Consider the following 57,671-nt stretch of genomic DNA (forward strand, 5'->3'; position numbering starts at 1 on the left):
CAGCGCCAGTCTCGCCAGTAGCACCGGTTTCACCGGTAGCCCCAGTCTCGCCAGTAGCACCGGTTTCGCCGGTAGCCCCAGTTTCACCAGCACCGGTCTCACCGGTAGGGCCGGTGACACCTTCCGTATCTTCTAAAACTTCGGTTAATACCAAATGGGCTCTGGTTGGTACACTGGAATAAGTTACCGCAACCGATGTTTGATTCACCAGGCTTATCGTAATTGGTGCAATATCGACCTGGATAAGCGCAAATCCCGGAGTTATACCTACTTTAACCGGTGACTCTCCGGGAATATCATCCCCTTGCGATGTCACAATTGAGAAGGAAACGCTATTTGATCCTATTGTAGCCTGGGTTCCTACCCACCAGTTAATCAGGTACCTTCCTGTTTTATTGACCGTAATTTCTCCCGTAGCGGAGTCGTAGCTCACATCGCCAAAGCTGCTTACTTCATTGTCAAAGATGACATTTGCGCCTGATTCGACAGTTCCGCCTAATAGCCTTTGAATTTGAAGAGCTAAGGTATCCAAAATCTAATCCCTCCATGCTGATTGCATTAACTAAAAAAATAGTTAATTTATAATATGCAATTCCTATATATTATGTGAATTGAAATAAAAGGATGCCGCCTGGACAGGACGGGTTTTCAAGGACTATTTTTTTACGCTTTATGTTAATATGAAATAATGGCGCGCAGTAAAAATCTCCCTTACCGGAAGTAAGGGAGATTTTGGACAGCCAAGGCTGTTACTGTTGTAAAAACCCAGTTGAAGCATAATGAAAAACAGCAGTAATTGAGGAAATGTTTTCCAATAAACTCCGGGTGCAGGAAGGAAGGGCTGGCTTGTCGAAAGGAACAGAGAAACTGCTTGTAATTCAATGCGCAGGCACTGCTCCGAAAATGACTCGTGGAGGAAGACAATGAAGATTAAAAAAAAGTTGATCATAGTCCCGCTGTTACTTGTTTTTATGCTGGGAATATCGGCAGCTCAGGCTGCAACGATTTTATATGTGCCGCAGGACGACCGGCCGGTAAGCCTGGAGGATGTGGTGGATACGGCTGAAGCAGCCAAACTGACCGTTTTGGCGCCGCCCGCCGAGTTGATTGCCAGCCGGGATAAAAAAGGCGATCCTGATCAGTTGTGGCAGTGGGTGAAGGACCATGCCGGCCAGGCGGATGCCCTGATATTGTCCGGCGATGCCCTGATCTATGGAGGCCTGGTCGATTCACGGACTCACGAATTTGGCGAAGCTGTTTTAAAGGCTCGTCTGGAGCGTTTTCAGGAGCTGCAGAAAGCCCATCCCTTTACCCGGGTATATGTATATTCGACGGTTTTGCGGACACCGCAAGGCAGCGCCGGCGGTGTGGAACCCGCTTATTACGAGCAGTATGGCGGGAATATTTTTCAATTAACAGCATTGCGCGATAAAGAGGAAGTTGAAGGACTGACCAAAAAAGAGAAAAAGCTGCTGGCTAGCAACCTGGCGATTATTCCGCCCGATGCTTTAGCCGACTGGATGCAGCGCCGGCAAAAGAATTTTGACATTAATTCCAGTCTGATCGAGCTGAACCGGCAAGGCCTGTTTAAATTCTTTCTGCTTGGCCGGGACGACACGGCCCCGTATTCGCAAAGCCATAAAGAAAGCCGTGAACTGAGCATTTTGGCCGCTGATTTGCCTCAGTCCAGGTTCCAAACCTTTCCTGGCGCCGACCAACTGGGAATGGTGCTGCTGGCCAGGGCTTACAATGATTTAACTTACCGCATTCCGATTGTCAAGGTGAACTATGCAGCCGGGGCGGCCAAGGACAGTATTCCCAGCTATGAGGATCAAAAGGTCGGCCAGTCGATTGTTGCTCACGTTGTGGCCGCCGGCGGCATTGTGTTAAATAATCCTCTAAAGCCGGATCTGATTGTAAATGTGAACACGTCGGCGACAGGAAAAACACTTGAGGCCGGATCCCGGAAAAACACAACGGTGCTGACACCTGCTTTGCATCAATTTGTTGATGCTATCCAAGCGCAGGTCGAAGCCGGAAAGCAGGTGGCTGTTGCCGATATTTCGTTTGCCAATGGCGCTGATAATGCGTTAATGACCGAATTATCACGCCGGAACCTGCTGGATAAACTTAGTGCCTATTCCGGCTGGAATACTGCCGGAAATACCGTGGGTTATGCTGTCGGTCAGGGGATGCTGACCGGTTTAACCGATGATCAGGACCGTAAACGGCTGCTGGCTGTCCGTTATCTCGATGACTGGGCCTATCAGGCCAATATCAGGCAAGCGCTGACGGAAGAATTTGTTTATCCCAATAGCGGCAGTCCGGTTTATCTTAATGAATTAAAGCCGCAGCTGACAGCTGAGCTTGAGAAGCGTGAACGTCAATTTGCCGAACAGCACTTATGGCTGCCGCCGGAGCAAATTACGGCAACCTTCCCGTGGAACCGAATGTTTGAAGTTAACGTTAATATCGCTCCTGAATAGGAGGAGCTTAGTTAAGCAAAGCCTGCCGGCGGAGGGTCGCCGGCAGGCTCTTTGCCGCTTAACAATCTTCTGGAATTGTTGTAAAATAATCAGTATCAACCCTAAGACTGGATATTTTGCAATCAGGGCGAGTGGGAATTTGCTATCATTGACGGCCGGAGGAAGTCCGCCGGCTGCCAGCTGGAGGGATTGTGGCGGTGGCGGCAACCGGTATCGGGGCGCCAAGTTGTTCGAAGGATGTGTCTGATATGGAGCGCCTGTTTGAGTTTGTCATAGATTATCTCAGCATCTGGGGTTACTGGGCGATTATGATCGGCATGGCGCTGGAAAGCGCCTGTATCCCAATACCCAGTGAACTTATCTTTGGGTTTGCCGGTTATTTGGTACAGCTTGGCCGGCTGGAGTTTTCCCTGGCTGTTGCCGCCGGCGTTGCCGGAGGTCTGGCCGGTTCAATCATTGCCTATCTGGCCGGGGCATATGGCGGCAGAGCCTTGATTGACCAATACGGGAAATATATTTTTTTGCCCAAAGACCATGTTGCGCTGGCGCAGCGATGGTTTGATCATTATGGTATCAGGGCGGTATTTTTCAGCCGGTTGCTGCCGGTTGTCCGTACTTTTATTTCTTTGCCGGCCGGAATGGCCAGGGTCCATTTCGGTCAGTTTGTCCTGTATACCTTGTTAGGGTCTGTTCCCTGGACAATTGCCCTGATTTATGCCGGTAAGCTGTTGGGAGCAAACTGGCAGCAGCTTACCGATTTTGGGCATCAGGCCAGTATGATTGTGCTTGCCGGGCTGGCGCTGGCGGCAGTTGTTTATTACCGGAAAAGAACAAAATAAGTGTAGCCCCCGGTCAGGTCACAACCACAATGCCGGAAGGCGTGACCATATAACCTTGCTTGCGGTCAGCCTCATGATCATAGCCGATTTGCGCGCCATCAGGAAGGGTGATATTTTCGTTAATAATTGCCCGTTTAATTTGCACATGGCGGCCGATTTCAACATGATCAAACAATATGGAATCTTCGATTAAGCTATAGCTGTTAACCCGGCAGCACGGGCCGATAATCGAGCGGCGCACAGTGCTGCCGCTAATGATACAACCGCCGCAGACAAAAGAGTTGAGGCTTTGGCCGCGCCGTCCGTCCTCATCAAATACTGTGGTGGCGGGCGGAAAATTACCCTGGCTGGTAATGATGGGCCAGCGATAATTGTAAAGGTTGAGCTGGGGTACAATGTTGATCAAATCCATATTGGCGTCATAGTAAGAGTCGATGGTGCCGACATCTTTCCAATAGCCTTTTTCCACCGGGCCGGCGCCGGGAATTTCATTTTCGATAAAGTTATAGGTAAATACCCGGTCGCCGTCCTCCAGCATCATCGGAATAACGTGTTGGCCGAAGTCAAGATCGGCATGCCGCCGTCGGCCTTTTTTCAGCACCTCAATGAGTTTTCCGGTGGTAAACACATAATTGCCCATTGAGGCAAAGCAGGTTGTCCGGTGGGGGATGGTCGCCGGGTCCCGGGGCTTTTCCGTAAAAGCTTGCACCCGGAAAGCTTCATCGACAGTGCAGATGCCAAACCGCTGGGCGTCTTCGCGGGGAACTTCCAGGGCGGCCAGGGTAACATCGGCTTTATTCAGAATATGATTGGCGATCATTTGGCTGATATCCATTTTATAAATATGGTCGCCGCCCAATATTGTCACATAATCAGCATCGGTGCTTTCCAAAATCCTCATAAATTGAAATATGGCATCGGCCGTGCCTTTAAACCATTCTTCACATTCATTGTTGGTTTCGGGGGAGATCGTGTCATAAAATTCGCCCAGGCCAACCCACTTGGACCAGGAGTCTTTAATGTACTTATTGAGGGCATACGCCCGGTACTGGGTCAAAATATAAACTTTTTTGAGACCGGAATTGAAAAGATTGCTTAAAACAAAATCAATAATTTTGTATTTACCGCCAAAAGGAACAAAAGGTTTGGGCCTGTTTAAGGTAATTGGATGCAGACGTTCACCTTTTCCTCCAGCCAAAACCATGGCGATGGTGTGTCGTGCAGCGTTACTTAAGACAGCGGTATGCATACTTTTCCCTCCCTTAACAAATTCCTCCCTAATTTGACTTCTTTAATTAAGAATATTCTGATAATCGATAAATATTTCCTGCCGGGATGATGAATATTTTGTCATTCGCTGTGATTTTTCCGGCAAATGATTTTGGTCCAAGCCGTTTGAATTTTTGTCCTTGACGATAATTTAAACGGCTTGGCAATGTTTTAGACCCCTTGATTTCGCTCCCAATGCCTGGCAATGGCCTGTTGTGAAGCTTTAACCGGCGGCAATCATGTCAGGCTTATGTAACGATTATGGCAATTTATTCACTAGCCGGTGCAAATCAGTTAAAGCGCCGCTTAAACAGCTTAAATCCTGCCGGTTTAGATGCTCAAGCTTGTCAGACAGGATGCTGAGCGCTTTTTCCTTTATACTTTTGAGCAATTTCAGTCCGGCGTCGGTGATGCTTATTCTGATCATCCGTCTGTCAGCTTCATCATCTTCACGCTGCACCAGGCCTTCGGTAAATAACTTATCGATGATTGGGGTCAGCTGTTGTTTGGATATGACAATTTCAGCCGCCAGTTCGGTCATGGTGGCTTTTTTTGCGGTTAAAACAGTAAGTACATGGATCTGCAGTGGGCTAAGCAAGGGTTTCATCTGAAAAGAAACCGGGCGGACAAATTTTTTGTCAAGCAGAGGGATAAGTTGAAAGAGCAGTTCGGTGCTATTTTGATCAGCCACAGATTTCACTCCTTATTTTGCATATTGACAAAATAGACAAAAACAATTAGCATATAGTAAATAAATATTTACTATAAATAAAAATTTATTATAAATATTTATTTTAAATTATATCACAAAATCCAAGTCAATTCCAAGGTCGGACTGCGACAATAGTTGATAATGAAAGGAGGCTTAAGCATGAAGTTATATCAACGCTGCTTTTCCCTGGTTATGGCTGCAGCGCTGCTGGCAAGCCCGTGTCAAGCGGGGCGTGCGGCACAGGTTGAGTTGTCTTTAGCAGACAGCATCACTTTGGCCATAACCAACAACTATGATATAAAGTATGCGCAGGCGGCGAAAGAAAAATCCTACTGGGCCCTGCAGGAGGCCAAGAAGAACAAGGGAGTTTCCCTGGACTATACGCATACCGATCAACGCTACAACACTCCGCCGTCGGTTACATCGCCCGAATATCTGTATACCACTAATTTTGACAATCAGCTGGCGCTGAGTTTGCCGGTTTATTCCGGGGGTAAATTGGAAGGTCAGATTGAACAGGCCAAACTTGATTTACAGGTAGCGGATATGGAGGTTGAGGCGGCTAAGCAGCAGCTTAAACTGACAGCAGTTACGGACTATTTTACTGTGCTGGAGTACCGTAATGAGGTGCAGGTAAATCAGGAAACGGTAAAAAACTATACTGAACATTTAAGCTTAGTTCAGGCCAAATATGACGCCGGTTTGGTGGACAAGAGCGATGTTTTGGCCAGTCAGGTTGATTTAGCCCAGGCCAGAAACAGCTTATTGAAAGCCCAAAACAGTTATGCCAACGCGGCAGCAACGCTGAACAATGACTTAGGATTGCCGCACACTACCGAGGTGGTATTAAAAGACGATTTTACATACGAACAATTTTCGGGGTCTTTGGAAGAATGCCTTGCATACGCTGCAGGCAACCGGCCGGAAATAGCGCAGTATGAAGCAAAGGTGGCCAGCGCCCGGCAGGAAGTAAAGATTGCGAAAAGCGGCAATCTGCCGGCGGTAGACTTAACTGCCGAACAGGATTGGTACGATAGCCGCCTGCCTGGATCAAAAAACAGCAACTGGCTGGTTAAGCTGACTACTTCGTTTAATGTTTTTGATTCGGGAGTAACTAAGTCGAAAATTAAGCAGGCGCAACATAGTGTTGCTATGGTCAGGGACAAAGCCGCTCAGCAGCGCGATGAAATTTTACTGGCTGTACGTCAGTGCTATCTCAGTATGACGGAAGCTGAGCAGCGGATTGATACCAATAAAGTATCGGTGGTGCAGGCCGAGGAAAACCTCATGATCCAAAAAGCGCGCTATGAGGTTGGCGTAAGTACCAATCTTGATTTGCGCGATGCGGTATTATCGCTGGATTCAGCCAGAAAGGATTATATTCAGGCCGTCTATGACTATCATACCAGCAAAGCGCAGCTGGAACAAGCAATGGGTATGCCGGTGGAATAACAGTTTTTAGTTGGCAGGAGGATTGGCAATGAACATTCAACATTCAGGTAAACGATATTTGGCTGCAGGGCTGGTTGTAGTTTTGGCCGGCATTGTGATCTGGCGCAGCTATTTGCCGGGAGACGGGCAGGGAACGGCAACCCAGACGGTAGTGGTTAAGGCAATGCAGGTAATGCAGCGCGATACTCCTGTAAACAGCGAGTTTATCGGACAGGTTAAATCAAAAAGTGAAGTAAAAATTATGTCTAAAGTGGCGGGCAATATTGTGGAAAAGATGGTGAACGGCGGCGACGCGATTCACCAGGGGCAGCCCTTATTCCGTATTGACAATAAACAATACAAGTCAGCGGTCAATTCGGCGCGGGCCAGCCTGCGGAAGGCGCAATCAACATTAAGTCATACGCGGCGTGAAGTCGCGCGGTATCAAAAGTTAGCCGCCGTTAACGGCGTTGCCCGCCAGACGCTGGACAGCTATGAAGCCCAGGCCGAGCAGGATGCGGCCGATGTTGCCGCCAGTCAGGCCGCCCTGCAGCAGGCGCTGGAGGATGAGCAGGATACACTGATTGTTTCACCGGTTGACGGCCGGATTGATGTCAATGATTTGAGTGTGGGCGACTATGTGGCGGCAGGTTCAACCGTTATGGCCACCGTAGCGTCGCTGGACCCGGTTTGGGTGCAGTTCAGCATGAGCGAGAACGAGTACCTGAATCTGGCCGGGCAGGGCAATGGCTCTTTGCCGGCGTATTTAAAGGACAACCTCCGGCTGACGTTGAGCAATGGCGCTGAATATCCCTTAAGCGGTAAAATAGAACAAATTGATCAAGGGATTGATGACGCAACCGGAACCATTACGATAAAAGCTTTGTTTAATAATCCCGACAGGGTGCTTATTCCGGGGATGTTTGCCAGAGTAACGGCCCAGGGGGCTGTGTACAAGGGGGCAATTCTTATCCCGCAGCGGGCGGTCAAAGAACTGCTGGATAGCACAATGGTCATTGTGGTCAAAGAGGATGATACGGCGGAAAGCCGGACGGTCAAACTGGGGGAAAAGGCCGGCAATATGTGGATTGTGCAGGAAGGGCTGCAACCAGGCGAGCGAATTGTCGTGGAAGGGATTGATAAAGTAAAACAGGGAACAACATTAAGCGTGACAATGATCGGGCCGGATGAGCCGCCGACTGCGGCGCAGCAATAGGGGGAAGTGAAAATGGCTAACTTTTTTATTAACCGCCCGGTATTCGCTATCGTTTTGTCGATCATTATCACAATTTTGGGCACTACCGCCGCTTTCCAGCTGCCGGTAGCGCAATATCCGCAAATTTCACCGCCGACAGTTTCCATCAGCACCAGTTACCAGGGGGCCAGCGCCGAGGTTGTCGATCAAACGGTGGCCCAAATTATTGAAGAACAGGTAAACGGTGTTGAGGGTATGGTATCGATGTCTTCGACCAGTACGGATTCGGGGTCGTATTCACTCTCCGTCCAGTTTGAAACAGGCAAAGATGCGGATACCGCAGCTGTGCAGACCCAAAACAGGGTATCGGAGGCCAATGCGTCCCTGCCCAGTTCGGTTCAGTCAACCGGGATTACCACCAGAAAAGCTTCACAGGATATGTCGATGATTTTTAATCTTTACTCGCCTAATGATGCGTTCGATGCCAATTTTCTTAAGAATTACGGCAGTATTTATCTGATTGACGATATTAAGCGGGTGTCAGGCGTAGGCGATGTTTCGGCGTTTGGCTCGGATTACAGTATGCGCATTTGGCTGCAGCCGGAGAAGCTGGCTCAGCTGGGGGTTGCGGTGACTGAGGTAACGGCGGCCATTGAGGCGCAAAACAAGCAAGCTCCCGCCGGTACTCTGGGACAAATGCCGGTAGATTCCGGACAGGATTTTCAGTATACGGCCAAGGTAAAAGGACGGCTAAGTGATACGAAGGAGTTTGAAAACATCGTTGTCCGCTCACAGTCCGATGGCGCCTTTATCCGGTTAAAGGATGTTGCCAGGGTTGAGCTGGGCAGTAAGGAATACAATTACAGCAGTATGATCAACGGACATTTGGGCGCAGGTTTTGCAATTAAACTGACAAGCGACGCCAATGCATTAGAGACGATCGGCAATGTCAAAAAGGTGTTGGAGCAAGCCGCGCAAAATTTTCCGCCGGGGATGGAATACAAAGTTGTTGTCGACAATACCAAGTTTGTCCGGGAGTCCATGCAGGAAGTGGTGAAAACCTTCGTTGAAGCATTGATTCTGGTCATGCTGGTGGTGTTTATCTTTTTGCAGAGCTGGCGGGCTACGCTGATTCCTTTGCTGGCCATTCCGGTGTCCCTGCTGGGTACATTTGGCGCCTTTGTGGTATTGGGCTTTACCATCAATACGCTGACGTTATTTGCCATGGTGCTGGCCATCGGCCTGGTTGTTGATGATGCCATTGTGGTCATTGAAGCAGTCGAATATCATATGCGTTATTCCGGACTTACGCCAATGGAAGCAACCAAGCTGGCAATGAAGGAGGTTTCCGGGCCGGTTGTGGCCATTGCGTTTGTGCTGGCGTCGGTGTTTATTCCCGTGGCCTTCTTTGGCGGGACCATGGGCGTTTTATACAAGCAGTTTGCTCTGACCATTGTCGTTTCCATGGCTTTATCGGCGCTGGTGGCCTTGTCACTGACGCCGGCACTATGCATTTTACTGCTTAAGCCGCATCAGCCGAATGCTCATCAAGGGAGATTGGAGCGGTTTTTTCAGGCGTTTAACGGCTGGTTTGATCAATGCATTGCCCGGTACGGCCGGGGATTGGCCAGGCTGATGCCGAAAGCCCGTTTATGTATGGTTCTGCTGGCTGTGCTGGCCATCCTGACCGGCGGTTTGTATAAACTGGTTCCGGGAGCATTTGTGCCGGACGAAGATCAGGGCTTTTATATTACTTCAATTACGTTGCCGGAGGCTTCCAGCTTAAACCGGACCATCAACGTATTGAAGTCTTTTAGCGGAGAGCTGAGCGCTCAGGCGGGCGTTTCCGATATTATGTCGCTGGCGGGAATGGATGTTTTAGGCGGCGGCAATAAACCCAATGCCGGAGCCCTGTTTGTGTCGCTGGATTCGTGGTCGGAGCGCAATCGGCCGGAGCTTAAGGTAAAAGCCGAGATTGCCCAGACCTTTGGGAAAGGCGGCAACTTAGCTGAAGGAACGGTAATGGCTTTTGCACCGTCTAGTCTGCCTGGTTTAGGAATGGTGGGCGGATTTACCCTGATGCTCCAAGACCGGGGCGGCGGTACGCTAAGCGATTTGGACAATATTGCCCAGGAATTTATGGCGGCGGCTGAGGAACGCCCCGAAATTGGTTCAATTACCTCCGGTTTCAAAGCCAATACGCCGGGCTATGAGTATGAGGTAGACCGGGATAAAGCTGAAAAACTGGGCGTGCAAGTGGATGAAATCTTTACCGCCCTGCAGACCTTTCTCGGAGGAACTCAGGTGAATGATTTCAATAAGTTTGGCCGGTCGTACAAGGTAACTGTACAGGCCGATACCGCTTTTCGCAGTGATGTTGATGCAACCAGATATCTATTTGTCAAAAGCTCCAACGATGGTATGGTGCCACTCAATACGTTGCTTAAACCCAAGAAAATCCAGTCTCCTTCGGTAATTACCCGCTATAATGGAGTGAAAGCTGTACAACTGAACGGAACCCAGGCTAGCGGGTATAGCTCCGGTCAGGCAATGACGGCGCTGGAAGAGGTTGCCGCCGAGGTTTTGCCGAGCGGTTACACCTATGAATGGTCCGGTCAAAGCCGGGAGGAAAAAGTATCCGGTGACCGGGCGCCTGTTGTTTTCGGAATGGCGATCGTGTTTGTATTTTTATGTCTGGCGGCGCTGTATGAAAGCTGGAGCGTACCGTTTGCGGTGCTGCTGTCGGTCCCGACCGGAATATTTGGCGCATTCCTGTTTCAGTACGCGCGTAATCTGGAAAATAGTGTGTATATGCAGATTGGGCTGGTAATGCTGATTGGTCTGGCAGCGAAAAATGCAATCCTCATCGTTGAGTTTGCTAAAATCAGGGTGGATAACGGCATGACGCCGGCGGAAGCGGCCATTGAAGCGGCCAAAATCAGGCTGCGCCCCATTCTGATGACGTCACTGGCTTTTATTATTGGCTGCATCCCCCTGGCGGTCGCGACCGGCGCAGGGGCGGGAGCGAGAAATTCGATGGGAACGGCAGTAGTGGGCGGAATGCTTATGGCTACAGTGCTGGGCATGTTTTTAATCCCTGTGTTGTTTGTGGTAGTGGAAAAGTTAACCGCCAGACTTAAATAAGGAAGACGGGAACAAGGCTGGGTGCATACCGGGCGGCGGGGCGTGACGCCTGCGTGGATCCCGGGTGCATCAGGCCGCGTCAGATATAGCGAAGGCAGTGTCTTTAAATGTTTTTCTACATTTAAAGACACTGCCTTTTTTGGCAAATTTCTTGCTTTACCGCTAAAAAAAATGAAAAAGTTGGAGGATTCTGTTAAATAAACAGCAAATAATTATCTTTACAAAGAAATAGAAATTACTACCAACCAGGTTCTGACCGAGGCGGAGGTGGCATCAATTGAAGGATAAAATCAACGGTGAAACTGCCGATATCAGTGCCAATGATTGCTGGAATGACCATCTTCAGGCTATTCAATCCTTGATTCACAGTTTTCGCGAGCGCGGTTCCCGACAGGAATTTCTCAATGAGGTTGTCCGGCTTATTCAACAGATCAGCGGTTGCAGTGCGGTTGGCATTAGAGTATTGGATGAAAACGGGTATATTCCTTATCAGGCCTATGTTGGCTTTAATGATGAATTCTGGAAAGCGGAAAATAAGCTTCAAATCAGCAAAGAAGACTGCAGTTGTACCAGACTGGTGAGCGGAACTTTGCTGCCGCTGGATGAGCCTATTATTAACAGCGCCGGTTCGCTGTGCTGCAATGATACGCTTGCTTTTGCCGAAACACTGTCCGCCCGGGAGCGGGAAAAGTACCGGGGCGCCTGCAATCATGCCGGTTATCAGACGATAGGCATTATGCCGATTTATTTTCAGAATTGCATACTGGGCCTGATCCATATCGCTGATTCCATGCCCGGCCAACTGAGTCCGGCGGTAGTGACTTTTGTCGAAACGGTTGCGCCGCTGGTCGGCCAGGTACTGGGCCGGGCGCAGATTGAACAATCGCTGAAAACTTCGCAGGACAAAGCGGCGATCATGGAGCGTATCGTCGGCGGCATCAGCAGCCTGGCGTATGTTGTCGATTTGGATACCCATGAGCTAATTTACATCAGTGAAGAGTTGGCCGAAGTTTACAGCGATAAACTGTCCAGCCGTAAATGCTACGAATTTTTTGACTTGTCCGCGCCTTGCTGCGATTGTTTTAAGCTGCAGGAAGCGAACGGCAAATCCGGCATCTGGGAACGTTATGACAGTTGCCGCAAACGTCATTACTTTGCCGAGCGGAAGGAAATTCAGTGGCCTGACGGACGGACGATGAATGTGGCCTTTATTTCTGATATTACAAAGCAGCGTCAGGCGGAAAACGATTTGCGCGAAAGCAATGCGCATCTGGAAAAAATGGTGGCAGATCTGCAGCAGCTTAGTGCAACGCTGGAGGAAGAAATCATGGAGCGTCAGGCTGCCCAGGCTGCTTTGGGGCAAAAAGCCGAAGAAATCGAGCGTTTGGCTTACTATGATCTCCTGACTGGTTTGCCCAACTGGGCCCGGTTGAATAAATTGCTGGAGGCCGAGCTGAACGAAGCCGCCGGCGGGCAGCCGGCAGGCGCTCTGCTGGTGATTGATTTAGATGACATAAAAATAATCAACGATACGTTTGGCCATACCTATGGTAACAGTCTGATCACTATTGCCGGCCAGCGTATTGTTCATGAGGCCGGCAGCGGGGCAGTTGTCGGACGATCCGGCGGCGATGAATTTTTTGTACTGGCGCCGGGCCAGACGAAACGGCTGATCAGCCGGCTGGCGGATAAAATCATTGCTGCCTTTTGTCAGGAAATTGAGGTGCTGGGTATTCGCTTTCATATGTCGGCCAGTGCCGGAATTGCCTGTTATCCTGCTGACGGGGCTACTGCGGAAGAGATATTTAAGAATGCCGATAATGCGATGTATGCCGCCAAAAAAGCCGGTAAGAACTGCTGGCGGTTTTATCAAGCGGCCATGCAGGCCGAGGCTTACGAGCGGATTCGCTTGACCAATAGCTTGCGGCATGCCATTGACCGCGGCGAGCTTTTGCTCTACTATCAACCCCAGGCCAGCATTGCCAATGGCGGCATCACCGGGTTTGAGGCTTTATTGCGCTGGAACAGCCCGGAATATGGAGCGGTTTCACCCGACCGCTTTATCCCGCTGGCTGAACAAAGCGGGCTGATTCGGCCAATTGGTCAATGGGTGCTGCAGGAAGCATGCAAATTTGCCAGGCGCCTGGCTGACCGGGGCTGGACAAATCGCAAAATTGCGGTCAACGTCTCTCCTCATCAGATAGGCGCCGACGGTTTTATCAGTGTTGTCCGGAAAGCCTTAAGCGATGCCGGAATTAAGCCGGGCCAGCTTGAGCTTGAAATTACCGAGAATGCGCTGATCGCCTCCCTGGAAGACAGCATCAGCAAGCTGGACGAGCTGCAGGCAATGGGCGTACAACTGTCGCTTGATGATTTTGGCACAGGTTACTCATCATTAACCTATTTGCAGCGGCTGCCGGTCAATACGCTGAAAATTGACAAAGCCTTTATTGATATGATACTGATGGATGGCGCTCAAAAAGCCATTATTGGCTCAATTGTGGATATTGCCCACATTATGGGAATGACAGTGGTGGCCGAAGGCGTAGAGACGCAGCGGCAGCTGTCGTATTTGGCGCAGTGCCGCTGCGACCGTATTCAAGGCTATCTTCTCAGTCGTCCGGTACCTGCGGCAGAGGCCGCCGTGTTTCCGGGTACAGTCAATTTGTCTGAGCTTTAACCCAGCTGAAGCTGCCTTAAAGTTCAGGCAAATTGTCGGATTGACATTTGATTTTATTGTTGATTATCGTAAAGATGCTGATAAGTTAAAGGAAGGCTGTTGTTCAATCCTTTGCTAAACAACAATTGGTAAATGTCCAGGCCGGAAACTCTAAAAGCGGCAGCGCAGCCGCGCAAATATAAACTCCACATGCGAATAAAGCGTTCGTCATATTTTTCCCGGACAGCGTCAAGCTGCCGGGAAAAGTTTTCATACCAGCGGTCCAGTGTCATAGCGTAATGCAGCCGCAGGCTTTCGGCATGCAGCAGGTGAAAATCGAATTCGGGCAGCAGCCGGATAATTTCCCGCAGCGAAGGAACATAGCCTCCGGGAAAGATATACTTAGCAATCCAGGCATTGCTGTTTTCTTCAAACAGGCCGGTGATCGTATGCAACAGGGATATTCCGCCGGGAGCCAGTAATTCATTGATTTTGCGCATATAGTTAGACAAATTTCCCTGGCCAACGTGTTCAAACATCCCCACACTGATAATTTTATCAAAGCGGGGCTGGCTGGAATCGAGATCCTGGTAGCTTACCAATTGAACATCCACCTGGTGTTCCAGCCCCAGCTCCTCAATCCGTCGTTTGGTTGCCTGGTATTGTTCGGTGCTTAAGGTAATGCCGGTGGCCTGTACGTTATATTGCTGGGCAGCCTTAATGATAAGCCAGCCCCAGCCGCTGCCAATATCGAGCAGCCGTTCGCCAGGCTGAAGGTTTATTTTTTTTAGAATATGGTCAATTTTTTGCAGCTGGGCCTGCGCCAGGGAATCGGTTGGCGTGTTAAAATAGGCGCAGGAATAACTCATGCTCTCATCCAGCCACAGAGCGAAAAAGTCATTGCCCAGGTCATAGTGATGATGAATGTTGCGCTGCTGCGCGGCGGAATTTACAGCGCCGGACTTTTTCGGACCGGCGGCTGCGCGGCTGGGCCTGTTGAGGGTAATGATCCGCAAAATATCGTCCATTGACCCTTCAAGCTCGATTATGCCGTCCATGTAGGCTTCCCCAATCAGCAGTACAATATCGTCGCCTACTTTGAACGGAGGCTCCTGTCTGAAAATGATGGTAAAAGCAGGCGGTTCATCGCCATAAGCCGCCTCTTCCCCATCCCAAAATACCACTTTAAAACCTCCTTGCTTCCATTTGCCCAACAATAATTTCAAAGCCATTTTCTTTAACATGGTTCTCTCCTCCCTGCAAAGCAATTATTATTGATTTGTTCAGGCGTAGAACCGCTTCAACCACATTGGGGCGGGGCAGTAAACGCAGGTTCTTCGTCCGATACTTTCATTTTATACCAAGTTGACGAGTTTTTCCCGTTTTATTTGAATATTATTCCAGAAAAAGCTTTTTTTGCATCCTTTCCTGGAGAAACCCGCGCAAAATCCTCTGAACGCCGGCGGCGAATTGGAGATTGAAAGATACGGTAAGATATGTTAATCTTTGTTTATTCCAGGTTGTTTTTCTATAAGCCTGGATCGGAAGGCCGCGGAAACCCCCTGCTGCTACCCGCAGTTTTTAAGGTTGAAGCCCTGTGCCAAGGTACTGGAAATAAACCAAACGCAAAAAAGGAGACGATAAAGTGCAAAAAAAGTTTAGCCTGTTTATTATTTACATGATTGTAGCAATTAGCTTAAGTGCGGCGAATGCCGGCTTTGCGGCTGGGAATGGAAGCGGCATAGATGTTGCGGAAAGGGTAATCCCTTATCCCGCCGGTTACGACACGGCACGTTCAGGCGCGTCAGCTTACCAGGGAGCAGGCGATCTTAAAAATTCACCTTACTACGCGTCGGCTGATTTCTTCACGATGGAGTCAACGGCGACTTTAACGCTTTTACCGCGCTATAAAACTTATCAACAAACAACGGAAATTACTTGCGGCCCGGCGGCGGCGTTAACCGTTCTGCATTATTTTGGCAATACTGACTGGGAAGAATATAAAATTGCCAGCATCATGGGAACTAAGCCCGAAGTTGGCACAGATACCAGCGGAATGGTCAGGTTTTTTCAGTCGATCGGCTGGGAAGTCCAATCGAGCCTTGCTGCTAACGGGAAAGCAGGGACGGGTTTTTCAAATGTGAACGAGTTCAAGAATTTTGTTGTTGCCAATTTGAAGCGCAATACGCCGGTCATGGTTGAGAATATTGACTGGGGCGGCCACTGGCGGGTGATTATCGGGTATGATGACCTGGGCACGGCGACAACTGCCGATGATGTGATTATTTTGGCGGATTCTTATGATACGGCCGATCATTTGCAGGACGGATATGTTGTTAATCCAGTCGAAAAATTTTATTATATGTGGTTTGATGCTCATATGCTGCCCAAGGATCAAAAGAAACAGCAATGGCTGACTGCCAGGCCGCCGCTGTCCTAACGCCAGTATAAATCTGTCTCCTGGCTTACCAGAGACGGATTTTTACTTTCGCGCAGAACACAGCGGCAGGCGGTGAAAAAGCGCCAGCTGAACGGGAAGGCGGCCGCAAAACAGCGCGTATGCCGCAGGGCATGAAAATAAAAGCGGCTGAATTTGCAGGTTGGTTGCAAATCGAGCCGCTGGGGCAAGAAAGACCTGATTGTCGCTGTAGAAGATTGTTATTGCGTGTCTTGCGGCGGTCTTTTGATGCCATGCCGGTACAGAACAAATTCTGTAATTAAATCTATTTCTTTTTGAATATGTTCAGGCAGGTCATCCGGCTCTTTCCGTTGATTTGCCGGGACATCATCAGCGGTAGAGTTAAAAAAGTCTGCCAGGGATATTTCGAGGGCTTTGCAAATTTTTTCCAAAGTAGTAATTTTCGGGCTTTTTTTGCCGATTTCAATTTCACGTAAAGTAGCTTGGGCAATTTCTGCAAGTTGGGAAAGTTTGTTGGTACTGTAGCCTTTTATTCTTCTTAATTGAATAATACGTTCGGCAATTGTCATTTCATCCTCCAATTAACGCTAAAGCAATTATTTTATCGAAAAATAATGCAATAACATTGACTTATTAACGCAAAAGAATTAAAATCAAACTAGAGGAATTGTATTTCAATAAAGTTTCAATGCTTGCAAAAGACACTATGTTCGTATTTGGGGTAAGCTGGTATTTCCAAAAATTTGATAATTGTTTACAAGAAGGCTGAATTCGATGATAGGGGAATGCCTTCAGCCGGCATAGAATTGTATTCTAGCGCTCTGTGACGCTTAACCCTGCCGAACTTCTACCGGGAAGCGTATATTTACAGAGCGCCTGATAAGTTTTTCCTTTGTCGTAAAATACCCAACCTGAGGATGGTGCAGTCCGCCTGGTTGAGCTGTAAAGCCCGAATGTAAACTCAATAGGTAAACATACCCATTAATTATATTCTATCACGAGGGGAATATGCCTTCAATGGATGAAGGGGCATAAACCTCCTGTTATGATGCACCGAGGGGAGCGTTTCCGGCGCGGTGTATGTGCTGTTATGGAATTTTCCTGATTGATATGCCGCTGTGTTCAGGCTGGTGATTGTGAATATTTTCTAAGTAATAGTATAGCCCCCGGCTTAAATAAAAAAACGCAATCTATCAGCCTAATAGATTGCGATTTTTTATTTAACGGGTAATTTATAAGTATTCTTGGCTGTTGCGAGATGCTTTCGTCCGATGAATAACTTGAAAGCTGGGAGGAAGTTCAGTGCATTTACTGCGGCTAAACATAAGCAAAATCAGCTTAGACCTTAAGACACGAATGGTGGTTACTGTCGCCGGCGTAATTATATTCATGGCATTAATCAGTTTTTCGCTGATTTGCAGCTATACTTTGCAGCTACTGGATAGTGTGACGAAAATTCAGATGACAGGCCAGCAGGCTTATTGGGCTGGCGGCAGCCGCTCCGGACTTTCGGAAAGCAGCCGGGAGGTTGCGGCTGTCGGTAGTTATCGTAATTTCTTCCAGGAAATTCAGGCCCGGTTTATCAAACTAATCCTAAGCCTGTTGATCGTCTTAGTGGCTGCAATATCACTGGCCGTAAGGTTAATTCACGGCATGCTGAGGCCTGTTGAGCTGCTCAGCCGTCAGACCGCGGCAATGAGAAGCGGCGACTGGCGTATCCGCCTGGACGAACGGCAGAACGGCAGCCTGGGAGAGCTGGCGAAATCAATTAATCAAATGGTGCAGCAACTGCAATATTTTTATCGTTTGGCAATCAGTAAGGAACGGGAACTGGAAGACTTGAGCGTTAATCTGGAATCAATCATTGATCAACGTACGGAAACGCTTAAACAGCTGGCAATCACCGATGCGCTGACCGGTGTTTATAATCACCGGCACATTATGGAATGCCTGGCAATAGAGCTTGAACTGGCCAATCAATACCAGGCCCCATTGGCTTTGGCAATTTTCGATATTGATTTTTTTAAACAGGTGAATGACTCTTACGGCCATATGGAGGGCGATAAAGTGCTGACCTGCGTAGCGGCCTGTCTGCAGGAAAACGTCAGGCAGAAGGATATTTTGGGCCGCTATGGAGGAGAGGAGTTTTTTCTGATTTTGCCGCAGACTAATTTGACCCAGGCTTATGCCATGGTGGAGCGGCTAAGGGTTTTAGTCAGCCACTTAGTCATTGGCGAGCGGCGGATCCAGGTTACGGTCAGCGTCGGCGTGGCCGGTTATAAGGGGGAAACAATGGAGGAATTTATTCGACGGGCTGACCGCAGCTTATATCATGCCAAAGAAAGCGGCCGCAACAAAAGTGTGCAGGAAGGAATGGTGATTTGATCAGCTGGAAGGCAAAGCCGTCAGCCGGACTATTGAACTTGAGCCGGGTTAAGGGTATAATGATGGCTGGACCATCTAAGGAAAATGCCAAAGGAGAAATCCGGTGGAAAACTTTTATCTTTTTATTTTAACGGCGCTGGCGGCGGCAGTATTGCCTGGTGCGGATTTTGCGCTGGTGACGAAAAATACGCTGGCCGCCGGAAAGGCCGGCGGCCAGGCAACCGCCCTGGGCATTGCCGCCGGCCTCATGATTCACACTGCGGCGGCTGTGCTGGGCTTGTCGGCAATTATTGCCCGGTCGGCGCTTATCTTTGAAATCATTAAATATATCGGGGCCGCTTATTTATGTTATCTGGGAATAATGACCTTCTTCACTGCCGGTAAAAGTACCATTCCGCAGCAGCCGGCAGAGCCAGGCGACAGTGCAAGGGGATTCAAAGGCTATTTCTGGCAGGGGGTGATTACCAATGCCCTCAACCCCAAAGCTTCAGTTTTTTACCTGACTTTGTTGCCGCAATTCGTTACTCCGGGGAAGGATTCTCTATTGTACCTAGCCCTTCTTGGGCTTACGGCAGTTATTATTGTGATGAGCTGGTTTATCTTTCTGGCGCATACGCTTAATTATTTGCGACGGTGGTTTGACCGGGCGGCATTCCGGATGAATTTCCAGCGGTGTATCGGTCTGATGCTGGTTTCTTTCGGGTTAAAGCTGGCCTTGGCCAAGAGGTAAAGGCCATTTTAATATATGCATGGGGTAAACTGACGCTTAATTGCTCTTGTTACCTGTAGGCCGTTTCCCGAAACCAGTTAATACTTAACCGAGGCTGATTTTTTTGCATCATTTAAGATCAGGTGGGAATTTTTGTTAGGATTAATATTCGTAATATTGCGTAAAAGGACGCTGAAAGCGATAATTTCAAGAATATTAAGAAAATATTTTCGCCGGATATTTTCGCCATAAGCCAGCTAAAACACGACGCTGATTCGGAGCTCAACGCTTTTATTTGTACCTGTACACAGCGTGGCGCAAAGTGTTTTTTGTGAATACAGGAAGATCAAGCAACGTACGGCCGGCTTGAATGGCGGATTTTCTTTTCACTGCCCAGGGAATTTCAGTGCTTACCGGGCGTGTTAATAACCTTGAGGCAGAGGTGATCCAGGTATAGCAAAATAGACGGGATAGTGCTCAAAAGAGTTATTTTGAGAATATTAATAAAATTCAGTTTTATTTGACAAATATTAAATAAAGCAGTAAATTAAATATAATTTTAAAAGGTATTGACGGGTATTTGTTTTTGTTGTAAGGTATTTACAAATAGAAATTTCTCTCACAGATACAAAGGGGTATCAATGAACCTGATCATGCGGTTCGTTGATACCCCTGTTAAGTTGAGCAGATATTCCAAGTCTGTGGATACCACGAATATCCGTCAGACTGGTTAAATCTAAATTCCAGTGACGCCCAGGTTTATTAAGTTTACCCTTTTGGGGTTTAACCTGAAAGCGGAAACCGGGTGCAGTAAGGAGGTGATTGATGGATACAACAGATATTCGGTTAGAATTAACTGACAGAGAAAGCTTCATGGATACCACGAATATCCATGAAGCAGAGGCAATCGTCTAATCCCAGTGACACCAGGTTTATTTGATTTACCCTTTTTATATTATAACAACATGCTTGGGGTTTTTCAAGATGACATTTTTTAAGAAGTTCTGTAAAAATATGCAAGGAGAGGTGAAGCATCTGTGAAAACGGTGGATTTTAGGAAAAAAGGCTACCCTGCGCACTGCAGTGAAAAAAAGTCCGGTCAGTTGCGGAAAGGACTGGTGAAAATGACCGTTTGCAAGGCTGAATTGATTTCGCTGGCGGCAGAAAGGGATGCAAAGGAAGCGGAACGATTAATTGGCGGCTTTCTCTAAGACTGCTATGAGAATTTACAGTTGTAGTGCTGCGATATTGAAAAAATATAGGATTAAAAGGGGCGTACAAAAATGACGAGAAAAATTGCAATCTATGGCAAAGGCGGAATCGGTAAATCGACCACCCAACAAAACACAGCCGGGGCAATGGCCCATTTTTACGATCAAAAGGTTTTCATTCATGGCTGTGATCCAAAAGCGGATTCAACCCGGCTTATTCTTGGCGGAATGAATCAAAAGACGTTAATGGATATGCTTCGCGACGAAGGTGAAGAAAAAATTACCGTGGATAAAGTGGTAAAGTCAGGATATCAGGGAATTCGCTGCGTTGAGTCAGGCGGTCCGGAACCGGGCGTAGGATGCGCCGGCCGCGGTGTAATTACCGCAATTGACCTGATGGAGAAAAACGGAGCCTACACCCCGGATTTGGATTTTGTATTTTTTGATGTGCTTGGCGACGTTGTATGCGGCGGCTTTGCAATGCCGATCCGGGACGGTAAAGCACAGGAAGTGTACATCGTAGCGTCCGGGGAAATGATGGCCATTTATGCGGCAAACAATATTTGCAAAGGTCTGGTTAAATATGCCAAACAAAGCGGCGTCCGGCTCGGCGGAGTGATTTGCAACAGCCGTAAAGTAGACCGGGAGAAAGAGTTCCTGGAAGAATTTACGGCTGCCATCGGCACTCAGATGATCCATTTTGTACCGCGCGATAACATTGTGCAGAAAGCCGAGTTTAATAAAAAGACAGTGGTTGAGTATGATGCCGAATGCAACCAGGCGCAAGAATATGGCCAACTGGCCCATAAGATTATTGAAAATAAGAATTTTGTTATTCCCAAGCCTCTCAGCATGGATCAGTTAGAGGCAATGGTAGTTAAATACGGTATCGCCGATTAACGGATCAGTAAATGGATAAGGGAGAGTGCCCAGATGATTATGGTGAGAGCTATCGTCCGGCCGGACAAAAAAGACACGGTTTTGCTTGAGCTTGCCAATGCCGGGTTTAATGCCGCTACCGTAGTTGATGTCGTCGGCCGCGGTAAACAAAAGGGGATTAGGTTTGGTGACGTAATCTACGATGAGATTCCAAAAAGTCTGATTATGTTAGTCATTGATGAGGAAGATAAAGATGATGTGCTTGAGGTTATTCTTTCTCATGCCAAGACCGGTGAAAAAGGAGCTTTCGGCGACGGGAAAATATTTATCAGTCCGATGGATGAAGTATATACCATTTCCAGCGGTGCTGCCGGATTGTAAAGGGAGGTGGCGTAATGAAAGAAATCATTGCCGTAGTCAGAATGAATAAGGTCAGTGCCACCAAGCGGGCGCTGATACAAGCCGGCGCCGCCGGATTTACCGCTACGAAGGTCATGGGGCGCGGCCGGCTGGTGGAAGATAAAGCGGTCATTGCTGAACGCCGGGTAACCTTATTAGCGCTGAGCCGGAAAAAAGATCAGGATACGGAAAAGCTGCTCACGGAATTTTTAGACGGTACCCGTTTGTTTCCGCGCAGGCTGTTTAACATTCTGGCGCACGACCAGGATGTGCCCGGAATTGTTGAGGCTATCATTGAAGCCAATCGAACCGAGTACGGGGTAGGCGACGGGAAAATATTTGTATTGCCGGTGACTGACGCAGTGCGGGTCAGAACAAAAGAAACCGGGGATGCGGCGATATAGTTCAGGATATTGGAACCCTCATTGCTTCTGCAGCTCTACATTAATGAGAAATGCACTGCCGGTATGGGTAATTGATTGTGCTATACAAATAAAGGAGGAAAAAACTATGCCATATCATGAGTTTGAATGCAGCAAGTGCATTCCCGAAAGGAAAAAACACGCAGTTAGAAAAGCTCCAGGCGAGGATTTGACATCGGCTCTTCCTCTTGGATATCTCAACACCATTCCGGGTTCAATTTCGGAACGCGGCTGCGCCTACTGCGGAGCAAAGCATGTAATTGGTACTCCCATGAAGGATGTCATTCATATGAGCCATGGACCGGTGGGATGTACCTATGATACCTGGCAGACCAAACGCTATATCAGCGATAACGACAACTTCCAGCTCAAATATACTTATGCGACCGATATGAAGGAAAAGCACATTATATTCGGTGCTGAAAAACTTCTCAAGCAGAACATTATTGAGGCATTTAAAGCGTTTCCCAATATCAAACGGATGACGCTTTACCAAACTTGCGCTTCTGCCCTGATCGGCGACGATATTGATGCGGTCGCGCAAGAGGTCATGGACGAAATGCCTGAGGTCGATATTTTTGTCTGCAATTCTCCCGGCTTTGGCGGGCCAAGCCAGTCGGGCGGGCATCATAAAATTAACATTGCCTGGATCAACAAAAAGGTCGGCAATGTTGAGCCGAAAATCACCAGCGACTATGTCATCAATTACGTCGGCGAATATAACATTCAGGGCGATCAGGAAGTCATGGTCGACTATTTCAAGAGAATGGGCATTCAGGTGTTGTCCACCTTTACCGGCAATGGGTCCTACGATGATTTGAGAGCGATGCACAAGGCCCACCTCAACGTGCTTGAATGCGCGCGTTCAGCTGAGTATATCTGCAACGAGCTCCGGCAAAGATACGGGACGCCGCGGCTTGATATCGATGGGTTTGGCTTCGAGCCGCTGTCGGCGTCACTCCGGAAGGTCGGCTTATTCTTCGGAATCGAAGACCGGGCCCAGGCTATTATTGATGAAGAAACAGCCAGATGGAAACCCGAACTCGACTGGTACAAGGAACGCCTGAAAGGAAAAAAAGTGTGCCTCTGGCCGGGCGGCTCCAAGCTGTGGCACTGGGCGCATGTCATTCATGCGGAAATGGGCGTTGAAGTAGTCTCCGTATATACGAAATTTGGCCATCAGGGCGACATGGAAAAGGGGATTGCCCGGTGCGAACAGGGTGCGCTCGCCATTGACGATCCTAACGAGCTTGAAGCGCTTGAAGCGATGGAGATGCTTAAGCCTGATGTCATTTTTACCGGCAAACGGCCGGGAGAGGTTGCCAAAAAGATCCGGGTGCCATACCTTAACGCCCATGCCTATCATAACGGACCCTACAAAGGGTTTGAGGGGTGGGTCAGGTTTGCCCGTGACATTTACAACGCAATCTATTCACCGATTCATCAACTTTCTCTATTGGATATCAGCAAGGATGAAATACCAGCGGCAACAGGATTTGTAACCCGCAAGATGATTTCCGATGTGAATTTAAGCGAGGAGATCGTTTCTTCAAGCGAGTTAAGAGAGTATACCGGCAAATATGACAGCGTTTCGGATTTGCGGGTCAAGACGTATCCGGATTTTCCAGCAAAGAAACAGCTCTCAGCGGTGTAAGGGAGGCAATGTCTAATGGAGGATAGCATGAACGACAAGGTTGAGCAACTGGTGGATTATATTATGAAAAAATGTCTGTGGCAGTTTCATTCCCGTTCCTGGGACCGGGAAAAGCAAAATGAGGGAATTCTGACCAAAACCATGCAGATATTGTGCGAGGAACCGGTTGAGAAGGAGACTCCGGCCGACAGATGCTACTGGGTAGATGCCGTGTGCCTGGCGGATGGGTTTAAAAGCCGGTATCCGTGGCTGGCGGCGATGGACCAGGCGGAAATTAAGCTGCTCATGCAGGCGCTTAAAGAACGTATTGACTACCTGACCATTACGGGGTCGCTGAATGCCGAGCTTACTGACCCGCGCTATTAAGCCGAGAAAGCTATGCCATTACGGCGGACGCAAACGATAATATTTGAGGAAAAGGAGTAATGGTATATGTCTTGTGAAGTGAAAGGAAAAGACCGCGCCGGGATTATCAATCCGATATTCACCTGCCAGCCTTGCGGTTCTCAATATGCCAGTATCGGGATCAAGGATTGTATCGGAATCGTCCATGGAGGACAGGGCTGCGTAATGTTCGTCCGCTTATTGTTTTCACAGCATTTTAAAGAGAGTTTTGAAATTGCGTCTTCCTCTGTACATGAAGACGGCGCGGTATTCGGCGCTCTCAACCGGGTGGAGGAGGCGGTCGATGTCCTGTTGATGCGCTATCCTCACGTCAAAGTCATACCTATCATCACGACCTGCTCAACCGAGGTTATTGGCGATGATGTTGATGGCGTTGTGATGAAACTTAATAACGGCCTGCTGAAAGAAAAATACGCCGGACGGGAAGTTTATCTTATTCCGGTTCATGCCCCCAGCTTCAAGGGAAGCATGGTAAGCGGCTATGATTCCGCGGTATTGGATTTTGTCAGTTATTTTGCCAAAAAAGATCAGCCCAACGGAAAGCTCAACCTGATTACCGGCTGGGTTAATCCCGGTGATGTGACAGAGCTCAAACACCTCCTGGCCGAAATGCAGGTAGAGGCGACCGTCCTGTTTGAAATCGAAAACTTTGATTCTCCGCTGATGCCGGACGGCAACTGGGTATCCCACGGCAATACGACGGTAGAGGATTTGGCCGGAACGGCCAATGCGCTGGGCACCATTGCGTTGAACAGATACGAAGGAGGCAAAGCCGCTAAATATCTGGAAAATGAGTTTGATCTGCCCACGATCATCGGGCCTACACCGATCGGCATTCGCAATACCGATACCTTTCTGCACAATGTCAAGAAACTGACTGGAAAAGCAATTCCGGAGTCGCTTGTTCGTGAGCGGGGGCTGGCCATTGATGCGCTGACCGATGTTACGCACTTGTTTCTCGCCGACAAAAAAGTCGCTATTTACGGAAATGCCGATCTTGTCATCGGACTTGCCGAATTCTGTCTTGATCTGGAGATGAAGCCGGTATTGCTGCTGCTTGGCGATGACAATACCTCCTATCCGGACGATCCTCGCATCAAGGCGCTGCAGGAAAACGTCGACTATCCGATGGATATCATCATGAATGCCGATTTGTGGGAGCTGGAAAACCGGATCAAGAACGAAGGCCTGGAACTTGATCTCATTCTGGGGCATTCCAAAGGGCGGTTTATTTCCATTGATTATAACATCCCCATGGTACGGGTGGGTTTCCCCACTTACGACAGGGCGGGACTGTACCGCAATCCGGTTGTCGGCTACGCAGGCGCAATGTGGCTGGTTGAAGCGATGGCGAACACGTTGTTTACCGATATGGAGTATAAGAAGAATAAGGAATGGATTCTCAATGTCTGGTAAGGGAGCAGGCATTAGGGCGCTGAGCAATTTTTAGGTAAGAAGCAACTGAAATTGATTGGATTCCGCCAGTGCCGGCAAGGAGCCGGTTCTGACGGAATCCTCTAAAAAAAGAGGATAGAACCATGATGGATACGAAGGAAATAGATTTAGCGGCGTTTGAAGAAAATTACCGGAGCGCCATAATGTATCATCACCGGGCGGAACAGTTTTTAGCTGAAGGACAGTGTTCCAGTGTGGTATTTAATGTAGCTTCAGTTGCGCTCGAAAATTATCTTATTGCTTTGTGTGATTTATACGGCATTGAACCGGGTAATCACAATTACGTCTGTCTGATGGATGCAGTAGAAACGATCATTGACGTTCCTCCGGCATTAAATGAAGAAATACGTTCCCTTGATTTAATCTTTGGTATCTGTTCTCTGGAAAATTATCATCACGGGACGCCTGAACCGTCGGATTCAGGCCGGGTTCTTGCCATGTGCGGTGAAGTGCGAAACCTGTTTGATCCAATCAGGCTTGCAGCAGTCCGGGCTTGATTAAATAATGATGAAAAAATAGCCCCTGTGGATGCGGATAAGAACAAATAAGGCAAATTTACTGGCAAACAGCAGGCTTGGCAATTTTTTACGTTGAGGAGTTGAGCGAAACATGGAAAATGAATGTTCTAAGAACGTAGCGCCGGTGATACCGGCTGACCTGGCCGGCATTACCGCCAAACATCCTTGCTATTCTGTTGAGGCCCATCGCAAATTTGCCAGAATGCATTTGCCGGTGGCGCCTGTCTGCAATATCAGCTGCAACTATTGCAACCGGAAATATGACTGCGTGAATGAAAGCCGTCCGGGTGTAACAAGTGAAGTGCTGACCCCTGAAACAAGCCTGGCGAAGTTTATCCGGGTTAAACAGGAAATCCCCCATTTGAGTGTTGTCGGGATTGCCGGTCCCGGCGATGCCCTGGCAAATTGGAAGGTAGTTAAAAGAAGCATTGAATTGATCAAGGATCAAGCTGCGGACACGATATTTTGCTTATCCACCAATGGTTTGCTGCTGCCGCGTTACGGCCGGGATATTATTGCGCTGGGCATTAAGCATGTAACCGTCACGGTAAACTGTCTGGAACCTGCCATTGGAGCAAAAATCTATCATCATATTTACTATCAGGGCAGGTACTATGCGGGCGAAAAAGCGGCGGAACGATTGCTTCACAATCAGCTGGAAGGAATTAAGCTTTTGACTGACCACGGTATTCTGGTAAAAATCAATATTGTCATGATAAAAGACATCAATGACGGACATATACCGGAAGTCGTAAAAAAGGTAAAAAGCCTGGGAGCTCTGATGACCAATATCATGCCGTTGATCCCGGCGCCGGGCAGCGTGTTTCAAAACTTTCCTCAGACCAGCAGGCGGGAAGTGGATGTCATGCGGGATTTGTGCCAGACCGATCTTTTCCAAATGCGCCACTGCCAGCAATGCCGGGCTGACGCAATCGGGCTTTTGACAGAAGACCGATCGCATCAATTCCGCAACCCCAGGCCGGAACCGGCCCCCAAATGCAGTATTCCGGCCGGCCGGTACAAGGTGGCTGTAACATCCAGGCACAGGAGGCTGGTTGATTTGCATTATGGTCAGGCCGAAGAATTTCATATTTATGAAACAGATGGCATGAACAGCCGGTTTGTTGAGAGCAGGCCTACCCGAAAGTATTGTCTGGGGCCGGCAGACTGCGACGGGGCGGAAAAAATAAAAGCCGGGCTGCTTCAGAAAATTGCGGATTGCGATGCTGTACTGACCATGAGGATTGGTTATGAGGCGCAGCAACATTTGCAGCAACAGGGGATTGCAGTGATCGAGTCCTGCGACGGGGTTGAAGAAGGCCTGCGTCAGGCTGTCCGGCAATTACGCCATGAGGCGGATTATCCGGGAACTGCCTGTGGTGGAAGCTAGCACCGTGCGTTACTGGTACTGGCGGGGAGGCAACGCATAATCAGAACGAAAGGACCGGGTATAAGATGAGAATCCATTATTTGCAGCATGTCCCCTTTGAAAACCCAGGCAGTATGCTACAGTGGGCCAGGGAAAAAGGTCATGTGTTAACAAGTACGCATTTTTATAAGAATGATCTTCTCCCTGCGCAGCAGGATTTTGATTGGTTAATCATCATGGGCGGACCAATGAACATCTATGAGGAAGAGCTTTATCCGTGGCTTGCCGATGAAAAGGCATTTATCCGGGAAGCTATTGCCGCCGGCAAAGTTGTGATCGGCTTATGCCTGGGAGGCCAGCTGATTGCCGATGTGATTGGCGGCAAGGTAACCAAAAATGCGGAAAAGGAGATTGGCTGGTTTCCTGTCCGGCTTAGTGCAGAAGTGAGAAAATCGCCGCTATTTTCATTTTTCCCCGAGCAGCCCATTGTATTTCAGTGGCATGGCGATACGTTTAGTACTTTGCCGGAAGGCGCGCAGTGCATAGCGCAAAGCGAGGCCTGCAAACATCAGGCTTTTATATATCAGAAAAGGGTATTGGGGTTTCAGTATCATTTGGAAAATACGCCGTCCATCATCCAGGCGCTTGTAGAAAACTGCCGGGAGGAAATGATTCCCGGCGTTTATGTGCAGACTCCGGAAGAACTGCTGGCTCATCCTGAATATATTGCGCAGAACAATCGCTGGATGGATAGGTTTCTGACAGAACTGGAAATTTCGTACCGGAAGGGGGAGCTTTAATGCAGCAGGTCAGTTATCTCCGGAGAAGATGTACGGACCAGGGGAAAATTGAAACCTTTCTCCTGCAGGCCAGAACAGGCGTCATCGGCATGGTCAGCGACAACCTGCCTTATGCCGTTCCGGTAAATTATCTTTGGCATGACGGGTCCTTCTATTTTCATGGCATGGGCTCCGGGCGCAAGGAAAGCATTCTTTCCCGGCAGCCTTCCGTTTGCATTACCGTATATAAAGAGCATGGCACGGTAACTGACCCTGTGCCCTGTCATGCCGATACGTCCTATATGAGTGTGATGATTTTCGGCAAGGCCGAAAAAGTAACCGTTGCCGACGAAGGCGCCGCTGTTTTGCAAAAGCTGCTGGAAAAATACCTGCCGAAGTACTATAGCCATCCCTTAACCGGCACTTTAATTGAAAAATACCGTTCGGCGCTGGACGACAATGCCGTGTCTATTTACCGGGTTACGCCGCAGGAAATGACCGCCAAAGAGAATGCAGCCGAACCGGAGAGCTTATTCCGGACGGAAATGCGGCCTGATAACCCGGTGTAAGACCTGGGGGAAGCTGGCAGGTTAAAGCAGTTATTTTCTCAGATTCTTGAACAGATCATTTGATGGAGGCTGTCTGCTTAACGTCCGGTTCAGGTTCAGGTTGATGGTGTGAAATAAATCATAATGAAAGAAGGTGCCACATGAACGCTGATTTTACCTTCATTGACAAAACACTCGGCCATGCCTTGGAAAATAAAAAACTGAGTATTCTCCAGCTTATTCGACTGAAAAGTAAAATCGCCGCTATGTCTCCGGTTTTATTTGATTTGTCATTGCCGTCACTGACCGCTGCCTTGCGTTCCGGGATGACTGTGGTGAAAGACGTTCGTGTTTGCGTTCAGCCCGACTCTGATCAGATTATCCAGGCTTACCGGCTGGGTTGTAAACAGATCAAGGTTTGTCTGGCGGAAAAACCGGGCGAGAAACTGCCGTTTTCGGCTGCGGAGGCATTTAAACTGGCCAAAGGGTGGAATATGGCGGTAACGCTCCACTTTACCGGCGGCTATCCTGTAGGCCGAAAGTTGAATTATCTTAGCCGTACGGTAACCAGATATAATATCGACAGTGTTGTTTTTGATGCTGAATATCGGGCGCTTGATCCCATGGTTACTTATGGGACGCTGCTGGCTTTGCAACAGCAGCTTTCCTGTCTGGTGGAATATTACGGGCGCAATGGGAAGGGGCTGGCAACCGGCAACGCCCTTAGCGCAATAAAAAGCGGAGTCCGGCGTGTCGCTGTTTCAGTCGGCGGGGTTGGCGGATATCCGGCCTTTGAGGAAGTGCTGATGGGGGTTTTCTGCTTACTCAAGTTTCCAGTGTCTGTACCGGGAGATCTGGCGCTTTATTGTAAACAAATTCTGAGCAGTATAGATCAAAGTGTTTCACCAACAAAGCCAATTATCGGTGCGGATATTTTTGCTCACGAATCAGGCATCCATGTGGATGGCGTAAATAAAAAGAGTGATTTGTATGAGCCATTTTCGCCGGAGACGGTAGGTCTGTCGCGTAAGATCGTGATCGGCAAACATTCCGGCAGAGCTGCGATTGAGATAAAGTTAAAAGAAATGAATCGTTCCCTGCCGCAGACAGCGGTGTTACAGGTGCTGGAAAGAGTCCGCAGTCTGGCAATCCGGCAAAAGGCGCCTGTTTCAGATCAACAATTAAGCAAATTTATCCATGAGGCAGCTTTATGAAAATTCATATTGTTGATACCACTTTGCGGGATGGTGAGCAAGCCGCCGGCCTGGCGTTTTCCTGCAAGGAGAAGCTGGAGATTGCCAGAGCGCTTGACCGGGCCGGCGTGTTTGCCATTGAGGCGGGAACTCCGGCAATGGGAACAGAAGAGCAAAGCGTAATGAAAGCGGTCTTGCAAGCCGGTCTGTCCGCCAGAGTCATTGCCTGGAACCGCGCGGTTAACCAGGATATTCTCACCTCGATTCATTGTGGTTTTTCCTGTATTCACATTTCGGTGCCTGTATCGGATTTGCATCTTCAATACAAATTGAAAACAACCAGAGAAGCTGTTTTGCAGCAACTGACTGATTCGCTGGACTATGCCCGCAGCTTTGGCTGCACAATTTCAGTGGGGACGGAAGATGCGTCGCGCGCTGATGAACAATTCTTCCTGCAAGTGGCTGACACCGCAGCTCGAATGGGGGCGGAATATATTCGTTATGCCGATACGGTGGGGATACTGGAGCCGCTGAAGACTTTTGAAATTATGAAAAGACTTGTCAAAAAATGCGCTCTGCCGCTGGAAATTCATGTTCATAATGATTTCGGACTGGCTACCGCCAATACCATAGCCGCCATTCAGGCTGGTGTGACGTTGGCCAGCGTTACCGTGGGGGGGATCGGGGAAAGAGCCGGTAATGCAGACTTAACTCAGGTTGTAGATGTGCTGACCGATCTCTATGGCTATAAGACCGGCATCAACAGAAAAGTGCTGCCTGCGCTGACCGAACTTTTGGCTAAGGCCTGCCGTGTTCAAGATATTTAGTTTGATATAACAACAACGATTAATATCGTGCGAATAGTAAATAGACCACCGCGGGGCATAACCGGGTATGCGTAGCTCATACTCTCCGAAAATGCCGATCCCGTAGGTGGGTTTTTTTATTCGATTGCGCGCCAGCCTGAGATCTGATAAATGGCTGCTTTGGGTACCGAAAAAATACAATGGTTGGGGGAAAATAAAAAAAGTGTCTTGAATATTGAACAGGATACAGAGTATAATGAGATAAATAAGGCTTTATTTGTCCGGTGTGGCAGATAGGGCCTTTTGGATATCATGGTGCCAGACTTTAAAAGAAGCTTTGTGTTTATCGGGGAGACTTAATGCGGAGAGGTGAGGAATTATGCCGATTAAAATTCCTAATAATTTGCCGGCAGTAAACATTCTGGAAAAGGAAAATATTTTTGCAATGGATGAGGATCGCGCTTATTCGCAGGATATTCGTCCGCTGCGCATATTGCTGTTGAACCTGATGCCGACAAAAATAGTGACAGAGACGCAATTGCTCCGGCTGCTGGGGAATTCTCCGCTGCAGGTCGAATTTGATTTTGTGTATACTGCTACTTATGAGCCCAAGAATACGCCGCAGGAACATCTGGTAAAGTTTTATGAAACTTTTGCTGCAGTGAAAAACCGTAAGTATGATGGCATGATCATTACCGGTGCGCCGGTTGAGCAAATTCCATTTGAGGAAGTCAGCTATTGGCCGGAATTATGCGAAATCATGAATTGGAGCAGGCGCAATGTCTATTCCACGCTGCATATCTGCTGGGGTGCGCAGGCGGCTTTATATCATCATTACGGGATTCCGAAATATCCTTTGCCGCAAAAGCTGTTTGGCGTATTCCCCCATACCGTCAATATCAAAGAAAAAATGTTGTTCAGAGGTTTTGATGACGTGTTTTATGTACCCCATTCCCGGCATACCGAATTCAGACGCGAAGATATCGAAAAAGTAGCGGGACTGTGCATCTTATCGGAATCGACGGAGGCCGGGGTTTATGCGGTGGTTGATAAGCGGTACCGGCACTTGTTTATCACCGGTCATTCCGAGTACGATCCACTGACGCTCAAGACTGAATACGACCGTGATGCGGCCCAGGGATTGCCCATTCATGTTCCGGCCAACTATTATCCGGATGATGACCCGGCCAAAACGCCGGTAGTTCGCTGGCGGAGTGCAGCCAATCTGCTGTTCTCCAATTGGCTGAATTATTACGTGTATCAGGGAACGCCGTTTGACCTTGACAAGCTGAATGACCCCGGCGATGTGAGCGGGCTTTACGGGGATGGCATTTGATTTGTACTTAGTGAGACTGGCTTTGTTCAGTTTTGCTTTTTTTCTTCTTACAGTATCATGTAAGTATCAGACACTTTATGCGGGAAGCCGACCATTTGGACAAAAGCGAAGCTGCCCTGTTCAAGGGGTAAAGTTGCGGGAGAACTCTGGCGGAAGCTTTAAACAATATGCCGTACACGGCCCGTTTGCCCTGACTTCGACCGGCATGACCCTGCGGCCGAAAGGCGTTGATCTAAAGCAGTCTTTCTGGGACAACGCATGTTTGGTAGTGGCGGTTAAAACTCCCCGGAATTGAATAACATAGCGGATTTAAAGGGGAAAACCATTGCCATCCCGGGATTGATGGCGGGGCGAGCAGTTTGAACGCAGACGAATACTTATCTTTAAAAAACAACTTGACATTGAATTGACGACATGTTAAGTTAACATTAATCTTCCTGCGGCGAAAAACTGCGGGAATGCTATTTTAGCATAATTTAATGAGCGGAACTGACTTGGTTGATCAGAGAACTGAAGGCCGGGATGCACTGAGCATCCTGGCTTTTTAGTTTTTCAGCCAGGCGGGGAGCGAGCAGGAGGAATTTATATGGCTAAACAGAAAGATTTGGATGCGTTAAGCTGTACTGATTGCAATGTCTATAACTGTCGGAGCAGAAGCCAGCGGTTTCCCGGCTTTTGCCTGACGACCAAAGACATTGACGGACATCCGGTTGCCGATGATATTGAGGAAATAAAAAACTATCTCAGTGGTGATCATCAGGACGCAATTGCCGCCAGGGCATCGGCTGAGGTTGAGGGGCTATTCTACGGTAAAAAAACCAGAGTGGAGGAGATCATCGAGTTTGCCAGGCGGATTGGCGCCAGAAAGATTGGTATTGCCACCTGCGCCGGTTTGATTGAAGAATCGAAAATATTCGCCAATATTCTGGAGGCCAATGATCTGGAATACTACAGTGCAATCTGTAAGGTCGGTTCGGTGGATAAAACCGATATTGGCGTACTGGAAGAACACAAGCTGCGTCCGGGAAACCATGAGGCGATGTGCAATCCTCTGCTGCAGGCCCGTATTTTAAACAGTCAAAAAACCGACTTGAATGTCATCGTGGGCTTGTGTGTCGGGCATGACTCGCTTTTCACCAAATATTCAGAGGCCCTTGTCACAACGCTGGTTACCAAAGACCGGGTGACCGGACATAATCCTGTAGCGGCTTTGTATACTGCGCATTCCTATCATAAGCGGCTGCTTCAGGGCAACAAATAGTGTAGCATTATTTGGCAATCAGCCGGTCAGAGGTAAAGGTGGGGGAAAATGATTGAGATTAGAGGTTTGCGTAAATCGTTTGGCAAGCAGGAAATCTTAAAAGGCATTGATCTGAAAGTGGAAAAAGGCGAGGTTGTTGTCATCCTCGGACCCAGCGGTTCGGGAAAGACGACGCTGCTGCGCTGCCTGAATTTTCTGGAACAGCCCGATGAGGGGGAGCTTGCTATCGGCAATACAAAGGTCAATTGCCGTCATGTGAAGCACAAAGAAATTATGCAAATCAGGCGAAACACAGCAATGGTTTTTCAACTGTATAATTTGTTTAAGAATAAAACGGTGCTGGAAAATGTAATGGAGGGGCTGGTTGTGGCCCGGAAAGTTCCCCGGGCTACAGCCGAGGAACTCAGCCGACAAATGCTCGACAAAGTCGGCCTGACCGAAAAGTGGAATGTTTATCCCAGTCAATTATCGGGCGGTCAGCAGCAGCGGGTCGGCATCGCCCGGGCGCTGGCGCTCAATCCGGAGGTCATTTTGTTCGATGAGCCGACCTCGGCGCTGGATCCTGAACTGGTTGGCGAAGTGTTGAGCGTAATGAAAAAAGTTGCTCAGGAAGGACTGACAATGATTGTTGTAACTCATGAAATTGCGTTTGCCAGGGATATTGCCGACAGGGTAATCTTTATTGATGGCGGCGTTATTGTTGAACAAGGCCCGCCGGCCGAAATTCTGGTTCATCCCCGGGAGGAAAGAACCAAACAGTTTTTAAGAAGAATATTGCCAATGGAAGATTATGCGATATAACTGCACTTCTGCCGGAATGCATTCCGGCAGCTCAATTTGCGATAAGTGAGGACTTAGTTATGGTTGATAAAAATACTGGATTTGATTTTGATGCCGTTATTCCCCGTCAGGGCACCGGCTGCAGCAAATGGGACGGCGTTGAAAAGGTTTTTGGCAGTCGGGAGGTTTTGCCGCTGTGGGTTGCCGATATGGATTTCGCCGTACCGGCGGCAGTGACCGACAAATTAATTGAACGGAGCCGGCATCCGATTTATGCTTACAATACGCAGGATGAATCACTTTATCAGGCGTTTATTGACTGGGTTAAGCGCCGTCATGGCTGGGAAATCGAAACAGACTGGATTCTGGTAGCGCCAGGCGTTGTCCCGTCCATTATTTTGTCTATTCTGGCGCTTTCGGAACCGGGCAATGGCGTCATCATTCAACCGCCGGTTTATCCCCCGTTTTTTGCTTCAATTAAGGACAATGAACGGGTCATAGTGGAAAACCCGCTGATTGAAAACCATGGTCATTATGAAATTGATTTTGACGATCTCGAAAAAAAGCTGGCCGATCCCAACAACAAGCTTCTGCTGTTTTGCAGCCCGCACAATCCGGTTGGCCGGGTTTGGACCAGGGCGGAATTGAGCCGGGTTTACGAGTTGTGCCAAAAATATGAGGTTGCTGTATTGGCGGATGAAATTCATCATGATCTGGTGTATGCGGGTCATCGGCATACTGTTTTTGCGTCACTGGGAGAGTCTGCAAGCAAACAAAGTGTCACCTTTATGGCTGCCAGCAAAACCTTTAATATTGCCGGACTCAATTTCTCGTTTATTGTTGTCCCCTGCCAGCGCCGTCGCAGTTTAATCAGGCGCTGGTTTACCAGGCTCCACCTGAACCGCAACAATTTGTTTGGCGTTGCCGCCACTGAAACGGCTTACCGGGAAGGGGAAGCGTGGCTGAACTGCCTGCTGCCCTACCTGGAGCAAAATGCCGATACGCTGGTGGATTTTATCCAGTGCCGCCTGCCCAAAATCAAAGTAACCAAGCCGGAAGGAACCTTTCTGGCCTGGCTGGATTTCCGCGCCTATTTTACTTCAGCTCAGGCGCTGGAGCAGTTCCTGGTCTATCAGGCGAAAGTTGGCTTAAATCCGGGCAGGAATTTTGGCCGCCAGGGAGAAGGCTTTGCCCGCATTAATTTTGCCACCCAGCGGAGTGTGCTGCTGGAAGGGTTAGCCAGGATTGAGAAAGCGCTGCAGGCGCTGAAATAAACCATAACTAAACCGCCTTGCCGCATATGTGTTTTGTATGTTAAGGCGGTTTAGCCGTTTAAAGACAGTTCATGCCATTGGCGCCATGTTCCATTAAAGTAACATTACAGGTTTATTGAAAGAAAAACATGGCCGGGAACTTATTAAAAGGTTCCTGGCTATTATTTTTTAAAGGGTTTTTGAAGATTTGAGAAGAAAACAATAATATGTTAAATTTTGGTTTTATTAGGGCGTGGTGGAGGTATTTGAAATTTTTTTGTCGTTCGTTTATAATAATAATCATTCATTAAAAATAATGATGTAATCATTTATAACAGAGGAAAGAGGATTGATATTATGGGTGGTATGGAGAATTTTGATCAGTTAATTAATAAGATGACTTGTGTGGCGGAAGAATCGGCTACTTATAAAAAAATTGCCATGTACATAGAGAGAAATTATCTTCAAATTATTTTTATGACAGCTGGAGAATTGGCGGACAAACTTGATATTAGCCAGGGAAGCGTGTCGCGTTTTTTTATTGCATTGGGGTACCGGGGTTATAGTGATTTTCTGCGTAACCTGCAACATCTGGTCAGTGAACGTTTGACTGCTCCACAGCGAATACGGTATAGTAAACAGCATCGGCAAGAGGATAATCCTCTCAGAACGATTATTGATGTAGAAATTGCAAATTTCGATGAATTAATGAATATTATGCACGGTGCATCTTACGATATGTTAGTGGACATGATGGCTTCAAAAAAACAGCTGGTTTTAATTTCTGCCCGTATGTCTGCTACAATTCTGCCGTATATTGTATATATTTTAAATAAAATGCGCCCGGATGTGATGCAGATTACCCCTGATCTTCCTGGGTGGGAGTCGCTTGAATTAAAAAATCCCGAAAAAACGAATATAATTGCAGTTATGTTTCCGCGGTATCCCAACGCGTTGGTGAAAAAGTGTATGGCATTAAAGAATAGGGGATTTCATCTTTGTGGCGTTACAGACAGCCGGTTTTCGCCAGTAACCTCTTGTTGTGATTCTACAATATTTGTGCCAGTAACCGTTTCCTCGGTCTTTGATATTTACAGCACACCGATTGCTTTTTTTAATTTGGCCATGCGCGATGCCGCCAAAAAGATGCCTTGGCTTGATCAGCGCATGAAATTTATAGAAAAAATAGAATGTGAAAATGATGTATATTATCAAAAAACATACTAGTACCTTGGCAAAGGCTCGGTAGAGAAACGAAACCGGCGTAAAACCAGGTGTTGACTTTCTATGGAACTAATAGTATAGTATTAACATAAATTATTTTTAATAAGTGAGAATAAGTAGCAATGATGCTCAAGCTTAATACAAGTTTGAGCATTTTTTTATGCCAATATAAAAATGATGTCATCATTTTTATATTGTATAAGATTGAATGTATTTATAAACGGTGAAGGGGAAGAACCATGGCCAATCTAAAGTTTCCTGTTTCAATTAATCCGGATCGAATATTAAGACGTTTGAGTGACTTAGCGCAAATTGGACGTAATACAGCAGGCGGTATCGACCGACAGCTAGCCAGCCCCGGAGATACGGAAGCCCGTGCATGGCTGATGAATTGCTGGACAGCAGAATTAGGGCTGGAGGTTTATATTGATCCCATTGCTAATATTTGGGGCGGCCTGCCTAACGGCAGCGGGAAGACGAACCCTATTGTAGTAGGCTCCCATCATGATACCGTTCCGAATGGCGGTATGTTTGACGGAGCATTGGGCGTCATTGTCGCAACAGAACTGATGCAAACGATCAGGGAAAGTAAACTGGCGATGCGTCACCCTCTGCAAATCGTCTCATTTACAGGTGAGGAAGCCAATCCGTTTGCTGTTTCTACCCTTGGCAGTAAGGTCCTAAGCGGGCGATTGGGTGTTTCAGACTTAGTGAAGGCATGCAATATTGATACCGGCGAGTCTTTGGAGTCGGCGATCAGTCGTCTTGGCGGCAATATAAAAAAAGCAGGTGAGGCGGAATTGGCGCCGGACAGTGTAGCTGCTTTTTTGGAATGTCATATTGAACAGGGCCGGCGATTGTATGATTTGAATCTTCCGGTTGCTTCCGTGTCTTGTATTACCGGAATATACCGTGAAGTAATAACGGTTTTTGGCGAAGCAAATCATGCTGGAACTACTAAGGTTGAAGACAGAAGGGACGCGCTTAATGCGGCTTCGGAGATTTGTCTGGCCGTAGAACAAATTATGAGACTACCCAATATGGACAATTTGTCGGCAACGGTTGGGAGAATTGATACGGTACCCAATGCATCAAATATTATACCGGGGATGGTAACCATGACCTTGGATCTTAGAACAGCCGAACCGGAGAAGAAAGAAAGGGCATTGCGGTATTTAACTGAAGCGATTGAGAAAATTAGCAGTCAGCGGCAAGTACAGATCGAGAGAACTGTCAATTTAGATCAGCCGGAAATGCCAATGAATCCAATGATCACTGCGGCTTTTGATGAAGCAATGGAGCTTTTGGGAGAACCGAAAATAAGTTTGGTCAGCATGGCGGGGCATGACGCGGCTCATTTAGCGAGAGTTACAAAGGCCGGAATGTTGTTTGTCCAAAGTATAGGCGGCTTCAGTCATTGCCCGCAGGAAATGACAGGCGAACAAGAGGTGGTTAGGGCGGCTCAGGTGATGCTTGATGCGTTGTTAATATTGGATGGGAGGTTAGAGTGACATGGCGGTCGTGATTTTTAAACCGGATGCTTGCCTCTTGGATCAGGCCTTGCATTACGGTTACGGAGCGGCAGTTGAAAATGGCGAAATTATTGCAGTTAATACCATCGCTGTTTTGGAAAAAACGTATCCGGATGCAGTAAGTGAACCATGGAAAGGCCTGGTATTGGTGCCTGGCGCGGTTAACGCCCATAATCACAGTTTCCAAAGTTTGCTGAGGGGTATTGCGGTTGACCGGCCTTTTTTGGAGTGGCGGGATCAGTCGTTATACCGGTTTTCGCCGAAAATGCGGGTGCAGGATATCTATGCGGGAGCGTTATTTGCATTTACGGAAATGCTGAAACGCGGCGTGACCACAGTATGCGATTTCTTTTACCTTCATAATCAAGGGATAGAAAGTGATGAGGCTGTTATTCAAGCGGCTGCGGATGCCGGAATCCGTTTGGTTCTGGCCAGGACAATGTACGATTGGAAGGGTGCACCGGCAGGATATGTGGAGGATGTGCGTACGGCGGTTTATCATACGGAAATGCTGATGAAAAAATACAGCGACGCCGGCATGGTCAAAGTGTTGCCGGCGCCGCACAGTCTTCATGCAGCATCGACCGAGATGATTGTTGCCGGGTATAAACTGGCGCGAAAATATGGAACTCCTTATCATATTCACGTTGCCGAAGAGCTCTTCGAAGTACAAGAGGTTCAAAAAGAACATGGCATGAGGCCGCTGGAATATCTTGACAGTATGGGGGTTGTAGATGCCAGTATGGTCATTATCCATGGTGTCTGGCTGGAAGACAGCGAAATAAAGACGCTGGGAGAAAAGGGAGGACAACTGGTCTATTGCCCGTCAAGCAATATGTTTTTGGCCGACGGCGTGACAGATATTCCGGCGTTTATGAAGTACGGCGCATCTATTGCTTTGGGCAGTGACGGTGGGTGCAGTAATAACCGGATCAGTATATTTGAAGAAATGCGCATGGTGTCTATTCTGCAGAAAGTCCATCGGTTAGACGCTTTATGTGTTAATTATCAAGATGCTTTTTGTATGGGAACATCCGGCGGGGCAAAAGCTTTGGATTTAAAAATAGGCCAGTTGAAAGAGGGGTACAAAGCGGATTTTACCGGTATTATCTTGCGTGACCTGTCCATGCAGCCCATTAGCCAAAAGGGGAAACAATTTTTACCGAATTTGGTATACTCGATGGAACCGACGGCCATCGGGAAAGTTGTTGTCAATGGCAGGACCACTGTTTCCGATGGGAAATTGGCGACAGTGGCCGAAGAAACGGTATTGCACCATGTGTGGCGGACAATGGATCATTTAGAAAAATAATTTAATTTTAGTTTGAAAGGAGCATCTAAAATGACCGTCAATAAAGGACAGTTTGTCATTGAACCGGAAAAAGTATTGCCTGGCAGACCGGAATTTGCAGAGGGGATTCGGCGGGCGCCGGCTCGTGGTTTTCATTTATCGCCGGAACAGACAGAAGTTGCCGTGAAGAATGCGTTGCGCTATATTCATCCCAGCTTACATGAAACCTTAATCCCCGAATTTTTGGCAGAGTTAACAACATTCGGACGCATCTACGCCTACCGTTTTCGCCCCTCAGGCCGTATCTATGGCAAACCCATTGATGGGTATAAGGGAAACTGTTTAGCGGGCAGAGCTTTCCAGGTCATGCTTGACAACAATCTGGATTTTGAAGTTGCTCTCTATCCGTATGAGCTGGTTACTTACGGAGAAACAGGCAGCGTCTGTCAAAACTGGCTGCAGTACCGCCTGATTAAGAAATATCTGGAGGTTATGACGGATCAGCAGACGCTGGTAGTGCAATCCGGGCATCCTCTCGGACTTTTTAAATCCAGGCCGGAAGCGCCGCGGGTGATTATCACCAATGCTTTGATGGTTGGCATGTTTGACAATCAGCAGGATTGGGAAATTGCCGAGGAAATGGGTGTGGCGAACTATGGGCAGATGACCGCCGGCGGATGGATGTATATCGGACCTCAGGGAATCGTGCACGGCACGTATAATACACTGCTGAATGCTGGCCGGCTGCATCTTGGCATTCCCCATGACGGAGATTTACGGGGACGCCTGTTTGTTAGTTCCGGCCTTGGCGGAATGAGCGGAGCGCAGCCGAAGGCTGCCGAGATCGCCAATAGTATCGGCGTCATTGCCGAGGTGGATTATTCCCGCATCAAGACCCGCCTGGATCAGGGATGGGTTAAGGAATGCTATGATAATTTAGATGAAGTGTTTGCATCTGTAAAAAAACATAGGACCAATAAAACAGCGGCGGCTATTGCGTATTGCGGAAATGTTGTTGATCTGCTGGAGTATGTTGTGGCGCAGCGAATTCCAGTCGACTTACTGTCCGATCAGACTTCCTGCCACGCGGTTTATGATGGAGGCTATTGCCCGCAAGGCATCAGTTTCGAAGAGCGGACCCGTCTTCTTGCAGTAAACCGTTCCGCGTTTGAAGGCCTTGTCAATCGGAGCCTGCGGCGTCATTATGAACTAATCAAACAGTGTGTTGACAGAGGCACGTTTTTTTTCGATTATGGCAATGCGTTTTTGAAGGCGGTGTATGACGCCGGCGTCAAAGAGCTGTCCCGGAATGGCGTGGATGAAAAAGACGGCTTTATTCTGCCATCTTATGTCGAAGATATTATGGGACCTCAATTGTTTGATTATGGATATGGTCCTTTCCGCTGGGTTTGCTTAAGCGGACGGCATGAGGATCTCATTAAAACTGACCGGGCAGCGATGTCCTGCATTGACGTAAGCCGCCGCTATCAGGATAAAGATAATTATAACTGGATCCGCGATGCGGAAAAGAACAACCTGGTCGTTGGAACGCAAGCCCGTATTTTATATCAGGATGCGGAAGGCCGTATGCGCATTGCTCTTAAATTTAACGCAATGGTCCGCAGCGGAGAAATTGGACCTGTCATGCTAGGCCGGGATCATCATGATGTGAGCGGTACGGATTCCCCGTTTCGGGAAACCGCCAATATTAAAGACGGCAGTAATGTGATGGCCGACATGGCCGTGCAGTGCTATGCCGGCAATGCAGCCCGGGGGATGAGCCTGGTTGCTCTGCATAACGGCGGCGGCGTTGGCATTGGAAAATCGATGAATGGCGGATTTGGTCTGGTTCTCGACGGGAGCGCCGGGGTGGATGAAATCATCAAGAGCGCTATGCTATGGGATGTTATGAGCGGCGTTGCCCGCCGGAGCTGGGCCCGCAATGAACACTCTATCGAAACGGTTAAGAAATATAATGAAACCTACGGGACGGAAAGTCATATCACTGTGCCTTGCATCGCGGATGCGCAATTGGTCCAACAAGCGGTTGCCGGTTATTTTAATAAAAAAGGCTGATTGCCGAAAAGAGGAGGTGGAGCAAATGAGTGCCCTGCTCATTCAACACATCACACAAATTGCCACGCCCTTGGGAAAGCGTGCCTTGCATGGAAAGGATATGGGCAAGCTGAAGGTGTACGGGGACGGCGCCATATATATACGGGACAATGTGATTCAGGATATCGGTACAACCCGGGAGGTGACGGCCCGTCTTGGCGATCTGACGGATATTACGGTCATAAATGGAGCAGGAAAGTGCGTAGTTCCCGGTTTCGTCGATCCTCATACCCATTTTCTGTTTGGCGGAAGCCGCCCGGAGGAGTTTATTGACCGGCTCAGCGGAGTCCCCTATCTGGAACTTCTCAACAGGGGGGGCGGTATCCGCAGTACCATGCAGGCAACAAGGCAAAGCACGGCGGAAGCCTTATACCAGACGGGGTACGGTATCCTGCAGGATATGATGCGCACAGGCGTGACTACTGTTGAAGGGAAAAGCGGCTATGGTCTCGATCTGGAAACAGAATTAAAACAATTGCGCATCATGAAACGGCTGGAAGCCGATACGCCGATGACAATAAAAACCACCTTTTTAGGGGCCCATGCGGTACCGCCTGAATATGACGGCCGGAGCGATGCCTATATTGATTACTTGATTCAAAGCGTATTGCCGCTGGTGCAGGCTGAGAACCTGGCTGCTTTCTGCGATGTGTTTTGCGAGGCGGGGGTTTTTACCCTCAACCAGTCGGAAAAACTGCTGGAAGCGGCGGCTAGCCTGGGATTTAAATGTAAAATTCATGCCGACGAGATTCATTCGACCGGGGGAGGAGGCCTGGCTGCCCGTTTAAACGCCATATCCGCCGAGCACCTGCTGGCTGTGTCGGCTGATGACCTACAGGCGCTGGCAGCCAGTAAGACCATAGCAGTATTGCTGCCGGCAACAGCATTTTGCATGCGCAAGCCGTTTGCACCGGCGCGGAAAATGATCGATTCCGGCTGTGCGGTGGCTTTAGCCAGCGATTTTAATCCTGGAAGTTGTTTCACTCACTCGATTGCCCTCGTTTTGGCCCTGGCGGTCATTTCTATGCAGATGAGTGTGGAAGAAGTGTTAACCGCTCTGACCTTAAACGCCGCTGCCGCCGTCGATTGTGCGGATACCATCGGCAGTGTGGAAATTGGCAAAAAAGCGGATCTCCTGCTGTTAAAATATCCTGACTATCGGTTCCTTGTATATCATACCGGCATGAATATTGTTGAACAGGTGATAAAAGATGGCCGATTGCTAAACTGGAGTACAGGACAGCAATAATTCCGGCCATAAATTCGGAAGGAGAAAATCCAGAATGGAAGCTGTGGTAATAAAAAAAGAAGATCAACTCACTTCCGGCTGGACGGGGGGCAGCACTACGGAATTATTTATTCTGCCGGCCGGAAGCAAGTACAGTGAACGCAATTTTTGGCTGCGGATAAGTTCCGCAACCGTCGACGCTGAAGAAGCGGTATTTACAAAACTGCCTCAGGTACAAAGAGTATTGCTTGTACTGAAAGGGAAAATAGTCTTACAGCATGGCGCAGGTAAGCGAATGCCCCTGAACCCTTTTGACATACATGCGTTTGACGGCGGCGAGCCTACTGTCAGTCGGGGACGCTGCGTCGATTTTAACGTCATGACGCGGGACAATGTTCACGCCGATCTGTGTACATATCAGAGCCGGCAGATGCCGGTTCCGGTTGCTGCTGATCATTTCATGCATTTCTTTTATGCGTTTCAGGGAGATTTTTGCTTGACCACAGAATCCGGGAAGCAGGACATTCCGGAAAAAGCGCTGTTGTATGTGCCGCAGGCCGATTGTCCGTTTTCCGTTTCTTCCCTGGGAGCGGAAGAGGCGGTATTAGTACATGTAAAGGGCAGAATAGCAGACGGGGTCAAACGGAAATAAGCAGTTGTCTTATCTAATATAAATTTAGAGAAAATATCGTTTTTTATAGGTTGACACACCTTATGATTGATGATAGTATAATTATAAAATAATAATTGATAAATTCATTCACGAATTTTTTCTCAAATGGATAGCGCTAGTAAAAGGTTTTCATAGTAAGGTAATATCCCATGATTTGTGAATATAAACAGCATATTAAATGCAATAAACAAAGGTGTTTATTAAAGATATAAACGACCTTTGTTTTTTTATTCCCATTTAATATTGCGCAATGGAGGCTGCCGGCATGCCTATTTTGTTAGAAGAAGATTTCGAGTATGCACTTCCTGACATGTATCGCATAAGACAAAAGTTTCGCAATGACGCGCTGACTTTAGAAACTTTAGAAACCACGCTTAGGGTGCAGCTGCGGCAAGATATCATTAGAAACAAGCTAAAACCGGGACAAAAAATTGCTGTTGCCGTAGGCAGCCGGGGAATAAGAAATTTACTGTTTATTGTTAGAACAGTAATTGACGAAATGAAGCAAGCCGGTGCAAGGCCGTTTGTCGTGTCGGCGATGGGCAGTCATGGCGGAGGAACGGAAGAAGGCCAGCGGCGAGTTCTCGCAGACTATGGAATTACAACAGAAAACTTACAAGTTCCAATTTGCACCAGTACCAATGTAAAAAAAATCGGAATGACTTCAAAGGGTTTGCCGGTTTATTTTGATCAGGCAGCTCTCGAAGCTGACTTGATAGTTCCCATTAATAGAATTAAGCTGCATACCGATTTTGTCGGGGAACTTCAAAGCGGGCTGTGCAAAATGCTCGTCATTGGGCTTGGCAATCAGATTGGCTGTTCCGCCCTTCATGAAGCACCTCCTGAAGATTTTGCCGGGGTCATTGAGGAAGCTGCCGGAATTATCTTAAATCAGACAAAGGTTGGTTTTGGCCTTGCCGTTATTGAAAATGGCTATGATAAAACAGCTATTGTTGAAGCCATTGCTGCCGAAAACTTAGTGAAAAGGGAAAAAGAGCTGGTTCAGGTGGCAAAAGACTATATGCCGACGCTCATGATACCGGAAATAGATATTTTGATTATGCAGGAAATCGGCAAGAATGTATCCGGCGCCGGCTATGATCCCAATATAGTTGGCAGAAGCTCGGTATTAGAGCAGTATACCTTAACAGTACCGGCAGTCAGACGGATGATCCTATTGGATGTTACGGCTGAATCTCACGGCAACGGTATTGGGGTTGGGCTCTTTGATATAATTACGCGCGAGGTTCATAATAAACTGAATTTAGAGCAAATGTATGCGAATGCGATTGCCTGCAAGTGTATAGAGGACGTTAAAATTCCCCTTATCGCTGCTACCGAGGAAGAGGCGATTCGAGTGGCTGTAAAAGTGACCAGGGAGATATCGCCGGACAGCATCAAAATTGTCAGAATTAAAAACACGCTGGAATTAGAATACATAGAAGTATCTGCGGCATTATTGCCGGAAATAGCAAACAATGAGAATCTGCGAATTGCGGAAGGTTGTGAGAAGCGGTGAAGGTTGCAAACTTAACCTATGAAGCAGTGCGGATACCGCATCAACGACCGATTTACCCTTCCTGGTTTCCCGAAAAAGAAGAAAAGGATCAATGCATCCTGCTTATTGGTATTCATACCGATGAGGGAATCAGCGGATATGCTTCGATGGAAGCTCCCTTTGGCATTTTACCTATTCTTGTGGCGACAATGGAGTATGCCAAGGAATTTGTTATTGGGGAAGATCCTTTTGCTATTGAAAAAATCATTTGGAAACTGCGGAATGTAGCCAGAATTTCCACCAGACCCTGGGTCATTGAAAATGCTTTGCTGGATGTCATGGGCAAGGCTTGTAACCAGCCTGTTTACAAAATACTGGGAGCCATGCGGGACAGGGTAAAACTGTACGCGTCATGGGCCGAAAAAAGGCCTGACGAGCAGCGGAAAGAGGATGCAAAACGCCTGGTGGAGCAAGGGTTTAAAGCAGTAAAGGTCCGATTCTGTTCCGCAACCATGAAAGAAGATATTGCGCAAGTAGAAGCAGTTCGTGCAGCCGTAGGCGGGCAATTGGAAATTATGGTTGACGCCAATCAGGGAACGGCTGTAGAACGGCAGCAGAAAGGTTTTCCTGAATTATGGTCATATGAGCGGGCCAAACAGACAGCCCGGGAATTAGAAAATCTCAATTGCACCTGGTTGGAAGAACCTTTATACCGCTACAATTTTGAAGGCCTGGCTAAATTGTCAAGTGAAGTTTCCATTCCCATTGCCGGCGGTGAGATTAACCGTGGTATCGCCGAGTTTAAGTGGCTGCTTGAACAGCATTGTTTCCGGATTATCCAGCCCAATTGTACGATGAGTGAAGGAATTACTCAAATACGTAAAATAGCAGCTATGGCGGAAGCCCAGGGAGTAACTTGCAATCCTCATGCCTGGATTCCCGGAATCGGGCTGCTGCAAAGCTTGCATTTGGCTGCTTCAATTTGCAATTGTGATTATCTGGAGTATCCTTATGATCCGCCCGCTTTACTTCCCGGTTCATTTCAGGGAATATTGGTGAACGAATTGACCGTGGAAGCGGACGGCTATTTGACCTTACCAGCGGCGCCTGGTTTCGGGTATACCCTGGATGAAGAAAAAATCCATAAGTATAGCATACTGAAAGGCTAATTGATTGAAGAAAGGAGAAATTTTTTATGGAATTAACGAGAGAACAACAAGACATGCTTGATGGTGTTCATGGAAAAGGCACGGCTTATGCAATGAAAATACAAGTGGCAATCGGCGAGTGCTTTGGCGCGACCCGTATGGTCCCGATTACGAGGGCGCATGTGGCGCTTAGCAACCAGGATGCGGATCTTTGGTTTGCCGAGAAACTATTGCAGGCCGGGGCAGAGTGCCGGGTTGCCCCAACCGTAAATCCCGGATTTTGCTTATCCTACTTTACTGAAAAAAATATGGTTTCCGATGAAGATGCGGCCTTAATGCAGAGAACCCATAATGCCTACAAAGGATTGGGCGCCGTTTTAACCTATAACTGTACGCCGTATGTTGCATCGAATGTTCCTCATTTCGGCGAAATCATTGCTTATTCTGAATCAAGCGCCACACCGTTTGTAAATTCAGTTTGGGGCGCCCGCAGCAACCGGGAAGGAGCAAACAGCGCCCTGTGCGCCGCCATTACCGGATTTGTGCCGGAGTACGGGCTGTTGCTTGATGAAAACCGGAAAGGCGATATTTTGGTGGAGGTTAAAGCCGACATGAAATCTGATTTTCAATTTCATTTGCTGGGCTATATGGGTAAAAAAATTGGCAAAGGACTTCCTGTATTTACCGGGCTACCACGGCATATTACCAAAGAATCGCTGACAAATTTAGGGGCGCAGCTTAATACTTCCGGTGCCTATGGCATGTACCATATCCTTGGCTTCACACCGGAGGCGCGCACTTTTGGACAAGCTTTTGGCGGCAAGGATCCACAAAGGACCGTCGAGATTACAAACAATGATTTAGATAAGATACTGGAAGAAATATCGTTACCGGGAAATAGAAAAGTTGATTTTGCCATGTTTGGCTGTCCGCACTTTTCCTTTGATCAGGCCAAACATATAGCTGCCCGATTAAAGGGGCAAAAGTTGAAAGCGGAAATGTGGATTTTAACTTCAAGTTATGTGAAGCAAATTGCTGATCGCATGGGAATTACCGAAATTATTGAAGCGGCCGGCGGGGTGATTGTTCCGGATACTTGTCCTGACCAGCCTTGCTGGCGGCACTTGAAAGGCAGAGTCGGCGTGACGGAGTCGCCCAAATGCGCTTATTACCCAAAACGGAGAGGCATTGAATTCGTAATCCGTGATCTTGATACTTGTATTGAAGCAGCAATTACAGGCGAGGTGAACTGAAATGGGTCGAAAATTTACCTGTCATAAAATTTCCGAGGGCGTAGCCGAAGCCCCAATCCTTATTTCAAATGAAGATGTTAATTTCTATCTTCTGAATCCGGAAGATGGTGTAATGATTGAAAAATCCCATGATATCAGTGGCAGCTCAATTGCGCATAAAATATTTGCTTTTCAGGGAGGAAAGGGGAGTTCGGTCGTACAGGCCGACGGTCTTTATCAGTTACAGCTCAAAGGAAATGGGCCGAAAGCGATGATTGTCAAATATCCTGATACCGTACTCGTTTCCAGTGCCATTATCATGGAAGTGCCAATGGTGGATCAAGTAGAAGAAGAGTTTTATAAAGTGGTAAAAAACGGCGATTGGGTTAAGGTTGACGCCGATAACGGCTATGTAGAAATCGTTGGCGGGGAAAAATCGTAGGATTGCTGGAGGTGTGGGATGGAACTGGAATTAAGGGGAGTGTCGAAATATTTCGAGGACTTCACAGCTGTCGAAAATGTTTCTTTTTCTATTAAAAAAGGCGAGTTGTTTTCACTTCTGGGACCATCAGGCTGTGGAAAAACAACCACTTTACGAATGATTGCGGGTTTTTATGCGCCGGATATTGGCGGTATTTATCTCAAAGGAAAAGAGATAACGCATCAACCGCTTGATCGCCGGGGAACAGCAATGGTATTTCAAAATTACGCGCTTTTTCCCCATATGACGGTATTTGAAAACATTGCATTTGGGCTCAAAATGCAAAAACTCGATAAAAGCAGTATTGCTAAACGGGTACAGGATGTTTTAAATCTGATTCAGCTCCCCCATATTGAAACGAAATACCCGCGAGAGCTTTCCGGCGGCATGCAGCAGCGCGTCGCCATTGCCCGAGCCATTGTGATTCATCCCGAAGTTTTGTTGCTGGATGAGCCGCTGAGTAATCTTGATGCAAAGCTGCGGGAAGAGCTTCGCATGGATATCCGGAAAATTCAGCAAAAAATCGGCATTACGACGGTTTTTGTCACCCATGATATCTCGGAGGCGTTTGCAATGTCTGACCGAATTGCCGTTATGCAAAATGGCAAGGTAATGCAAATCGGGTCTCCCCGGGAAATTTATGAACAGCCGGTAAATGAATTTGTCGGCGCTTTTGTCGGCAAATCCAATCGTTTTTCCGTCCAAATTGACGATATAACAGGAGATATCGCCATTGCTGGCAATGAAAGCCTGCAAATGAGGCTCAGAGTCAAACAGCTGCCGGTAGCGCGCGGCGATGTTTTGGCAGTAATGGTACGGCCCGAAAGAATTTCCCTGATTGAGACACCCTCCAGCAGAGCCGGCCGGAATGTCCATCAAGGCACCGTTTTGCATACCTATTACCTGGGAAATCAAAATCACTATGAAGTTATGGTGAATAACTGTAAATTTACTGTGGAAATGGCAAATAACGGTTCGCGAATTTTTGAGCAGGGCGAAAAGTGTTATATCGAGTGGGGGATTGAAGACAGTGTGTATTTTAATAATGCGAACAGGGACTGCTGACAATGGATACAACCATGTTAAAACATAAGAAAAAATCTATCTGCTGGACTCCTTATCTGCTCATGCTGCCGTTGCTCATCTTAATGATAGGCGGCCTGCTTATTCCATTGTTAAATTCTTTTTATATCAGTTTTACCCACTATGTTGCTCCGGCTGTATATGACAGTCAGAGCTTCACATTCGCGAACTATATGAAGTTTTTTGAAACGCCCAATTATATTACTACATTGTGGAGAACCATTCGAATCAGCATCTTATCTACGCTGTTCTGCCTGCTGTTAGGGTATCCGGCAGCCTACTATATGTCGAAGCTGGATGGAAAAAAACAACAAATCTATGTGCTCATTTATCTCACGCCGTGGCTGATTAATGTTGCTGTAAAAGCATTTGGCTGGACGATATTGCTGGCCAATGACGGAATTATCAACCATGCCTTAATGTACCTGCATATGATCGAAAAACCGCTGCAAATGCTGTATACCGAGGGAAGTATTACCATTGGCGTGATTCACGGGTGCCTTATCCTAGCCGTTTTGCCGATGTATACATCCATAAAGGCGATTGACCCCAATCTTAAATACGCAGCCGCCAATCTGGGGGCAAAGCCAATGCAGATCTTTTTCAAGATTACATTGCCGCTTTCGCGAACAGGAATTTTAGCCGGCGGGCTCATCGTATTTGCAACAACGATGGCGGCCTATACCACGCCGGTACTGCTTGGCGGAGGCCGCAACAGGGTCCTGTCCTATTTAGTGTATGAACAGAGCAACCGCTTGATGAATTGGCCGATGGGTGCGGCCATTGCCTTTATTATTGTGATTATTGCGGTACTCTTGATTATGGCGATTCAAAAGAATTTTGAAGCGAACAAACGGAGGAGGGATTTGCTGTAATGCTCACCGTGGCGAAGTGGTTTAAAAAGCTCCCTTTGTTGCTCATCTTTAATGTGCTGCTGACAGTTTTCATGCTTGCACCCATTCTTGTAATCATTCTGGTATCGTTTTCGCCTACCAAGGCCTACGTCATCCCGACCAATAACTGGTCGCTTCAGTGGTTTCTGGAAATACCGAAATACAGCCGTTTTGTGTATGGCTTTTTTGTAAGCCTGGGACTGGCCTTTGCAGCTTCGGCAATTGCTACCATTCTCGGATTTATGACTTCCTATGCGTTAACGCGCTATGATTTTAAGGGAAAGCGATTGTTTGATGCGCTGTTTTTTTCACCGCTTACCATGCCGGCGGTAATTGTCGGATTTGCCCTGCTGGTGTATGTTTCCAAACTGGGTCTTTACGATACTTTTTTCAGTTTTTTGTTAGCCCATGTTCTGCTGTGTGTTCCTTATGTAATTAAGACAATTAATACATCGCTGGAAGGCGTCAGCAAAGATTTAGAGCTGGCGGCCAGGAGTCTGGGGGCGTCCCAGTTTACTACATTTACTCAGATTACGGCACCGCTGGTCAAAACAGGAATTATTGGCGGCTTCATCTATGCGTTTCTGGTTTCTTTCGGTGAAGTTACGATTGCTTTATTCCTGAGCGGTACAAAAATGAGTACCTTGCCCTTGCTCATGTTTAACTACATGCAGGATGCAAACACGCCAATGATTGCTGCCATATCTACTTTGCTGATCATTTTTGCCATCTTATTAATGATCGTCATAAATAAATTGGCAAATCTGAGAGATATCATGTCGTAAGCTGCAGTGCGTGATGTGTAATGAAACGTATTGCTGATTCAGCGATTGCATTGGAAGGAGGTGCGCCAATTAAACAGAAAACAGCCGAATCGTCCATTGATAGATCAAATGAATAAAGGAGTGAGGATTATGACGGATTTTTTGAAAAGCAGTAAAGTAATTGCAGTTTTGTTTGTTGTTTTGATAGTCGGTCTTATTGCCGGTTGCGGGAGTTCTTCCGATACAGCCGGTAAAGGCAGCAAGGGAAAAGTTGTGTTGCTCTCCTGGGGAGGATCGATTGAAAAGAGTTTCTTCCAGTTAGGTATGGCTGAAAAATTTAAGCAAGAGACCGGCTATGAATTGGAACTGGTTCCAAAATCCGATTCGGCTGCCATTATTCAACAGGCTTTAGCCCAAAAGGATAATCCGCAGGTCGATGTGGTTATGTGTGATGCCGGTTCATTGCTTTCCGGCCATGATGCCGGGATCTGGGTTCCTTTATCCAGCGCTAAAATTCCAAATATGGATAAGCTGCTGCCGGCAAGCAAGCATGACGATCATCTGTATGTATACTTTGCGTTAACCGGCATTGTGTATGATAAAGATGCATTTGCCAAAAACAACTGGCCGGCCCCGACCAGTTTGGAAGACATGTTTGCCGAACATTTAAAAGGCAAAATCGGCTTTGACCATTTTCCCAGCAGTTATGCGGAAGCCTGCTTATTGACCTGGGCTGAACAGGGTGGCGGCGGCTATGACAACATACAGCCCGGTTTCGAGAAACTAGCCAAACTGGCTCCGCATGTTTATGAATTTTCTCCGAATATGAGCCAAATGGAAACCTGGCTGGAACGCGGTAATATTCATGCAGCCATTTACAGTAATGTAATTTTCAAAGATGTTAAGAAAGCGGGTGTTAATGCCGGGTTTGTCATTCCTAAAGAAGGCGCATATATTGAGCCAACGGCAGCCGCTATTATGAAGAATAGTCCAAATCCCGAAGGCGCGGCGGCCTTGATGAACTTTCTCATCAGTGAAGGCTTTTTAGACCTTCGCTACAATGAATTCAGTAATATTCCGTCCAATAAGAATGTCAAGCTGGATCCGGAAGGCGGTATTACCTGGGAAACCCTTGAACAGGCAAAAAGCTTTGATTATAGTAAAGTTCGGCAATTAAGACCGGCTTGGGTGGATAAATATAATGCGGAAATAGTACCAATACCCAAAGCTTTTTAAACAGGATTAAAATCTAAATTCATTGATGCTGTAAAGGAGACAAAATGGAAGAATCAATTGTATTATATGAAAAAATTGGTCGTGTCGCACGTATTTGGCTCAATAGGCCTAAAGCGATTAATGCTTTGAGTCCAGAATTGATTCAAGGGTTAAAAGACGCAATCGATCGGTTAAGCAAAGACGAAGATGTACGAGTGGGGATTATTGCCGGAAAGGGCGAGAAGGGATTTTGCGCCGGATTTGACCTAAATCTTTCGGCCGTGTTGCCGCACAATACGCTTACAACGAGACGGGAACGGGTGGCATTTGAAAATGAGCTGTACATGAAAATCTGGAACTGCCCTAAACCGGTTATTGGCGCCCTTCATGGTCATGTTGTCGGCGGCGGACTGTTTATTGCTTTATCCTGCGATATGCTTGTAGCAGCGGATAACACAAAACTTGGCAATACCGAAGTCGCTTATGGTTTGAATTATACCGAAATTTTTCCTATGGGGGTATTTAAGCTGCCGCAAAATGTTATGCGGGAAATTGCTCTAACCGGTCCTGCTGCTCTCGATGTACAGGAGATGAAACAGTATGGGCTGTTTAACCGGGTAGTGCCGTTTGAAGAGTTAGAAGAAGCCAGTTTGAGGTTAGCCTTGGAAGTAACTCACTTGTCGCCAATTTCCGCTCCGATTAGTAAACGTATTTTAAATAATGCCTATGAGCTTCAACAAATGCAGGCAGCCATCCATTATGCGGAAGAAATGTTTGCATTGAACCGTCTCAATGGTAAAACAGAAGAAACCGAAGCATTCTGGGCTGTGGCGAAGGAGAAAAGTTTTAAAGAAGCCATTAAACAGCAACGCGCCAAACAAGCCGAGGCAGATCAACCAGTATTGGAATATATTAAAAGCTTGAAGAATAATTCGTTGTAGGAGTTGGGGAAATGGCCGGGCTTTTAGAAGGAATCCGTATAGTTGATTTAACGCGTATTGTCTCAGGACCTCATTGTACGATGATGCTTGCTGAGATGGGGGCGGAAGTGATAAAAATTGAAAAGCCGCTAACTGGTGACGACAATCGTCAAAATGGGCCATGGAAAGATGATGACAGCCTCTTATTTTCGGCTTGCAATATCAGTAAAAAAGGTATTTCACTTGATCTTAGAAGTGATGAAGGAAAAGAAATTCTGATAAAGCTGATTGAAAAGTCAGACGTGCTGGTGGAAAATTTTCGCCCGGGAACAATGAAAAAGATGGGTTTTGATTATGAGAGAGTGAAAAGAATCAATCCTCAGATTATCATGGCGGCTATTTCGGGTTTTGGTCAGACCGGCCCTTATCGGGACCGAATTTGTTTTGATGGTATTGCTCAGGCAATGGGTGGATTGATTGACTCTATATGGGAATCCGGCGGTGTCCGTTGCACAACCGGCGGCAATCTGGCCGACGTGTTTACGGGTGTACATGCGGCGCTGGCGATTGGAATGGCTTTGTATAATAGAGAAAAAACTCAAAAAGGCACCTATATTGATATTGACATGGTATCGACAATTTTATCTCTCTTCTCCGCTAAAGTGGCGAATTACACAGCGAATGGCATAGTCCATACCAATATTGGCTACGGACCGGTTGCCAATTATAAAACCACAGACGGGTATGTGCGGATTGATGCTACGACAGCCGCCATCTTTAAGCGCTTACAAGCCATCATACCCGATCCGATTTTGAAGGATCCTAAATATATGAATGTGAAAGAACGGTTAGCAGACAATGACCTGCTGGTTGGCATCATTCAAAAATGGATTGATGGTAAAACGACGGCGGAAGTTGATAAAGTATTTAATGAGGCGGGGATTGCCATTGGGGTCATTCAAGATATTGAAATGATTTCTCATGATGTCCACCTGAATGAAAGACAGCAGCTGATTTCTGTTCCTGTAAATGAACAAGGTGAAGAGCTGCCGTTTAGTGCCATACCGTTTCGTTTCTCATCTCATGCCATGAAGTATGATAAGGCGCCTTCGATTGGTGAGCACAATGAGGAAATATTTAAAAATCTTCTTCAAATGTCAGAAGATGAGCTAGAACAGTTGAGACTGAAAAAAGTTATCTGATACCAATTCAACCCTAAGTACACGATTATGCAGGCCCCACAGACCTACATAATCGTGTACTTGCCTTATTTCACACCATTAAAATATCGCAATTCGCGAAAAAGATAAAATAAATGCGGCCTGCAACCTGAAAAGGGTAGTAGGCTGCTACCCTAAAGGACAATTGGGGACGTTCCTTTTTTGTCAAGTTTTGATATACTATTATCAGAGGTGATAAGGAATGGGAAGACAAGCGCGACAGTTAAGCAGTAGCGGCTTTTATCATGTAGTGTTTCGAGGCATTAACCATCAACATATTTTTGAAGATGAGAGTGACTATACTTACTTTTTGAAGGCCTTGTATGACTTGAAAATCGATCTTGCTTTCGAGGTTCATGCTTATTGTTTGATGAGTAATCATGTTCATCTTTTACTTCGGGAAAGACAATCAGGAGACATATCTTTGATAATGAAGCGAATACTGACTAAATATGCTATGTACTTTAACCGTAAATACCAGCGCAGCGGAGCGTTGATAGCGAGTCGATATAAAAGCGTGCCAGTGGAAGTGGACGAATACTTCGTCCCGTTACAGCGCTATATTCATCAGAATCCGTTAAAAGCCGGGCTAGTGAATAAATTGGAAGAGTATCCGTTTAGCAGTTACAGCGCATATCTTTTGGGCGGCGGGGAATTAGCTGATACTGGGTTTGCGTTAGAATTGATTGGGCGTGATGAATGGATACGTTTGCATCAGGTACAGACAGACGATGTCTTTGAGATTACAGGGAAAACCAGTATGAATGAACGGGAAATACGTCGCAAAATTATGCAGTATACAAATGGGTGCAAGCCACAAGAGATTGGCTCCTGGACAAAAGCTGAACGTGATTCCGTGTTGAGAAAATTAAAAAATGAGGGATTATCAATTCGACAAATTGAAAGAGCAACTGGCATCTCGCGGGGTATAGTGGCAAAAAGTTGATAAAAAAGGAGCAGCCCTGCTGTCCGCTGCTCCTACCGGTATTTTCGGATTGTACCCTTGAGTCCAGCGGCACTCATCAGATTTTGTTGTGGTTTGTACAACAGTTACTTGTTTCCCAAATCCACAGAAAAATTATAATATATTGAAAATAAAAAATATATTTAGCGGTTAGGAGGCAGAGCATGTTCAACCATTTATTTTCCGCAGGCAGAATAGGCAGCATGAAGACTAAAAATCGCATTGTCATGACCGCCATGGGCAACCACTTAGCAAATGCAGACGGCAGCGTATCAGAACGGGATATTGCTTTTTACCGGGCCCGGGCCCAAGGGGGTGTGGGGCTAATAATTACCGAATGCGCTCTTATTGATGGCGCAAGAGGCAAAGGAAACAATCATCAAATATCGGTGGCGGAGGACCGATTTATACCCGGCTTGCAGCAACTGGCCCAGGAGATTCATCGGTATGACGGCAAGGTTGTTGTCCAAATCTATCATCCCGGCCGGCAAGGCATCAGTGCCGTAAACGGAAATCTACCGATGCTGGCTCCCAGTGAAGTAGAATGCCAGGCGGTGCACCAGCCGACGATAGCCATGACGACGGCGGAAGTAGCGGCTATGGCAGAGCAGTTTGTCAAAGCCGCAGTCAGAGTAAAAGCAGCCGGGATAGATGGGGTCGAGGTACATGGCGCCCATGGGTACCTGATTAATCAGTTTTTAAGCCCTTATACCAATAAGCGGGATGATAAATATGGGGGTAGCTTTGAAAACCGGCTGCGATTCCTGGAAGAGATCGTGCTGGGAATCCGGCAGCACTGTGGCCGGGATTATCCGCTACTGGTCCGGTTGTCAGTGGATGAATTTTTAGGAAATGCGAATGGCTGTGAGCTAGGCTTACAATTGGCTGATGGCGTAAAAATAGCCCGGCGCCTGGAAAAATTGGGCGTGGATGCAATTGATGTCAGCTCCGGGATATATGAAACCATGAATATGGCCTGGGAGCCTTCATCCTTTAAACAGGGATGGAAAAGTTATCTGGCGGAAGCAATCAAGAAAGCAGTAAATATTCCGGTTATAGGCGTGGCGGTGATTAGAGATCCTGAATACGCCGATAAGATGATTGTCGAGGGAAAGCTTGATTTTGCCGGCTCGGCCAGACAGCATTATGCCGATCCCGAATGGTCCAACAAGGCCAAAGCAGGAAAAGTAGGTGAACTGAGAAAATGTATATCCTGTCTTCACTGTATGGAAACGCTCATGGCTGCGGACCTGACCTCCATACCCTGCCAATGCGGCATTAATATCCAAAGCGGCAGAGAATTAGAGTACAGTGATTTTAAACAGGACGGCAATGGACGGATTGTGGCGATCATCGGGGCCGGGCCTGCAGGTCTGGAAGCTGCCCGGGTTTTGGCTATACGCAAATATAAACCCATTATATTTGAAAAAACCGGTAAAGCAGGTGGGCAGCTGGAGCTTGCCAATAAACCGCCCAAAAAAGATAAGATCAACTGGCTTATCGGTTATTTAACAGGGCAGGTACAGCAATTAGGTGTGGAAATTCGGTTTAATACGGCGCCCACGCTGTCTGACCTGCAAGCGCTAAAGCCATATGCAATCTTCATTGCTCAGGGCTCTGAGCCCTTTCGGCCTGAAACCGTTCCCGGCATCACTGGCCAGGAAGTGGTGGGTGCTGCGGAAATACTGAGCGGAAAAATAACAGTAACAGGCAAAAAAGTGGCGATTATCGGTTCTGGCATGACCGGCCTGGAAACAGCGCATCTGCTGGCTGAAAATGAAAATGAGGTCAGTATCTTTGAGATGGCCGCTACGATCGGGCCGGGATTGTATTTTCAGAATCTCATTGACGTAATGAGCCATCTCGGGAATTTAAACGTAAAGCTGCATCCCAAGCATAAACTTTTGCAAATAGATAATGGCAGGGCGCTTTTTGAAATCATGACAAATGGCGAAAAGAAAGAATATAAATTTGATGCCATTGTAATTAGCCTGGGAACAAAACCAAATGCAGCATTAGTCAAAGAAATTAAAGAAAACTTCGAGCAGGTCTATATCCTGGGAGACGCTTTAAAGGCAGGCAGAATTCGGGATGCAATGGAGACCGGTTTTGTAAGCGCCTATAATTTGTAAAACAGGGGGGATACAAATGGGAAGATATGTACAAACATGCCCGATCATTTATGGGGCCGGAACAGTCAGCTTGCTGGGGGAAGAAGTAAAGAAGCTGGGATGTTCAAAAGTCTTGCTGGTTTCTGACAACATTGTTGCCGGACTGCAAATTTATGAAAAATGCAAAAACAGCTTGCTGAAGGCCGGTCTGGACTTTGTGGAGTTTACTGAAATAATTCCTGATCCTCCAGATTATATTATAAACCGGGGCGGCGAGCTAGCCAGAACTGAAAAAATTGACGGTATAATAGCTATAGGCGGCGGCAGCCCCATGGATGCCGCCAAAGGAATGAATGTTTTAATCAATAACCCGGGTACTGTTAATCAATATTTTGGCAATCCTTTTTATGTTCCGGGCGTGCCTGTGGTGATGGTGGTGACCACTGCGGGGACCGGCAGTGAAAGCACTTCTGTAGGTGTAATAACAGATACCGAAAATAATGTTAAAAATTCGGTAATTTGCAATGCTGCGTTAGGCATACTGGATCCGGAAGCGACAGTCA

The 57,671-nt window shown here is 47.4% G+C and carries 50 protein-coding genes and 1 pseudogene (1 of these 51 cut by a window edge); 46 read left to right on the forward strand and 5 right to left on the reverse strand.

Annotated features, from left to right (window positions below):
* Positions 1-532: pseudogene (locus tag BLR06_RS19520) on the reverse strand (collagen-like protein); the annotation flags it as partial.
* A 391-nt stretch (positions 533-923) separates the two neighbouring features.
* Between BLR06_RS19520 and BLR06_RS09420 the strand changes: the two are divergent.
* Positions 924-2,486: a DUF4127 family protein gene (locus BLR06_RS09420; protein WP_092071983.1), complete on the forward strand. Its 1,563-nt coding sequence runs from the start codon at positions 924-926 to the stop codon at positions 2,484-2,486.
* 248 nt (positions 2,487-2,734) lie between these two features.
* A complete protein-coding gene (locus BLR06_RS09425; RefSeq protein ID WP_092072592.1) occupies positions 2,735-3,325 on the forward strand; it encodes a DedA family protein in 591 nt (196 codons plus the stop codon).
* Between the two features lie 13 nt (positions 3,326-3,338).
* Here BLR06_RS09425 and glgC read toward each other — a convergent pair whose 3' ends face one another.
* The gene (gene glgC, locus BLR06_RS09430; protein ID WP_092071986.1) at positions 3,339-4,574 is read right to left on the reverse strand and encodes a glucose-1-phosphate adenylyltransferase; all 1,236 of its coding nucleotides are present in this window, start codon (positions 4,572-4,574) and stop codon (positions 3,339-3,341) included.
* A gap of 279 nt (positions 4,575-4,853) precedes the next feature.
* Positions 4,854-5,285: a MarR family winged helix-turn-helix transcriptional regulator gene (locus BLR06_RS09435; protein WP_092071989.1), complete on the reverse strand. Its 432-nt coding sequence runs from the start codon at positions 5,283-5,285 to the stop codon at positions 4,854-4,856.
* 180 nt (positions 5,286-5,465) lie between these two features.
* Here BLR06_RS09435 and BLR06_RS09440 point away from each other — a divergent pair, with 180 nt between their 5' ends.
* From BLR06_RS09440 to BLR06_RS09455, 4 genes are all read left to right on the forward strand, one after another.
* The gene (locus BLR06_RS09440; RefSeq protein WP_092071992.1) at positions 5,466-6,758 is read left to right on the forward strand and encodes a TolC family protein; all 1,293 of its coding nucleotides are present in this window, start codon (positions 5,466-5,468) and stop codon (positions 6,756-6,758) included.
* Positions 6,759-6,786: 28 nt separating this feature from the next.
* Positions 6,787-7,953 carry an efflux RND transporter periplasmic adaptor subunit gene (locus tag BLR06_RS09445; protein ID WP_092071996.1) on the forward strand — a complete coding sequence of 389 codons (1,167 nt, stop codon included), beginning with the start codon at positions 6,787-6,789 and terminating at the stop codon, positions 7,951-7,953.
* A gap of 12 nt (positions 7,954-7,965) precedes the next feature.
* The gene (locus BLR06_RS09450; RefSeq protein WP_092071999.1) at positions 7,966-11,076 is read left to right on the forward strand and encodes an efflux RND transporter permease subunit; all 3,111 of its coding nucleotides are present in this window, start codon (positions 7,966-7,968) and stop codon (positions 11,074-11,076) included.
* A 277-nt stretch (positions 11,077-11,353) separates the two neighbouring features.
* Positions 11,354-13,756: a sensor domain-containing phosphodiesterase gene (locus BLR06_RS09455; RefSeq protein WP_245698100.1), complete on the forward strand. Its 2,403-nt coding sequence runs from the start codon at positions 11,354-11,356 to the stop codon at positions 13,754-13,756.
* A 53-nt stretch (positions 13,757-13,809) separates the two neighbouring features.
* On the opposite strand, the gene BLR06_RS09460 is transcribed toward BLR06_RS09455, so the two are convergent.
* A complete protein-coding gene (locus BLR06_RS09460; RefSeq protein ID WP_092072002.1) occupies positions 13,810-14,979 on the reverse strand; it encodes an SAM-dependent methyltransferase in 1,170 nt (389 codons plus the stop codon).
* Positions 14,980-15,380: 401 nt separating this feature from the next.
* On the opposite strand from BLR06_RS09460, the gene BLR06_RS09465 reads away from it, so the two are divergent.
* A complete protein-coding gene (locus tag BLR06_RS09465) occupies positions 15,381-16,175 on the forward strand; it encodes a C39 family peptidase (RefSeq protein ID WP_245698101.1) in 795 nt (264 codons plus the stop codon).
* Between the two features lie 218 nt (positions 16,176-16,393).
* Here the strand turns inward: BLR06_RS09465 and BLR06_RS09475 are convergent, their stop codons facing one another.
* Complete coding sequence (locus BLR06_RS09475) at positions 16,394-16,723, reverse strand: helix-turn-helix domain-containing protein (RefSeq protein ID WP_092072008.1); 330 nt, start codon at positions 16,721-16,723, stop codon at positions 16,394-16,396.
* Between the two features lie 733 nt (positions 16,724-17,456).
* On the opposite strand from BLR06_RS09475, the gene BLR06_RS09480 reads away from it, so the two are divergent.
* The 39 genes from BLR06_RS09480 to BLR06_RS09665 form a co-directional block, all read left to right on the forward strand.
* Positions 17,457-18,539, forward strand: a complete 1,083-nt coding sequence (locus BLR06_RS09480) for a GGDEF domain-containing protein (protein WP_092072011.1) — start codon at positions 17,457-17,459, stop codon at positions 18,537-18,539.
* A 103-nt stretch (positions 18,540-18,642) separates the two neighbouring features.
* Positions 18,643-19,269, forward strand: a complete 627-nt coding sequence (locus BLR06_RS09485) for a LysE family translocator (RefSeq protein ID WP_092072013.1) — start codon at positions 18,643-18,645, stop codon at positions 19,267-19,269.
* A gap of 1,016 nt (positions 19,270-20,285) precedes the next feature.
* Positions 20,286-20,459, forward strand: coding sequence for a hypothetical protein (locus BLR06_RS19525; protein ID WP_173812868.1), 174 nt, complete (start codon positions 20,286-20,288; stop codon positions 20,457-20,459).
* 72 nt (positions 20,460-20,531) lie between these two features.
* Positions 20,532-21,359 (forward strand): nitrogenase iron protein, encoded by an 828-nt coding sequence (gene nifH, locus BLR06_RS09490; protein WP_092072016.1) that lies wholly within the window; start codon positions 20,532-20,534, stop codon positions 21,357-21,359.
* A gap of 33 nt (positions 21,360-21,392) precedes the next feature.
* Positions 21,393-21,719, forward strand: coding sequence for a P-II family nitrogen regulator (locus tag BLR06_RS09495; protein ID WP_092072020.1), 327 nt, complete (start codon positions 21,393-21,395; stop codon positions 21,717-21,719).
* Positions 21,720-21,733: 14 nt separating this feature from the next.
* The gene (locus tag BLR06_RS09500) at positions 21,734-22,141 is read left to right on the forward strand and encodes a P-II family nitrogen regulator (protein ID WP_092072023.1); all 408 of its coding nucleotides are present in this window, start codon (positions 21,734-21,736) and stop codon (positions 22,139-22,141) included.
* 106 nt (positions 22,142-22,247) lie between these two features.
* Positions 22,248-23,813 (forward strand): nitrogenase iron-iron protein, alpha chain, encoded by a 1,566-nt coding sequence (anfD, locus tag BLR06_RS09505; RefSeq protein ID WP_092072026.1) that lies wholly within the window; start codon positions 22,248-22,250, stop codon positions 23,811-23,813.
* Between the two features lie 15 nt (positions 23,814-23,828).
* On the forward strand, positions 23,829-24,179 hold the full coding sequence (anfG, locus tag BLR06_RS09510; protein WP_092072029.1) for a Fe-only nitrogenase subunit delta: 351 nt from the start codon (positions 23,829-23,831) through the stop codon (positions 24,177-24,179).
* Between the two features lie 66 nt (positions 24,180-24,245).
* Positions 24,246-25,634 (forward strand): Fe-only nitrogenase subunit beta, encoded by a 1,389-nt coding sequence (gene anfK, locus BLR06_RS09515; protein WP_092072032.1) that lies wholly within the window; start codon positions 24,246-24,248, stop codon positions 25,632-25,634.
* A 122-nt stretch (positions 25,635-25,756) separates the two neighbouring features.
* Positions 25,757-26,170: a hypothetical protein gene (locus BLR06_RS09520; RefSeq protein WP_217636876.1), complete on the forward strand. Its 414-nt coding sequence runs from the start codon at positions 25,757-25,759 to the stop codon at positions 26,168-26,170.
* 112 nt (positions 26,171-26,282) lie between these two features.
* Positions 26,283-27,581, forward strand: a complete 1,299-nt coding sequence (nifB, locus tag BLR06_RS09525) for a nitrogenase cofactor biosynthesis protein NifB (RefSeq protein ID WP_092072035.1) — start codon at positions 26,283-26,285, stop codon at positions 27,579-27,581.
* Positions 27,582-27,646: 65 nt separating this feature from the next.
* Positions 27,647-28,360 carry a type 1 glutamine amidotransferase gene (locus BLR06_RS09530; RefSeq protein WP_092072038.1) on the forward strand — a complete coding sequence of 238 codons (714 nt, stop codon included), beginning with the start codon at positions 27,647-27,649 and terminating at the stop codon, positions 28,358-28,360.
* Positions 28,360-28,908, forward strand: a complete 549-nt coding sequence (locus BLR06_RS09535) for a pyridoxamine 5'-phosphate oxidase family protein (RefSeq protein WP_092072041.1) — start codon at positions 28,360-28,362, stop codon at positions 28,906-28,908. Before BLR06_RS09530 ends, BLR06_RS09535 begins: the two co-directional genes overlap by 1 nt.
* A 140-nt stretch (positions 28,909-29,048) precedes the next feature.
* The gene (locus tag BLR06_RS09540) at positions 29,049-30,101 is read left to right on the forward strand and encodes a homocitrate synthase/isopropylmalate synthase family protein (RefSeq protein WP_092072044.1); all 1,053 of its coding nucleotides are present in this window, start codon (positions 29,049-29,051) and stop codon (positions 30,099-30,101) included.
* Positions 30,098-30,907, forward strand: a complete 810-nt coding sequence (locus tag BLR06_RS09545) for a beta/alpha barrel domain-containing protein (protein WP_092072047.1) — start codon at positions 30,098-30,100, stop codon at positions 30,905-30,907. Before BLR06_RS09540 ends, BLR06_RS09545 begins: the two co-directional genes overlap by 4 nt.
* Before the next feature lie 358 nt (positions 30,908-31,265).
* On the forward strand, positions 31,266-32,222 hold the full coding sequence (gene metA / locus BLR06_RS09550; RefSeq protein ID WP_092072050.1) for a homoserine O-acetyltransferase MetA: 957 nt from the start codon (positions 31,266-31,268) through the stop codon (positions 32,220-32,222).
* A 133-nt stretch (positions 32,223-32,355) separates the two neighbouring features.
* Positions 32,356-32,517, forward strand: coding sequence for a hypothetical protein (locus BLR06_RS19530; RefSeq protein ID WP_173812866.1), 162 nt, complete (start codon positions 32,356-32,358; stop codon positions 32,515-32,517).
* 291 nt (positions 32,518-32,808) lie between these two features.
* The gene (locus BLR06_RS09560) at positions 32,809-33,483 is read left to right on the forward strand and encodes a DUF1847 domain-containing protein (RefSeq protein WP_092072056.1); all 675 of its coding nucleotides are present in this window, start codon (positions 32,809-32,811) and stop codon (positions 33,481-33,483) included.
* Positions 33,484-33,531: 48 nt separating this feature from the next.
* Positions 33,532-34,284: an amino acid ABC transporter ATP-binding protein gene (locus BLR06_RS09565; RefSeq protein ID WP_092072058.1), complete on the forward strand. Its 753-nt coding sequence runs from the start codon at positions 33,532-33,534 to the stop codon at positions 34,282-34,284.
* Positions 34,285-34,343: 59 nt separating this feature from the next.
* Positions 34,344-35,537, forward strand: coding sequence for a MalY/PatB family protein (locus BLR06_RS09570; protein ID WP_092072061.1), 1,194 nt, complete (start codon positions 34,344-34,346; stop codon positions 35,535-35,537).
* A 336-nt stretch (positions 35,538-35,873) separates the two neighbouring features.
* Positions 35,874-36,743: a MurR/RpiR family transcriptional regulator gene (locus BLR06_RS09575; RefSeq protein WP_092072064.1), complete on the forward strand. Its 870-nt coding sequence runs from the start codon at positions 35,874-35,876 to the stop codon at positions 36,741-36,743.
* A gap of 236 nt (positions 36,744-36,979) precedes the next feature.
* On the forward strand, positions 36,980-38,251 hold the full coding sequence (locus tag BLR06_RS09580; RefSeq protein ID WP_092072067.1) for a hydantoinase/carbamoylase family amidase: 1,272 nt from the start codon (positions 36,980-36,982) through the stop codon (positions 38,249-38,251).
* 1 nt (position 38,252) lies between these two features.
* Positions 38,253-39,584: an amidohydrolase family protein gene (locus tag BLR06_RS09585; RefSeq protein WP_092072071.1), complete on the forward strand. Its 1,332-nt coding sequence runs from the start codon at positions 38,253-38,255 to the stop codon at positions 39,582-39,584.
* Positions 39,585-39,614: 30 nt separating this feature from the next.
* Positions 39,615-41,639 (forward strand): urocanate hydratase, encoded by a 2,025-nt coding sequence (locus tag BLR06_RS09590; RefSeq protein ID WP_092072074.1) that lies wholly within the window; start codon positions 39,615-39,617, stop codon positions 41,637-41,639.
* A 25-nt stretch (positions 41,640-41,664) separates the two neighbouring features.
* Positions 41,665-42,927: an imidazolonepropionase gene (hutI, locus tag BLR06_RS09595; protein ID WP_092072077.1), complete on the forward strand. Its 1,263-nt coding sequence runs from the start codon at positions 41,665-41,667 to the stop codon at positions 42,925-42,927.
* Positions 42,928-42,961: 34 nt separating this feature from the next.
* Positions 42,962-43,558: a HutD/Ves family protein gene (locus BLR06_RS09600; protein ID WP_092072080.1), complete on the forward strand. Its 597-nt coding sequence runs from the start codon at positions 42,962-42,964 to the stop codon at positions 43,556-43,558.
* A gap of 286 nt (positions 43,559-43,844) precedes the next feature.
* Complete coding sequence (locus BLR06_RS09605) at positions 43,845-45,098, forward strand: nickel pincer cofactor-dependent isomerase, group 22 (protein ID WP_092072083.1); 1,254 nt, start codon at positions 43,845-43,847, stop codon at positions 45,096-45,098.
* Positions 45,095-46,246: a mandelate racemase/muconate lactonizing enzyme family protein gene (locus BLR06_RS09610; RefSeq protein WP_092072086.1), complete on the forward strand. Its 1,152-nt coding sequence runs from the start codon at positions 45,095-45,097 to the stop codon at positions 46,244-46,246. The genes BLR06_RS09605 and BLR06_RS09610 overlap by 4 nt, the downstream gene beginning before the upstream one ends.
* Before the next feature lie 26 nt (positions 46,247-46,272).
* Positions 46,273-47,478, forward strand: a complete 1,206-nt coding sequence (locus tag BLR06_RS09615; protein ID WP_092072089.1) for an aconitase X catalytic domain-containing protein — start codon at positions 46,273-46,275, stop codon at positions 47,476-47,478.
* Between the two features lies 1 nt (position 47,479).
* Positions 47,480-47,899 (forward strand): aconitase X swivel domain-containing protein, encoded by a 420-nt coding sequence (locus BLR06_RS09620; protein ID WP_092072092.1) that lies wholly within the window; start codon positions 47,480-47,482, stop codon positions 47,897-47,899.
* Positions 47,900-47,917: 18 nt separating this feature from the next.
* Entirely contained in the window at positions 47,918-49,003 is a 1,086-nt protein-coding gene (locus BLR06_RS09625) for an ABC transporter ATP-binding protein (RefSeq protein WP_092072095.1), read from the forward strand.
* Positions 49,004-49,005: 2 nt separating this feature from the next.
* Entirely contained in the window at positions 49,006-49,896 is an 891-nt protein-coding gene (locus BLR06_RS09630) for an ABC transporter permease (RefSeq protein ID WP_092072097.1), read from the forward strand.
* Positions 49,896-50,699, forward strand: a complete 804-nt coding sequence (locus BLR06_RS09635; protein WP_092072100.1) for an ABC transporter permease — start codon at positions 49,896-49,898, stop codon at positions 50,697-50,699. Before BLR06_RS09630 ends, BLR06_RS09635 begins: the two co-directional genes overlap by 1 nt.
* A 129-nt stretch (positions 50,700-50,828) precedes the next feature.
* Positions 50,829-51,914, forward strand: coding sequence for an extracellular solute-binding protein (locus tag BLR06_RS09640; protein WP_173812864.1), 1,086 nt, complete (start codon positions 50,829-50,831; stop codon positions 51,912-51,914).
* Positions 51,915-51,958: 44 nt separating this feature from the next.
* Complete coding sequence (locus tag BLR06_RS09645) at positions 51,959-52,834, forward strand: enoyl-CoA hydratase/isomerase family protein (protein WP_092072107.1); 876 nt, start codon at positions 51,959-51,961, stop codon at positions 52,832-52,834.
* 11 nt (positions 52,835-52,845) lie between these two features.
* Positions 52,846-54,015 (forward strand): CaiB/BaiF CoA transferase family protein, encoded by a 1,170-nt coding sequence (locus tag BLR06_RS09650; protein ID WP_092072110.1) that lies wholly within the window; start codon positions 52,846-52,848, stop codon positions 54,013-54,015.
* Between the two features lie 220 nt (positions 54,016-54,235).
* Entirely contained in the window at positions 54,236-54,979 is a 744-nt protein-coding gene (locus tag BLR06_RS09655) for a transposase (protein WP_092072113.1), read from the forward strand.
* Between the two features lie 182 nt (positions 54,980-55,161).
* Positions 55,162-57,129 carry an oxidoreductase gene (locus BLR06_RS09660; protein ID WP_092072117.1) on the forward strand — a complete coding sequence of 656 codons (1,968 nt, stop codon included), beginning with the start codon at positions 55,162-55,164 and terminating at the stop codon, positions 57,127-57,129.
* Between the two features lie 16 nt (positions 57,130-57,145).
* Positions 57,146-57,671, forward strand: partial view of an iron-containing alcohol dehydrogenase gene (locus BLR06_RS09665; protein ID WP_092072120.1) — the beginning only. The gene runs 620 nt beyond the window's last position; only the first 526 of its 1,146 coding nucleotides appear in the window; the start codon lies at positions 57,146-57,148; the stop codon falls past the right edge of the window.

The sequence above is a fragment of the Dendrosporobacter quercicolus genome (genome assembly GCF_900104455.1).
GTDB lineage: Bacteria > Bacillota > Negativicutes > DSM-1736 > Dendrosporobacteraceae > Dendrosporobacter > Dendrosporobacter quercicolus.

What these genes read in the sequence shown, in the direction of transcription:
- BLR06_RS09650 (WP_092072110.1), top strand. Translation starts at nt 52,846, where the DNA reads ATGGCCGGGCTTTTAGAAGGAATCCGTATAGTTGATTTAACGCGTATT.
- BLR06_RS09420 (WP_092071983.1), top strand. Translation starts at nt 924, where the DNA reads ATGAAGATTAAAAAAAAGTTGATCATAGTCCCGCTGTTACTTGTTTTT.
- BLR06_RS09640 (WP_173812864.1), top strand. Translation starts at nt 50,829, where the DNA reads ATGACGGATTTTTTGAAAAGCAGTAAAGTAATTGCAGTTTTGTTTGTT.
- BLR06_RS09560 (WP_092072056.1), top strand. Translation starts at nt 32,809, where the DNA reads ATGGCTAAACAGAAAGATTTGGATGCGTTAAGCTGTACTGATTGCAAT.
- anfD (WP_092072026.1), top strand. Translation starts at nt 22,248, where the DNA reads ATGCCATATCATGAGTTTGAATGCAGCAAGTGCATTCCCGAAAGGAAA.
- BLR06_RS09645 (WP_092072107.1), top strand. Translation starts at nt 51,959, where the DNA reads ATGGAAGAATCAATTGTATTATATGAAAAAATTGGTCGTGTCGCACGT.
- anfK (WP_092072032.1), top strand. Translation starts at nt 24,246, where the DNA reads ATGTCTTGTGAAGTGAAAGGAAAAGACCGCGCCGGGATTATCAATCCG.
- BLR06_RS09535 (WP_092072041.1), top strand. Translation starts at nt 28,360, where the DNA reads ATGCAGCAGGTCAGTTATCTCCGGAGAAGATGTACGGACCAGGGGAAA.
- BLR06_RS09425 (WP_092072592.1), top strand. Translation starts at nt 2,735, where the DNA reads ATGGAGCGCCTGTTTGAGTTTGTCATAGATTATCTCAGCATCTGGGGT.
- BLR06_RS09475 (WP_092072008.1), bottom strand. Translation starts at nt 16,723, where the DNA reads ATGACAATTGCCGAACGTATTATTCAATTAAGAAGAATAAAAGGCTAC.
- BLR06_RS09500 (WP_092072023.1), top strand. Translation starts at nt 21,734, where the DNA reads ATGAAAGAAATCATTGCCGTAGTCAGAATGAATAAGGTCAGTGCCACC.
- BLR06_RS09530 (WP_092072038.1), top strand. Translation starts at nt 27,647, where the DNA reads ATGAGAATCCATTATTTGCAGCATGTCCCCTTTGAAAACCCAGGCAGT.
- nifB (WP_092072035.1), top strand. Translation starts at nt 26,283, where the DNA reads ATGGAAAATGAATGTTCTAAGAACGTAGCGCCGGTGATACCGGCTGAC.
- BLR06_RS09440 (WP_092071992.1), top strand. Translation starts at nt 5,466, where the DNA reads ATGAAGTTATATCAACGCTGCTTTTCCCTGGTTATGGCTGCAGCGCTG.
- metA (WP_092072050.1), top strand. Translation starts at nt 31,266, where the DNA reads ATGCCGATTAAAATTCCTAATAATTTGCCGGCAGTAAACATTCTGGAA.
- BLR06_RS09460 (WP_092072002.1), bottom strand. Translation starts at nt 14,979, where the DNA reads ATGTTAAAGAAAATGGCTTTGAAATTATTGTTGGGCAAATGGAAGCAA.
- BLR06_RS09445 (WP_092071996.1), top strand. Translation starts at nt 6,787, where the DNA reads ATGAACATTCAACATTCAGGTAAACGATATTTGGCTGCAGGGCTGGTT.
- BLR06_RS09580 (WP_092072067.1), top strand. Translation starts at nt 36,980, where the DNA reads ATGGCCAATCTAAAGTTTCCTGTTTCAATTAATCCGGATCGAATATTA.
- anfG (WP_092072029.1), top strand. Translation starts at nt 23,829, where the DNA reads ATGGAGGATAGCATGAACGACAAGGTTGAGCAACTGGTGGATTATATT.
- BLR06_RS09635 (WP_092072100.1), top strand. Translation starts at nt 49,896, where the DNA reads ATGCTCACCGTGGCGAAGTGGTTTAAAAAGCTCCCTTTGTTGCTCATC.
- BLR06_RS09565 (WP_092072058.1), top strand. Translation starts at nt 33,532, where the DNA reads ATGATTGAGATTAGAGGTTTGCGTAAATCGTTTGGCAAGCAGGAAATC.
- BLR06_RS09540 (WP_092072044.1), top strand. Translation starts at nt 29,049, where the DNA reads ATGAACGCTGATTTTACCTTCATTGACAAAACACTCGGCCATGCCTTG.
- BLR06_RS09620 (WP_092072092.1), top strand. Translation starts at nt 47,480, where the DNA reads ATGGGTCGAAAATTTACCTGTCATAAAATTTCCGAGGGCGTAGCCGAA.
- BLR06_RS09590 (WP_092072074.1), top strand. Translation starts at nt 39,615, where the DNA reads ATGACCGTCAATAAAGGACAGTTTGTCATTGAACCGGAAAAAGTATTG.
- BLR06_RS09630 (WP_092072097.1), top strand. Translation starts at nt 49,006, where the DNA reads ATGGATACAACCATGTTAAAACATAAGAAAAAATCTATCTGCTGGACT.
- BLR06_RS09655 (WP_092072113.1), top strand. Translation starts at nt 54,236, where the DNA reads ATGGGAAGACAAGCGCGACAGTTAAGCAGTAGCGGCTTTTATCATGTA.
- hutI (WP_092072077.1), top strand. Translation starts at nt 41,665, where the DNA reads ATGAGTGCCCTGCTCATTCAACACATCACACAAATTGCCACGCCCTTG.
- BLR06_RS09660 (WP_092072117.1), top strand. Translation starts at nt 55,162, where the DNA reads ATGTTCAACCATTTATTTTCCGCAGGCAGAATAGGCAGCATGAAGACT.
- BLR06_RS09575 (WP_092072064.1), top strand. Translation starts at nt 35,874, where the DNA reads ATGGGTGGTATGGAGAATTTTGATCAGTTAATTAATAAGATGACTTGT.
- BLR06_RS09605 (WP_092072083.1), top strand. Translation starts at nt 43,845, where the DNA reads ATGCCTATTTTGTTAGAAGAAGATTTCGAGTATGCACTTCCTGACATG.
- BLR06_RS09495 (WP_092072020.1), top strand. Translation starts at nt 21,393, where the DNA reads ATGATTATGGTGAGAGCTATCGTCCGGCCGGACAAAAAAGACACGGTT.
- BLR06_RS09545 (WP_092072047.1), top strand. Translation starts at nt 30,098, where the DNA reads ATGAAAATTCATATTGTTGATACCACTTTGCGGGATGGTGAGCAAGCC.
- BLR06_RS09585 (WP_092072071.1), top strand. Translation starts at nt 38,253, where the DNA reads ATGGCGGTCGTGATTTTTAAACCGGATGCTTGCCTCTTGGATCAGGCC.
- BLR06_RS09615 (WP_092072089.1), top strand. Translation starts at nt 46,273, where the DNA reads ATGGAATTAACGAGAGAACAACAAGACATGCTTGATGGTGTTCATGGA.
- BLR06_RS09570 (WP_092072061.1), top strand. Translation starts at nt 34,344, where the DNA reads ATGGTTGATAAAAATACTGGATTTGATTTTGATGCCGTTATTCCCCGT.
- glgC (WP_092071986.1), bottom strand. Translation starts at nt 4,574, where the DNA reads ATGCATACCGCTGTCTTAAGTAACGCTGCACGACACACCATCGCCATG.
- nifH (WP_092072016.1), top strand. Translation starts at nt 20,532, where the DNA reads ATGACGAGAAAAATTGCAATCTATGGCAAAGGCGGAATCGGTAAATCG.
- BLR06_RS09600 (WP_092072080.1), top strand. Translation starts at nt 42,962, where the DNA reads ATGGAAGCTGTGGTAATAAAAAAAGAAGATCAACTCACTTCCGGCTGG.
- BLR06_RS09450 (WP_092071999.1), top strand. Translation starts at nt 7,966, where the DNA reads ATGGCTAACTTTTTTATTAACCGCCCGGTATTCGCTATCGTTTTGTCG.
- BLR06_RS09625 (WP_092072095.1), top strand. Translation starts at nt 47,918, where the DNA reads ATGGAACTGGAATTAAGGGGAGTGTCGAAATATTTCGAGGACTTCACA.
- BLR06_RS09520 (WP_217636876.1), top strand. Translation starts at nt 25,757, where the DNA reads ATGATGGATACGAAGGAAATAGATTTAGCGGCGTTTGAAGAAAATTAC.